The organism is Geodermatophilus sp. SYSU D01105 (assembly GCF_054050095.1).
In genome coordinates this window covers 1-49,523 of sequence record NZ_JBJGYR010000031.1, presented here as the reverse complement: position 1 = coordinate 49,523, position 49,523 = coordinate 1, and the positions used below count along the sequence as shown (strand labels likewise).

General features: G+C 75.2%; 44 protein-coding genes and 3 pseudogenes. 28 read left to right on the top strand and 19 right to left on the bottom strand.

All coding sequences use genetic code 11. The features are described 5' to 3' along the window. Positions 1-126: 126 nt before the first annotated feature. From panB to ACI79I_RS22205, 6 genes are all read right to left on the bottom strand, one after another. Positions 127-957 carry a 3-methyl-2-oxobutanoate hydroxymethyltransferase gene (panB, locus tag ACI79I_RS22230; RefSeq protein WP_456994497.1) on the bottom strand — a complete coding sequence of 277 codons (831 nt, stop codon included), beginning with the start codon at positions 955-957 and terminating at the stop codon, positions 127-129. Then, complete coding sequence (locus ACI79I_RS22225; protein WP_456994496.1) at positions 954-2,792, bottom strand: NAD+ synthase; 1,839 nt, start codon at positions 2,790-2,792, stop codon at positions 954-956. The genes panB and ACI79I_RS22225 overlap by 4 nt, the downstream gene beginning before the upstream one ends. Positions 2,793-2,841: 49 nt before the next feature. Then, a complete protein-coding gene (locus ACI79I_RS22220) occupies positions 2,842-3,675 on the bottom strand; it encodes a slipin family protein (RefSeq protein ID WP_456994495.1) in 834 nt (277 codons plus the stop codon). A gap of 119 nt (positions 3,676-3,794) precedes the next feature. Next, entirely contained in the window at positions 3,795-4,232 is a 438-nt protein-coding gene (locus ACI79I_RS22215; protein ID WP_456994494.1) for a hypothetical protein, read from the bottom strand. A gap of 29 nt (positions 4,233-4,261) precedes the next feature. Beyond that, entirely contained in the window at positions 4,262-4,492 is a 231-nt protein-coding gene (locus ACI79I_RS22210; RefSeq protein WP_456994493.1) for a heavy-metal-associated domain-containing protein, read from the bottom strand. Positions 4,493-4,667: 175 nt separating this feature from the next. Further along, positions 4,668-5,198 carry a DinB family protein gene (locus ACI79I_RS22205; protein WP_456994492.1) on the bottom strand — a complete coding sequence of 177 codons (531 nt, stop codon included), beginning with the start codon at positions 5,196-5,198 and terminating at the stop codon, positions 4,668-4,670. A gap of 129 nt (positions 5,199-5,327) precedes the next feature. On the opposite strand from ACI79I_RS22205, the gene ACI79I_RS22200 reads away from it, so the two are divergent. Then, on the top strand, positions 5,328-6,224 hold the full coding sequence (locus ACI79I_RS22200) for a polysaccharide deacetylase family protein (protein WP_456994491.1): 897 nt from the start codon (positions 5,328-5,330) through the stop codon (positions 6,222-6,224). A 7-nt stretch (positions 6,225-6,231) separates the two neighbouring features. Here ACI79I_RS22200 and ACI79I_RS22195 read toward each other — a convergent pair whose 3' ends face one another. Then, positions 6,232-7,281: a heparan-alpha-glucosaminide N-acetyltransferase domain-containing protein gene (locus ACI79I_RS22195; RefSeq protein ID WP_456994490.1), complete on the bottom strand. Its 1,050-nt coding sequence runs from the start codon at positions 7,279-7,281 to the stop codon at positions 6,232-6,234. Between the two features lie 106 nt (positions 7,282-7,387). Between ACI79I_RS22195 and ACI79I_RS22190 the strand changes: the two are divergent. The 9 genes and pseudogenes from ACI79I_RS22190 to ACI79I_RS22150 form a co-directional block, all read left to right on the top strand. Then, positions 7,388-7,606 (top strand): annotated as a pseudogene (locus tag ACI79I_RS22190) (cation transporter); the annotation flags it as partial. A 91-nt stretch (positions 7,607-7,697) separates the two neighbouring features. Then, entirely contained in the window at positions 7,698-10,427 is a 2,730-nt protein-coding gene (locus tag ACI79I_RS22185) for an ATP-binding protein (protein ID WP_456994489.1), read from the top strand. Positions 10,428-10,444: 17 nt separating this feature from the next. Beyond that, entirely contained in the window at positions 10,445-10,837 is a 393-nt protein-coding gene (locus ACI79I_RS22180; RefSeq protein ID WP_456994488.1) for a DUF488 domain-containing protein, read from the top strand. 9 nt (positions 10,838-10,846) lie between these two features. Continuing rightward, a complete protein-coding gene (locus tag ACI79I_RS22175; protein ID WP_456994487.1) occupies positions 10,847-11,536 on the top strand; it encodes a helix-turn-helix transcriptional regulator in 690 nt (229 codons plus the stop codon). 112 nt (positions 11,537-11,648) lie between these two features. Then, entirely contained in the window at positions 11,649-12,272 is a 624-nt protein-coding gene (gene folE / locus ACI79I_RS22170; protein WP_456994486.1) for a GTP cyclohydrolase I FolE, read from the top strand. A gap of 21 nt (positions 12,273-12,293) precedes the next feature. Then, positions 12,294-13,523 carry an NAD(P)/FAD-dependent oxidoreductase gene (locus ACI79I_RS22165; RefSeq protein ID WP_456994485.1) on the top strand — a complete coding sequence of 410 codons (1,230 nt, stop codon included), beginning with the start codon at positions 12,294-12,296 and terminating at the stop codon, positions 13,521-13,523. A gap of 127 nt (positions 13,524-13,650) precedes the next feature. Continuing rightward, entirely contained in the window at positions 13,651-14,991 is a 1,341-nt protein-coding gene (gene glnA / locus ACI79I_RS22160; protein WP_456944978.1) for a type I glutamate--ammonia ligase, read from the top strand. A 99-nt stretch (positions 14,992-15,090) separates the two neighbouring features. Beyond that, positions 15,091-15,822, top strand: coding sequence for a type 1 glutamine amidotransferase (locus ACI79I_RS22155; protein WP_456994484.1), 732 nt, complete (start codon positions 15,091-15,093; stop codon positions 15,820-15,822). A 4-nt stretch (positions 15,823-15,826) separates the two neighbouring features. Then, a complete protein-coding gene (locus tag ACI79I_RS22150) occupies positions 15,827-18,928 on the top strand; it encodes a bifunctional [glutamine synthetase] adenylyltransferase/[glutamine synthetase]-adenylyl-L-tyrosine phosphorylase (protein ID WP_456994483.1) in 3,102 nt (1,033 codons plus the stop codon). Here ACI79I_RS22150 and ACI79I_RS22145 read toward each other — a convergent pair. After that, positions 18,910-19,674, bottom strand: coding sequence for a Crp/Fnr family transcriptional regulator (locus tag ACI79I_RS22145; protein WP_456994482.1), 765 nt, complete (start codon positions 19,672-19,674; stop codon positions 18,910-18,912). The two genes, ACI79I_RS22150 and ACI79I_RS22145, sit on opposite strands and share 19 nt — an antisense overlap. Before the next feature lie 74 nt (positions 19,675-19,748). After that, a complete protein-coding gene (locus tag ACI79I_RS22140; RefSeq protein ID WP_456994481.1) occupies positions 19,749-20,396 on the bottom strand; it encodes a chemotaxis protein CheB in 648 nt (215 codons plus the stop codon). A gap of 256 nt (positions 20,397-20,652) precedes the next feature. Between ACI79I_RS22140 and ACI79I_RS22135 the strand changes: the two genes are divergently transcribed. Both ACI79I_RS22135 and ACI79I_RS22130 read left to right on the top strand, forming a co-directional pair. Continuing rightward, entirely contained in the window at positions 20,653-20,955 is a 303-nt protein-coding gene (locus tag ACI79I_RS22135) for a hypothetical protein (RefSeq protein WP_456994480.1), read from the top strand. A gap of 64 nt (positions 20,956-21,019) precedes the next feature. After that, a complete protein-coding gene (locus ACI79I_RS22130; protein WP_456994479.1) occupies positions 21,020-21,352 on the top strand; it encodes a CDGSH iron-sulfur domain-containing protein in 333 nt (110 codons plus the stop codon). Between the two features lie 29 nt (positions 21,353-21,381). Here ACI79I_RS22130 and ACI79I_RS22125 read toward each other — a convergent pair whose 3' ends face one another. The 3 genes from ACI79I_RS22125 to ACI79I_RS22115 form a co-directional block, all read right to left on the bottom strand. Then, positions 21,382-21,807, bottom strand: a complete 426-nt coding sequence (locus tag ACI79I_RS22125; RefSeq protein WP_456994478.1) for a methyl-accepting chemotaxis protein — start codon at positions 21,805-21,807, stop codon at positions 21,382-21,384. Between the two features lie 6 nt (positions 21,808-21,813). Further along, the gene (locus tag ACI79I_RS22120) at positions 21,814-22,884 is read right to left on the bottom strand and encodes a GAF domain-containing protein (RefSeq protein WP_456994477.1); all 1,071 of its coding nucleotides are present in this window, start codon (positions 22,882-22,884) and stop codon (positions 21,814-21,816) included. Positions 22,885-23,079: 195 nt separating this feature from the next. After that, on the bottom strand, positions 23,080-24,102 hold the full coding sequence (locus ACI79I_RS22115) for an iron-containing redox enzyme family protein (RefSeq protein WP_456994476.1): 1,023 nt from the start codon (positions 24,100-24,102) through the stop codon (positions 23,080-23,082). Positions 24,103-24,166: 64 nt separating this feature from the next. Between ACI79I_RS22115 and ACI79I_RS22110 the strand changes: the two genes are divergently transcribed. From ACI79I_RS22110 to ACI79I_RS22085, 6 genes are all read left to right on the top strand, one after another. Beyond that, the gene (locus ACI79I_RS22110) at positions 24,167-25,021 is read left to right on the top strand and encodes an SDR family oxidoreductase (RefSeq protein ID WP_456994475.1); all 855 of its coding nucleotides are present in this window, start codon (positions 24,167-24,169) and stop codon (positions 25,019-25,021) included. Between the two features lie 133 nt (positions 25,022-25,154). Further along, positions 25,155-26,879: a bifunctional metallophosphatase/5'-nucleotidase gene (locus ACI79I_RS22105; protein ID WP_456994474.1), complete on the top strand. Its 1,725-nt coding sequence runs from the start codon at positions 25,155-25,157 to the stop codon at positions 26,877-26,879. 242 nt (positions 26,880-27,121) lie between these two features. After that, a complete protein-coding gene (locus ACI79I_RS22100) occupies positions 27,122-27,982 on the top strand; it encodes an FAD binding domain-containing protein (RefSeq protein ID WP_456994473.1) in 861 nt (286 codons plus the stop codon). After that, positions 27,982-28,452, top strand: coding sequence for a (2Fe-2S)-binding protein (locus ACI79I_RS22095; RefSeq protein WP_456994472.1), 471 nt, complete (start codon positions 27,982-27,984; stop codon positions 28,450-28,452). Before ACI79I_RS22100 ends, ACI79I_RS22095 begins: the two co-directional genes overlap by 1 nt. Beyond that, positions 28,449-30,731, top strand: a complete 2,283-nt coding sequence (gene pucD / locus ACI79I_RS22090) for a xanthine dehydrogenase subunit D (RefSeq protein WP_456994471.1) — start codon at positions 28,449-28,451, stop codon at positions 30,729-30,731. The genes ACI79I_RS22095 and pucD overlap by 4 nt, the downstream gene beginning before the upstream one ends. A 3-nt stretch (positions 30,732-30,734) precedes the next feature. Beyond that, positions 30,735-31,769, top strand: a complete 1,035-nt coding sequence (locus tag ACI79I_RS22085; RefSeq protein ID WP_456994470.1) for a s-methyl-5-thioribose-1-phosphate isomerase — start codon at positions 30,735-30,737, stop codon at positions 31,767-31,769. Between the two features lie 114 nt (positions 31,770-31,883). On the opposite strand, the gene ACI79I_RS22080 is transcribed toward ACI79I_RS22085, so the two are convergent. Continuing rightward, positions 31,884-32,153: a hypothetical protein gene (locus ACI79I_RS22080; protein ID WP_456994469.1), complete on the bottom strand. Its 270-nt coding sequence runs from the start codon at positions 32,151-32,153 to the stop codon at positions 31,884-31,886. Between the two features lie 137 nt (positions 32,154-32,290). Here ACI79I_RS22080 and ACI79I_RS22075 point away from each other — a divergent pair, with 137 nt between their 5' ends. The 5 genes from ACI79I_RS22075 to ACI79I_RS22055 all read left to right on the top strand — a co-directional run bounded on the left by ACI79I_RS22075 (position 32,291) and on the right by ACI79I_RS22055 (position 37,253). Continuing rightward, positions 32,291-32,875: a DUF1353 domain-containing protein gene (locus ACI79I_RS22075; protein WP_456994468.1), complete on the top strand. Its 585-nt coding sequence runs from the start codon at positions 32,291-32,293 to the stop codon at positions 32,873-32,875. Between the two features lie 56 nt (positions 32,876-32,931). Further along, positions 32,932-33,453, top strand: a complete 522-nt coding sequence (locus ACI79I_RS22070; protein WP_456994467.1) for a pyridoxamine 5'-phosphate oxidase family protein — start codon at positions 32,932-32,934, stop codon at positions 33,451-33,453. Positions 33,454-33,544: 91 nt separating this feature from the next. Continuing rightward, positions 33,545-34,672 carry a 5-methyltetrahydropteroyltriglutamate--homocysteine S-methyltransferase gene (locus tag ACI79I_RS22065; protein WP_456994466.1) on the top strand — a complete coding sequence of 376 codons (1,128 nt, stop codon included), beginning with the start codon at positions 33,545-33,547 and terminating at the stop codon, positions 34,670-34,672. Between the two features lie 134 nt (positions 34,673-34,806). Next, entirely contained in the window at positions 34,807-37,047 is a 2,241-nt protein-coding gene (locus ACI79I_RS22060) for a carbon starvation CstA family protein (protein WP_456994465.1), read from the top strand. Further along, positions 37,044-37,253 carry a YbdD/YjiX family protein gene (locus tag ACI79I_RS22055; RefSeq protein ID WP_456994464.1) on the top strand — a complete coding sequence of 70 codons (210 nt, stop codon included), beginning with the start codon at positions 37,044-37,046 and terminating at the stop codon, positions 37,251-37,253. Before ACI79I_RS22060 ends, ACI79I_RS22055 begins: the two co-directional genes overlap by 4 nt. A gap of 124 nt (positions 37,254-37,377) precedes the next feature. Here ACI79I_RS22055 and ACI79I_RS22050 read toward each other — a convergent pair whose 3' ends face one another. From ACI79I_RS22050 to ACI79I_RS22035, 4 genes are read right to left on the bottom strand one after another with little or no spacing between them, the layout of a single operon-like run. After that, positions 37,378-39,081, bottom strand: a complete 1,704-nt coding sequence (locus ACI79I_RS22050) for an AMP-binding protein (protein ID WP_456994463.1) — start codon at positions 39,079-39,081, stop codon at positions 37,378-37,380. Continuing rightward, positions 39,078-39,518, bottom strand: coding sequence for a hypothetical protein (locus tag ACI79I_RS22045; RefSeq protein ID WP_456994462.1), 441 nt, complete (start codon positions 39,516-39,518; stop codon positions 39,078-39,080). Before ACI79I_RS22045 ends, ACI79I_RS22050 begins: the two co-directional genes overlap by 4 nt. Beyond that, positions 39,515-41,428 carry a primary-amine oxidase gene (locus ACI79I_RS22040; RefSeq protein WP_456994461.1) on the bottom strand — a complete coding sequence of 638 codons (1,914 nt, stop codon included), beginning with the start codon at positions 41,426-41,428 and terminating at the stop codon, positions 39,515-39,517. Before ACI79I_RS22040 ends, ACI79I_RS22045 begins: the two co-directional genes overlap by 4 nt. A 24-nt stretch (positions 41,429-41,452) precedes the next feature. Then, complete coding sequence (locus ACI79I_RS22035; protein ID WP_456994460.1) at positions 41,453-42,934, bottom strand: APC family permease; 1,482 nt, start codon at positions 42,932-42,934, stop codon at positions 41,453-41,455. A 246-nt stretch (positions 42,935-43,180) separates the two neighbouring features. Between ACI79I_RS22035 and ACI79I_RS22030 the strand changes: the two genes are divergently transcribed. Beyond that, positions 43,181-44,650 (top strand): APC family permease, encoded by a 1,470-nt coding sequence (locus ACI79I_RS22030; RefSeq protein ID WP_456994459.1) that lies wholly within the window; start codon positions 43,181-43,183, stop codon positions 44,648-44,650. Further along, positions 44,647-45,402: an IclR family transcriptional regulator gene (locus tag ACI79I_RS22025; protein ID WP_456994458.1), complete on the top strand. Its 756-nt coding sequence runs from the start codon at positions 44,647-44,649 to the stop codon at positions 45,400-45,402. The genes ACI79I_RS22030 and ACI79I_RS22025 overlap by 4 nt, the downstream gene beginning before the upstream one ends. Here ACI79I_RS22025 and ACI79I_RS22020 read toward each other — a convergent pair. Further along, positions 45,369-46,517 carry a CDP-glycerol glycerophosphotransferase family protein gene (locus ACI79I_RS22020; protein WP_456994457.1) on the bottom strand — a complete coding sequence of 383 codons (1,149 nt, stop codon included), beginning with the start codon at positions 46,515-46,517 and terminating at the stop codon, positions 45,369-45,371. The two genes, ACI79I_RS22025 and ACI79I_RS22020, sit on opposite strands and share 34 nt — an antisense overlap. A gap of 49 nt (positions 46,518-46,566) precedes the next feature. On the opposite strand from ACI79I_RS22020, the pseudogene ACI79I_RS22015 reads away from it, so the two are divergent. Both ACI79I_RS22015 and ACI79I_RS22010 read left to right on the top strand, forming a co-directional pair. Then, positions 46,567-46,842, top strand: a pseudogene (locus tag ACI79I_RS22015) (hypothetical protein); the annotation flags it as partial. After that, a pseudogene (locus ACI79I_RS22010) lies at positions 46,736-47,176 on the top strand (SDR family oxidoreductase); the annotation flags it as partial. The pseudogenes ACI79I_RS22015 and ACI79I_RS22010, both read left to right, overlap by 107 nt. Positions 47,177-47,353: 177 nt before the next feature. Here the strand turns inward: ACI79I_RS22010 and glnA (ACI79I_RS22005) are convergent. Next, positions 47,354-48,787: a type I glutamate--ammonia ligase gene (glnA, locus tag ACI79I_RS22005; protein WP_456994456.1), complete on the bottom strand. Its 1,434-nt coding sequence runs from the start codon at positions 48,785-48,787 to the stop codon at positions 47,354-47,356. 165 nt (positions 48,788-48,952) lie between these two features. Between glnA (ACI79I_RS22005) and ACI79I_RS22000 the strand changes: the two genes are divergently transcribed. Continuing rightward, the gene (locus tag ACI79I_RS22000; RefSeq protein WP_456994455.1) at positions 48,953-49,372 is read left to right on the top strand and encodes an RDD family protein; all 420 of its coding nucleotides are present in this window, start codon (positions 48,953-48,955) and stop codon (positions 49,370-49,372) included. Positions 49,373-49,523 lie beyond the last annotated feature (151 nt).

Below are 49,523 nucleotides of genomic sequence, written 5' to 3'. Positions count from 1 at the left end.
GGGGGGCGGGCGGGGGGGGGCCGGGGGGGGGGGGGGGGGGGGGGGGGGGGGGGGGGGCGGGGGGGGCGCCCGGGCCCCCCCCCCCCCCCCCCCCCCCCCCCCCCCCCCCCCCCCCCCCGGCGGCGATCAGTCGAAGGAGTGCTCCGGGCCGGGGAAGGTGCCGGCGCGGACGTCGTCGGCGTACTCGCGCGCGGCGCGCAGGAGCTCGGCCCGCAGGTCGGCGTACTTCTTGACGAACCGCGGCACCCGCCCGCCGGTCATCCCCGCCATGTCCGGCCAGACCAGCACCTGGGCGTCGCAGTCGACGCCGGCCCCGATGCCGATCGTCGGGATCACCAGCTCCTTGGTCACCTGCGCGGCCAGGGCCGCCGGGACCATCTCCATGACGACGGCGAAGGCGCCGGCCTCCTGGACGGCGTGCGCGTCGGCCAGCAGCTGCTCGGCGCCCGCGCCACGGCCCTGCACCCGGAAACCGCCGAGGGTGTGCTCGCTCTGCGGGGTGAAGCCGATGTGCGCCATCACCGGGATGCCCGACTCGGTCAGCGTCCGGATCTGCGGCGCCACCCGCGCCCCGCCCTCGAGCTTGACCGCCTGCGCGCCGCCCTCCTTCATCAGCCGGACGGCGGTGGCCAGCGCCTGCTGCGGGCCGGCCTCGTAGCTGCCGAAGGGCAGGTCCGCGACGACCAGCGCCCGCCTGGTCGACCGGGTGACCGCCCGCGTCATCAGCAGGATGTCCTCGACCGTCACCGGCACCGTGCTGTCCAGGCCCAGGACGACGTTGCCGCCGGAGTCGCCCACCAGGAGCACCGGGATGCCGGCCTCCTCGAACACCGACGCACTGGTCGTGTCGTAGGCGGTGAGCATCGCCCACTTCTCGCCCCGCTCCTTGGCCTGCTGCAGGTGGTGCACGCGCACCCGGGCGGTCGAGGTCCCGCCGTAGAGCACCGATTCGGTCATGAGTGTGATGCCGCTCCCTCGCGGACGCTGGGCAGGCTCTCCCGCCAGCGGTTGGTGATCGGCAGACGCCGATCCCGGCCGAACGCCTTCAGGCTGATCTTCGTTCCCGGTGCCGACTGCCGGCGCTTGAACTCGGCGGCGTCCACCAGCCGCAGCACCCGCGCCACCACCTCCGGGTCGTGGCCGCGCTCGAGCAGCTGGGCCATCCCGAGGTCGCGGTCGACGTAGTCGGCGACGACCGCGTCGAGCTCCTCGTAGGAGGGCAGCGAGTCGGTGTCGACCTGCCCGGGTGCGAGCTCGGCCGACGGCGGTTTGTCGATCGAGTTCTGCGGGATCGGCTCGGTCTCCCCCCGGTCGCGGGCGGACGCGTTGCGCCAGCGCGCCAGCTCCCACACGAGGGTCTTGGGCACGTCCTTGATCGGGGCGAAGCCGCCGGCCGAGTCCCCGTAGAGGGTGGAGTAGCCGACCGCGATCTCGCTCTTGTTGCCGGTGGTGAGCAGCAGGTGGCCGTGCTGGTTGGACAGCCCCATGAGCAGGGTGCCGCGCACCCGCGCCTGCAGGTTCTCCGCCGCGACGCCGGAGAGCTCCACCTGCGAGTGGTAGGCGTCGACCATCGGCGCGATCGGGACGACGGTGTAGTGCAGCCCGGTCCGCTTGGCGAGGTCCTCGGCGTCGGCCAGCGAGTGCTCGCTGGAGTACTTCGAGGGCAGGCCCACCCCGTACACGCGGTCGGGGCCGAGGGCGTCGACGGCCAGCGCGGCGCACACGGCCGAGTCGATGCCACCGGAGAGGCCGAGCACGACCGAGGGCATGCCGTTCTTGTCGATGAAGTCCCGCAGGCCCAGCACCAGCGCCCGCCAGACCTCCTCGCAGTCCTCCAGGGGGGCCGCGATCGAGGCGGTGCGCGCCTCGAACGCCGGCACCGGCTCCTCGGAGAGCACGTGCCGGGTGACGGTCATCGGCCCGATCCGGCCCTCCCGCCGCTCGGGGACCGACGACGGGTCGATCGACAGGTCCGCGGTCAGCAGGTGCTCGACGAACTGCGGTGCCCGGCCCAGCAGCTCGCCGTCCGGCGCGACGGCCATCGAGTCGCCGTCGAACACCAGCTCGTCCTGCCCGCCCACCTGGTTGCAGTACACGATCGTGGCCCGGGCCTCGGCGGCGCGCCGGCGGACCAGCGGCAGCCGCAGGTCGTCCTTGGCCCGCTCGTAGGGGGAGGCGTTGGGGGAGACGACCAGGTCGACGCCGGCCTGGCCCGCGACGCCGCACGGTCCGCCCTCCACCCACAGGTCCTCGCAGACGGTGAGCGCCACGTCGATCCCGTGCAGGCGGACGACGGGCAGCTCGGTGCCCGGCACGAAGTAGCGCGCCTCGTCGAAGACGCCGTAGTTGGGCAGGTGCCGCTTGTAGTAGCGGACGACGACCTCGCCGCCGTACAGCAGCGCGGCGGCGTTGCGCGGCGCGCCCCGGCGCGGGTTCGCGTCGGCCGGGCGGTCGTCGTCGGTCGGCGGCTCGTCGACCGGCGCCGGGCCGCTGCCCTCGGTGTGCGCGAGGTAGCCGACGACGACCGCGGTCCCGCCCAGGCCCTGGTCGGCCAGGGACGCGGCGAGGTCGACGAGGGCGTGCTCGCTGGCCGTCGCGAAGGACTCCCGCAGCACCAGGTCCTCGGGCGGGTACCCGGTGAGGGTCATCTCGGGGAAGACGACGAGGTGCGCGCCGGCCGCGGCCGCCTGCGCCGTCCACCGGGTCACCAGGTCGGCGTTGCCGTCGAGGTCCCCGACGCGGGTGTCGACCTGGGCCAGGCCCACCCGCAGCTGTACCTGCTGTCCAGTCACCCGGTCAGTCTCGTGCCCGACCCCGGTGCCCGGCCACGCGGGGGAGGGGTCAGCCCGGGTCGGGTCCGACCGGGGCCGGGGTCCGCGGGGCGGGCACGCCGTTGACCGCCCCGGGTGCGGGGACCTCCGGGGTGGCCCGCTCGAGGAAGCGGAGCAGCTCCACCGGGAACGGCAGCACGACGGTGGAGTTCTTCTCCGCCGCGACCTCGACCATCGTCTGCAGCAGCCGCAGCTGGAGGGCGGCCGGCTGGGTGCTCATCACCGAGGCTGCCTGGGCCAGCTTCTGCGAGGCCTGCAGCTCACCCTCGGCGGTGATCACGCGGGACCGGCGCTCGCGCTCGGCCTCCGCCTGCCGGGCGATGGACCGCTTCATCGACTCGGGCAGCGCGACGTCCTTGATGTCGACGCGGTCGATGTGGATGCCCCAGTCGACGGCGGGGCTGTCCATCATCAGCTCCAGGCCCTGGTTGAGCCGCTCGCGGTTGGACAGCAGGTCGTCCAGGTCGCTCTTGCCGATGATCGAGCGCAGCGACGCCTGGGCGACCTGGCCGATCGCCGCCTGGTAGTTCTGCACGTCGACCACCACGCGGGCCGGGTCGAAGACCCGCCAGTAGACGACGGCGTCGACCTTGACCGTCACGTTGTCGCGTGTGATGCCCTCCTGCGCGGGCACCGGCATGGTGACGATCTGCATGTTGACCTTGTGCATGCGGTCGATGCCGGGCCGGATGAAGGTCAGGCCCGGCGGCCGCGGGTCCCCCTGCAGCCGGCCGAACCTCAGGACCACCCCGCGCTCGTACTGGGTGACCACGCGGACGCTGGCACCCAGCAGCACGACCAGCCCGACGACGATGATGGCCAGGAGCCCCAGCACGGCGTCCATCTCGCCCTCCGCCGGCGGCGCCGCGGCCGGACGCGCGGGTCGCGCCCGTGGCCGCGGCGCCCTCGTGACGGCGCTCCCATGCTAGTTCCGAGCCGGGCGCCGGTGGGCCTCCTGCGCGCTCAGCAGTGGGCGTACTCGGAGGGGCGCAGCGCCATCGCGCCGGCCATGGCGAACAGCATCAGGACGTGCCCCCACAGGAGCATGCCGCCGGGGGACAGCACGCCGGCCCACATCGGGCCGAAGAGGAGGACGAACGGCAGGTACATGGCCGCGCCCATCTCGGCGCAGGCCCGCCAGCCGTGCCGGCGCCACCGCATGACCAGGGTCATCCCGATGGTCATGTTGGTCGCCATGACCAGGGCCATCGGCTCGGGGCGGTCGAGGACGGCGCCGGCGCCGAACGCGCCCAGGACGAGCTCCCACACGGGGTGCAGGGCGACCATGCCGACGACCATCGCGACGAGCATCTCGAGGTAGTGCCGGACCAGCGTGCGGGTGCGCCGCCGGGGGTCGTGCGGTGCCGGTGAGGAGGAGGGGGACTGCTGTGTGGCGGTCACGGGGGACTCCAGGGGAGGGAGGAGGGAGGTCAGGGGACGAGGGCGTAGCCGGCCTCGCCGACGGCGGCGGCGATGTCCGCGCGGTCGACCGCGGCGTCGACCCGGACGGTGACGGTCCCGGTCGACAGGTCCACCTCGACGCCGCGGACGCCGGCGACCCGGCCGATCTCCTCGCTGATCGCGCGCTCGCAGTGGGCGCAGGTCATCCCGGCGACGCGGAAGGTGGTGGCGCCGACGAACGTGCGCGGCGTGCTGGTCATCACGGCGGTGCTCCCTGGGGGTCGTGGATCGGACGACCCGAGCCTCCGGTCGCGGCACCGGCGTTCGCGCCGGGAGGATCGCCGGGTTGCTCACCAGGTGTGCCGGTCGTGGATCCCCCGTGCGGACCGCGGCCGGCGCTCCCTCACCGGGGATGGCGGGGCAGCGGCGGGCGGGTCACCGGCCCAGCAGAGCCGCCAGCTGGTCGGCGTGGTCGCGCTGGTGACCGGGGAGGAACGCCACGACGTCGCCGAGGGTCACCGGGCCGTCCACCGCGTGCAGCCCGCCGCGGTCGAGGTCGGCCGGGGTGAGGCCGGCGACGCTGTCGAAGAGCGCGGCCTGTGCCCTCCGCAGCTGCTCCAGCAGCTGCACCGGGGGCACGTCGCGGTAGCCGGCCACCCGCTCCGGCTCGTCGGGCACGAAGTCGGCCAGCACCGGCCGCGACTGCGTGCGCAGCCGGTAGATCCGCTCGGTGAACACCAGGGCGCTGTCGCGCAGGTGGCCGGCCACCTCCCGCGGCGTCCACTCCAGCTCCGCCGCGTGTGCCGGGAAGTGCCCCCGGCGAACCAGTCGCGCGCGGTCCCCGGCGGACAGCCGTGCCTGCCACCGGCCTCCGCTGACCGCGCGGGCCAGCAGGAGGTCGACGCGTGCCTGCTGGCGCGCGAGGGAGTCGGCGGCGGCTGCCCGGCTGGGTACGAGGGTGGTCATGCCGCCGCACCCTGTCCGACCGCCGGAGCGCCCACCAGGGACCTCCTCCCCGGTCGCGGTGTGGTCCCGGTCACCCTCCGCCGGTCCGACGGCTTCCCAGACCCCCGGCGCCGGGTCTAGGACCTGTCCATGACCACGAGACGACGGTTCCTGCTGGGCGCCGGAGCGGGTGCGGCCGGGCTGGCGGTGGGCGCCGCCGGAGGCGCGCTCGTCGCGACCGCGGACGACGACGTGCGGCGCCGGGCGACCGCGCGGGCCGAGCAGCGCTTCCTCGAGGCCGGCGGCGCGGCGGACGAGGGGGAGGGGGTGGCCCGGCTCGGCACCCGCCGGGTGGTCTGGAACACCACGGTCACCGAGCCGGTCGCGGCGATCACCTTCGACGACGGGCCGACGCCGGAGTACACCCCGCGCATCCTCGACGCGCTGGCCTCAGCGGGGGTCACGGCGACGTTCAACGTCATGGGCTGGAACGGCGTCCACCACCCCGACGTGCTGCGCGACGTGGTGGCCGCCGGCCACGAGATCGGCAACCACACCTGGACCCACCGGGACCTCACGACGCTCACCCAGCGCGAGACCCGGGACGAGCTGGTGCGCTGCAAGGACGAGGTCGAGGCCCTCCTCGGGCAGCCCTTCACCAGCTTCCGGCCACCCCGCGGGGAGCTCACCGGCTTCGCGCTGCGCATCGCCGCCGAGCTCGGCTACGACACCTTCATCTGGTCGGTCACCCGCGGCCCGGGGGACAAGAAGGAGGTGACCGAGATCGGCGACTACATGGGGCAGACGGTCTCGGCCGGGGACGTCCTGGGCCTGCACGACGGCATCGGCCGGGGGACGTTCGACCCGCAGGCGGCCTTCGCGGTGGCGCTGGCCGACCGGCGGGAGCTGGAGGTGCGGGCACTGCCGGCCGCGCTGCAGCAGATCGCCGACCGCGGGATCACGCTGGTCAGTGCCAACCGGCTGCTCGAGCGCAGCGTGCCCGAGCCGATCGGGGGCAGCGCCCCACCGGCGCAGGACGGGGACTGAGCGGGCGTCAGAGCCGCACGACCACCCCGCGGCGCAGCAGCGCGGCGCAGACCGCCCAGACCACCGCGACCGACAGCGCCGCGTAGAGCCAGGCTGCGGCGACCGGTCCGGCGACCGAGCTCACCCCGGCGTCGACCGCCGGCTGGACCCCGTGCGACAGGACGGCGCGGAACACGACCTCGGAGGACACGAACGCGACGATGGCGTTGAGCCCCAGCACCTCGAACGGCCGGAACGGGCGCACCAGGCCGCGCTCGTCGACCAGCCAGTGCAGCAGGGCCAGCGCCAACAGCGCGATGCCGCCGGTGACCAGCACGAACGACGGTGACCACAGCCGCTTGTTCACCGGCGCCAGGGGGGCGAGCGCCGACCCGGCGGCCAGCAGCGCGGCACCGCCCGCCACCAGCCGGGGGAGCGCGGCCCGGCCGGCGCCCGACCGCAGCGCCCGCCCGGCGAGCACGCCGAGGAACACGGTGACCGCGCTGCCCAGGTAGCCGTGCGGCGCCTCGGCCGAGAAGGGCAGGCCGAGCGCGGCGTCGACGGTGTGCCCCCACGAGCGGTCCGGTCCGGCCCCCAGGGCGACGGTGAGGACGCTCAGCCCGGCCAGCACCCCCGCGGCGGTGACGACCTGTGCCGGGCGGGGCAGCCGGAGCAGCAGCCAGCACAGCAGGTAGGCGCCGGCGATGTGGCCGAGCACACCCACCCCGGCGGTGGCCGACCCGTACTTGACCGTGACCACCAGCCAGCCCAGGACGGCCAGCTTCGCGACCCGGGCCAGCGCGGCGCGCGGCCGGTCGGCCCGCCGGGAGAACGGCACCGACACGCCCACGACCAGCAGGAAGACCGGGAAGACGACGTCGGCGACGCGCAGCCCGTCCCACGCCACGTGCTCCAGCTGGTCGGGGATCGCACCGTTGCCGCGGTTGTCGACGACCAGCATCCCGACGACGGCGAGGCCACGCAGCACGTCGACGCCGCGCAGCCGCGCCCGCTCCGGCGCCGGCCGCACGGGCGGCGGGGCGACCTCCCGGCGGGGTGCCGCCGGCTCGGTCGACATGCACCCACGGTAGGACCGTCCCGGCGTGGGGAGCCGGCCGCCGGCGCTCCCCGGACCCGGTGGTTCCCCCGGCGCGAGCACCGGTGCCTGCCCGCGAGCCTCACGCATGACGACCACCCTGCCGACCGCGACCCCGGTGGGCTCGGAGACCTGCGCGCTCGACATCGCCGGCATGACGTGCGCCTCGTGCGTCGGCCGCGTCGAGAGGGCGCTGCGCCGCGTCGACGGCGTCCTCGACGCCCGTGTCAACCTGGCCACCGAGACCGCGAGCGTCGACCACGACCCCGCGCGGGTCACCCCCGCCCAGCTGGCCGAGGCCGTCACCGCGGCCGGCTACGCCGCGACCCCCCGCGGAGCGCGGTGCTCTCCGGGATCGGGGTCCGTGGTCCCCGCGGGCCCGCAACTAGGCTCGACGGGTGCTGCAGGGGAGGGAGCGCGAACGGGCCGCGGTGGCCGCGCTGCTCGCCGAGGCAGCCGAGGGGCGCGGGGGCGCCCTGGTCGTCCGCGGCCAGCCCGGCGTCGGCAAGTCGGCGCTGCTGGCCGACGCGGTGGCTCCCGCGACGACGGCGACGGTGCTGCGGACCCAGGGCATCGAGTCGGAGTCCCCGCTGGCCTTCGCCGCGCTGCAGCGGCTGCTGCGGCCGGTGGCGGGGTGCGCCGACCGGCTGCCCGGCCCTCAGGCCCAGGCCCTGCGGGCCGCCTTCGGCGAGGTCACCGGCGTCGAGGCCGACCGGTTCCTGGTCTTCCTCGCCGTGCTGGGCGTGCTCGCCGAGGCCGCCGAGCGGGCCCCCGTGGTGGCCGTGGTCGACGACGCGCACTGGCTGGACGACGCGTCGGCGGCGGCGCTGCTGTTCGTGGCCCGGCGGCTGCAGAACGAGCGGGTGGCGCTGCTGTTCGCCGCCCGCACCGGCGACGTCCGGACCTTCGACAGCGGCGACCTCCCGACCGTCGAGCTCGGCGGCATCGACCCCGAGGCCGCGGGGGCGCTGCTCAGCGCGCAGGCCGGGGCCCCCGTGCCGCCCGAGGTCCGCGATGCCCTGCTCGCCGGCACCGGGGCCAACCCGCTGGCGCTGGTGGAGCTGGCCGGGGCGCTGACCGCCGACCAGCTCTCCGGGGCTGCGCCGCTGCCCGAGCGGCTGCCCCTCACCGAGGGCGTGGAGCGGGCCTTCCTCGACCGCTGCCGGCGGCTGCCCGACGACGCGCAGGCGGTGCTCCTGGTCGCCGCGGCCGACGACTCCGGTCGCGCCGCGGTGGTCCGGCAGGCGGTCGCCGCGCTCGGCGCCGGTGACGACGGGCTGGAGGCCGCCGAACGGTCGGGGCTGGTGCGGATCCGGGACGGCGGGGTCGAGCTGCGCCACCCGCTGGTGCGCTCCGCGGTCTACGGCGCGGCCACCAGTTCGGCGCGCCGCCGCGTGCACCGGGCCCTCGCCGCGGCGCTGACCCGTCCGGAGGACGCCGACCGCCGCGCCTGGCACCTGGCCGCCTCCGTGGACGAGCCCGACGAGGACGTCGTCGCCGCGCTGGTGGCCGCCGCCGAGCGCTCCCTGGCGCGGGGCGGGCACGAGGCCGCGTCGGCGGCGTGGGAGCGCGCGGCCGAGCTGTCGCCGCCGGGGGAGGACCGGGCCCTGCGGCTGTGCCGGGCGGCGACGTCGGCCTACCTGGCCGCCCAGTCGGCCCGGGCCCGGGCACTGGCCGACGCCGGTCTCGCGCTCACCGCCGAGCCGGCGCTGCGGGCCGAACTGAGCCGGCTGCGGGCCCACCTGGAGTTCCACGACGCGTCCCACGACACCGCGCACCGCATGGTGCTGGAGGCGGCCGCCGAGGTGGCCCGGTACGACCGGCGGCAGGCCGGGGACCTCGCCATGATCGGCGCGGCGCTGGCGGCGTCCGGAGCCCGCTCGGGCACGCCCCTGGACCCCACCGACATGCTGCCCCCGGCCGGACCCGACGCGCCCGTCCGGGACCGTTGCCTGGTCGCCCTCGTCCGCGGCCTCGACGCCGTGCCGCGGCGGGACTGGGCGCGGTCCACCCCGTTCCTGCGCGCCGCGGCGGACCTGGCCGACGAGCTCGACGTCGTCGCCGACGAGGACGTGCTGCTCAACCTCGGCGTCGCGGCCTGGACGCTCGGGGACGACGAGGCCGCGCTGCGGCTGCAGGACCGGTTGCTGCGCTCTGCCCGGGACACCGGCGCCCTGGTCATGGTGGTGCACGCGCTGACCCGCCGGAACGTCCCGGAGCTCGCGACCGGCCGCTGGGCCGCGACCGCCGCCAACGCCGGGGAGGCGCTCACCCTCGCGGAGAACTCCGGGCAGCCGGTGCTCGCCGCCTGGCCCACCGCCGCGCTCGGCGTCCTGGCGGCGCTGCGCGGGGAGTCCGACCGGGCCGCCCGGTACCTGGCCGCGGCCGAGGCCATCGCCGCGGAGCACCCGCTGGGCATCGTCAGCGACTTCGTCACCGACATGACCCGCTGGACCCGCGGTCTGCTCGCCGCCGCCGACCCCGCGGCCGCGCTGCTGGCACTGGAGCAGCTGCGGTCGGTCCCGGTCCAGCACCTGGCCGCGCTCGACCGGATCGAGGCGGCCGTGCGCGCCGAGCGTCCGGACGCCGCGCGGCAGTGGGTCGAGGAACTGGCGTCCTTCGCCGAGGGCACGGGCGCGGCCTGGGCGGCCGGCCTCGCCGCGCACGGCCGGGCCGTCCTCGCCGAGGGCCAGGAGGCCGACGCGCACTTCCGCACCGCCCTGGCCGCGGCCGAGCGCTCCCTGCGCGTCCCGGCCCGCGCCCGCACGCAGCTGGCGTACGGCCGTTTCCTGCGCCGCAGCCGACGGCGGGTGGACGCCCGGCCGCACCTGCGGGCGGCGCTCGCGACGTTCGAGGACCTCCGGGCGGCCCCGTGGGCCGAGCAGGCCCGGCAGGAGCTGCGCGCGTCGGGCGAGTCGGCCCGCCGGCGGGACGGCGACGTCGCGGCGACCGAGCTCACCGCGCAGGAGCTGCAGGTGACCCGCCTGGTGCGGCAGGGCTCCTCCAACCGGGACGTCGCCGCCCAGCTGTTCCTCAGCCCGCGCACCGTCGACTTCCACCTCCGCAACGTCTTCGCCAAGCTGGGGGTGACCAGCCGGACGGAGCTGGCGGCGCTGCCGCTGGAGTGAGCTGCCCCGGGGGTGAGATGGCCCGCGGAGACCGGATCCGGCTCGCCCGGGTCCACGACCGGGACGTCCCGGCGCCCGGGCGCCGCTTCCTCGTCGAGCGGCTGTGGCCGCGCGGCGTCCGTCGCGCGGACCTCCCGCTGGACGGCTGGCTGCGGGACGTGGCCCCCAGCACGGAGCTGCGCCGCTGGTTCGGGCACGACCCGGCACGCTGGGCGGGGTTCCGCCGCCGCTACCTCGCCGAGCTCGAGGCATCGCCGGAGGCGTGCCGGCCGCTGCTCGACGCCGCGCGGTCCGGGGAGGTCACCCTGCTGTACAGCGCCCGGGACCGCGAGCACAACAGCGCCGTGGTGCTGCGGGACCACCTGCTCGCGCGCCTGGAGCGTTCTTCCGCCAACGTCGGTCAGTCCTAGAATCCGCTCATGGACGACTCCGTCGCCGCGGTGGCCGCGCTGGCCGAGCCCACCCGCCGCCGGCTCTACGACCACGTCGTCCGGCAGCCGGCCCCGGTGAGCCGGGACGAGGCCGCGGCGGCGCTGGGGGTGCCGCGCGGCACCACGGCGTTCCACCTCGACCGGCTGGTGGCCGACGGGCTGCTCGACGTCTCCTTCGAGCGGCGCACCGGCCGCACCGGGCCGGGCGCGGGGCGGCCGGCCAAGCTCTACCGGCGCGCGGACTGCTCGGTGGAGGTCTCGCTGCCCGGGCGCCGCTACGACCTCGCCGGTGCACTCCTCGCCGAGGCGCTCGAGGAGGCCGACGACTCGGGCGAGGCGGCCCGTGAGGTGCTCGGCCGGCGGGCCCGGCTGCGGGGACGGGAGCTGGGCGCGCAGGCCGCGGCGGGGAGGGGGCGCGCGGCGGTCGTGCGGGTCCTCGAGGGGCACGGCTTCGAGCCGCGGGTCGAGGACGGCGGCGCGGTGACGCTGGCCAACTGCCCGTTCCACGCCCTGGCGGCCGCGCACACCGCGCTGGTCTGCGGGATGAACCTCCACCTGCTGGCGGGACTCCTCGACGCCGTCCCGGACGCCGGCCTGACCGCCTCGCTCGCACCGGCGCCCGGCCGCTGCTGCGTGCGCCTCGAGCCGGCGGAGCCGGACCCGTTGACAGGAGGGTGACCCGGGTCTGTACTGCTAACGACTGTCGGTCTTAGAAGGGACCGGTCATGACGATGCACCGCACCCGGCCGGCGACCCGCCGGCCCCCCGCTCGGCGGACGGGGCCGGACACGTGACCGCGACCGACGCCGTCGGCACGTCGCCGCAGCGGGACACCCCGCTCCGGGTCGTCCACCCGCGGGGGCCGGTCGACCTCCCGGCCGCGCGGGACGCCGTCGCCGCCCTCCTGCGGGCGCTGGGCCGGGACCCCGCCTCCCCGCACCTCGTGGACACCCCGCGGCGGGTGGCGGAGTCCTTCGCCGAGCTGCTCACCGGGCGGCCCTTCGAGCTCACCAGCTTCCCCAACGACGAGGGCTACGACGAGCTGGTCATCGCCCGGGACATCCCGCTGCAGTCGCTGTGCGAGCACCACCTGCTGCCGTTCTCCGGGGTCGCGCACGTCGGCTACCTGCCGGGCGAGCGGATCCTCGGGCTGTCCAAGCTCGCCCGCGTGCTGGAGCTGTTCGCCCGCGACCTGCAGGTCCAGGAGCGGCTGACCCAGCAGGTGGCCGACTGGCTGCAGGAACACCTCGCCCCGCGCGGGGTCGGGGTGGTCATCGAGGCCGAGCACCTGTGCATGTCCCTGCGCGGGGTCCGCGCGCCCGGCACCCGCACCGTGACCTCCGCCCTGCACGGCCTGCTGCGCTCCGACGCCCGCTCCCGCGCCGAGTTCTTCGCGCTCACCGGAACCACCTGACCCACGCCGGAGGAGGACACCGTGCCCGTCCAGGACCCGTTCGTGATCGTCGGTGCCGGGCTGGCCGGCGCCAAGGCCGCCCAGGCGCTGCGGGAGGAGGGCCTCGACGGGCCGGTCGTGCTCGTCGGAGCCGAGCCGGAGCGCCCCTACGAGCGCCCGCCCCTGTCCAAGGGGTACCTGCTCGGCAGCGCCGAGCGCGGGCAGGCCTTCGTCCACGACGAGGGCTGGTACGCCGACCACGACGTCGAGCTGCGCACCGGGGTGCGGGTCACCCGGCTGGACCCCGCCGTGCACCGGCTGGCGCTGGACACCGGCGAGGAGCTGCCCTACGCCCGGCTGCTGCTGGCCACCGGGGCCTCGCCCCGGCGGCTGCGGGTGCCCGGCGCCGACCTCGACGGGGTGCGGTACCTGCGCACCCTCGCCGATGCCGACCGGCTGCGCGCCGACCTGGTCCCGGGCGGACGGCGGGTCGTGGTCGTCGGGGCGGGCTGGATCGGCATGGAGGTGGCCGCCGCGGCACGGACGCACGGCAACGACGTGATCGTCGTCGAGCCCCAGCCGACCCCGCTGTTCGGCGTCCTCGGCCGCGAGCTCGGCGGCGTGTTCGCCCGGCTGCACCGCGACCACGGCGTCGACCTGTTCACCGAGGAGTCCGTGCGCGAGCTGCGGGGGGACGGGGGGCGGGTGACCTCGGTGGTGACCGACCGGCACGCCGGGCTGCCCGCCGACCTGGTCGTGGTGGGCATCGGCGTCGTGCCGGAGACCGGGCTCGCCGCCGCGGCCGGCCTCGAGGTGGACGACGGTGTGGTCACCGACGAGGGGCTGCGGACCTCGGCGCCGGACGTGTTCGCCGCCGGCGACGTGGCGCGGTCGTTCGCGCCGCTCTACGGCCGGCACCTGCGGGTCGAGCACTGGGCGAACGCGCTGAACGGCGGGCCGGCCGCGGCGCGGTCCATGCTCGGCCGGGAGGCCGTCCACGACCGGGTGCCCTACTTCTTCACCGACCAGTACGACCTCGGGATGGAGTACTCCGGCCTGGCCTCGCCCGAGGACTCCGTCGTGTGCCGCGGCGACCCCGAGGGCGGCGCCTTCACGGCCTTCTGGACCGCCGACGGCCGGGTCACCGCGGCGATGACCGTCAACGTCTGGGAGCTCACCGACGACGTGCAGGCGCTCATCCGCAGTGGCCGCGCGGTCGACCCGGCCCGGCTGGCCGACCCCGACGTCCCGCTGGGCGAGGTGGTGGGCTGACCCCGGGCCCGGCCGGCCCGCGACACGCGGCGACGGCGGGAGGGGCCCCCGTGTGTCCGCCGTCCCGACCGGGCAGGCTGGGGAGGACGTCACACCCCGGAAACGACTGGACGCGATCATGGCGAGCATGGACCGACAGCAGGAGTTCGTCCTGCGCACCCTCGAGGAACGCGACATCCGCTTCGTGCGGCTGTGGTTCACCGACGTCTCCGGCTACCTCAAGGCGGTCGCCGTCGCCCCGGCCGAGATCGAGGCGGCCTTCGCCGAGGGCATCGGCTTCGACGGCTCGGCGATCGAGGGCTTCGCGCGCGTCTACGAGTCCGACATGCTGCTCAAGCCCGACCCCGGCACCTTCCAGGTGATGCCCGCGGCCAAGGGCCAGCCCAGTGACACGGCGCGGATGTTCTGCGACATCACCCTGCCCGACGGCTCGCCGTCCTGGGCCGACCCCCGGCACGTGCTGCGGCGGGCGCTGTCCAAGGCCGCCGACATGGGGTTCACCTTCTACACCCACCCCGAGGTCGAGTTCTTCCTGCTCAAGGACCAGCCGACCGACGGCCGCCCCCCGGAGCCGGCCGACAACGGCGGGTACTTCGACCTGTCGACGCACAACGTCGCCCACGACTTCCGCCGGGAGGCGGTCTTCGCGCTCGAGGCCATGGGCATCTCCGTGGAGTTCAGCCACCACGAGGTCGCGCCCGGTCAGCAGGAGATCGACCTCCGCTACGCCGACGGGCTGTCCATGGCCGACAACATCATGACGCTGCGGCACGTCGTCCGTGAGGTGGCGCTGGCCCAGGGCGTGCACGCCACCTTCATGCCCAAGCCGTTCACCGAGCTCGCCGGCTCGGCCATGCACACCCACCTGTCGCTGTTCGAGGGCGACCGCAACGCCTTCCACGACCCGGCCGCCCCGATGAAGCTGTCGACCACCGGCAAGCAGTTCATCGCCGGCCTGCTCACCCACGCGAAGGAGTACACCGCCGTCACCAACCAGACGGTGAACTCCTACCGGCGGCTGCTGGCCGGCACCGAGGCCCCGACGGCGGCGACCTGGGGCCGGGCCAACCGCTCCGCGCTGGTGCGGCTGCCCTCCTACAAGCCGAGCAAGGCACAGTCGGCCCGGGTGGAGGTCCGCTCACCGGACTCCGCCTGCAACCCGTACCTGACCTTCGCCGTCCTGCTGGCCGCCGGGCTGCGCGGCATCGAGAAGGGCTACGACCTGCCGCCGGAGGCCGAGGACGACGTCTGGTCGCTCACCGACACCGAGCGCCGCGCAGCCGGCTACGAGGACCTCCCGGTGTCCCTCGGCGAGGCGCTGACCGCCATGCAGGGCAGCGAGCTGGTCGCCGAGACCCTCGGCGAGCACGTCTTCGAGTTCTTCCTGCGCAACAAGTGGGAGGAGTTCAACGCCTACCGGCGCAACGTGACGCCCTGGGAGCTCACGACGTACCTGCCCGGCCTGTAGGAGGACCTCCGTCGACCCCCACCACGCGCCGGCTCACGGCAGGACCCTGCAGGCGGGCCGTTCCCGTCCCTCACTCGGGCCGCGAACTAGGCTCGACGCGTGGCCCGCCTGCTCGTCGTCCTCCCCAGCCCGACCGACCCGCTGGACCGGCTCGAGGGGTGGCTGCGCGGGGCAGGGGTCGAGCTCGACGTCCGGTCGGTGCTCGAGGGCGACGCGCTGCCGGCCGACCTCGGCGGCCACGACGGTCTGGTGGTCCTCGGCGGCCCGCAGTCCTCGCTGGACAGCGCGGAGGACAGCCCCGAGCTCACCGGCATCCGGGAGCTGCTCGGCCAGGCCCTCGCCGGGGACGTCCCGACGCTGGCCGTCTGCCTGGGCGCGCAGCTGATGGCGCAGGCCGGTGGCGGGCGGACCCGCGTCGGGCCGGAGGGGCCGGAGGTCGGCGCCGCCCTGGTGGCCAAGCGGGACGTCGCGGACTCCGACCCGCTGTTCGGGCCGCTGCCCCTGTCCCCGGACGTCGTCCAGTGGCACCACGACGAGGTCGCCGAGCTGCCACCGCGGGCGGTCCTGCTGGCCAGCAGCCCGCTCTACCCGCACCAGGCGTTCCGGGTCGGCCGGCACTGCTACGCGCTGCAGTTCCACGTCGAGCCGACTGCCGACCGCGTGCGCCAGTGGGCCCGCAGCGACGCGGTGGGTGTGGCCGCGACCCCCTTCGACGCCGACACCCACGGGGACCGGGTGGCGGCGGTCGCCGACCAGATGGCCCTGGTGTGGCAGCCCTTCGCCGCCCGCTTCGCCGACCTGGTGCGCGACCGCGCCCGCGCGGCGGCCTGAGCCCGTGACGACCAGCGGGCAGCGGGAGATCCCGCGCCGGGCGGTGGTCCGGCTGGTGCGGTTCGGCTTCCTCGACGGGGAGCGGGCCGGCCGGATCCTGTCCGAGCCCGAGATCGGGCTGTGGGACCTCGAGCGCAACGAGCCGGCCGACCCCGAGGCCGGGCCCGTGGTCTCGGCGCTGGCCCGCTCCGGCGACCCCGACCTGGCGGTGCTCTCGCTGCACCGGTTGGTCGAGGCCCTCGACCGCGCCGACCCCACCGGCGCCTCGGCGGCCACGCTGCTGGCCCGGCTGCGCGGCTCGGCGCCGCTGCGCGCCCGGCTGCTGGCCGTGCTCGGCGCCAGCTCCGGCCTCGCCGACCACCTCGCCGCCCAGCCCGGCGACTGGACGGTCCTCGACGGCGACGGGCGAGGACCGGTGCGCCCGACCCCGCAGGCGCTGGAGCGGCAGATGCTCATCGCCGTCGGCGCCGACCCCGACGACCCGCCGTGGGGCGTGCGGCTGGGCAAGGGTGCCCCGGACGCCGAGCCGAGGCGGGTCGCGGCGCTGCGGCTGGCCTACCGGCGGGCGGTCCTCTCCCTGGCCGGCCGCGACCTCGGTGACAGCCTGGCCGCCGAGGACGTCGCCGCGGAGCTGGCCGACATCGCCGCGGCGGTCATCACCGCGGCGATGGCCGTCGCGGTCGCCGAGCAGCCGGCCGACGCCGCGGCCTGTCGGCTGGCGGTCATCGGGCTGGGCAAGTGCGGTGGCCGCGAGCTCAACTACGTCAGCGACGTCGACGTCGTCTTCGTCGCCGAGCCGGTCGACCCCGCCGAGGAGGAGGCGCCGGCGATCCGCAGCGCCACCCGGGTGGCCGCGGCGCTCATGCGCATCTGCCACGAGGCCGCCTGGGAGGTCGACGCCGCCCTGCGCCCCGAGGGCAAGGCCGGGCCGCTGGTGCGCACCCTCGCCGGGCACGCCGCCTACTACCGGCAGTGGGCCAGCACCTGGGAGTTCCAGGCGCTGCTCAAGATGCGCCCGGTCGCCGGTGACCCCGACCTCGGCCGCGGCTACGTCGAGGAGCTGTGGCCGCTGGTCTGGCAGGCCGGCGAACGCCCCGGCTTCGTCGCCGAGGTCCAGGCCATGCGCCGCCGCGTGCTGGAGAACATCCCCCCGGCGCAGGCCGAGCGGGAGCTCAAGCTCGGCCGCGGCGGGCTGCGCGACGTCGAGTTCGCCGTGCAGCTGCTGCAGCTGGTGCACGGGCGGGTCGACGTCCGGCTGCGGGTCGGCGGCACCATGCCGGCGCTGATGGCCCTCTCCGCCGGCGGCTACGTCGGCCGGGACGACGCCGCGACCCTGATCGCCTCCTACCGCTTCCTGCGCACCGTCGAGCACCGGCTGCAGCTGTTCCGGCTGCGCCGCACCCACCTGTTGCCCACCGACGACCAGCAGCGGCGCTGGCTGGCCCGCTCGCTGGGCTACAAGCCCGACACCCGTGGGGACGCCGTCGCCGTCCTCGACGCCGAGCTGGCGCTGCACACCCGCGAGGTGCGCCGGCTGCACGAGAAGCTCTTCTACCGGCCGCTGCTGTCGGCGGTGGCGAAGGTGCCGGCCGAGGCGGCGCAGCTGGGCTCCTCGGCGGCGGCCGACTGGCTGCGGGCCCTGGGCTTCGCCGACCCCGACGGCGCGCTGCGGCACATGGCGGCGCTCACCGGTGGGGTGTCCCGGTCGGCGTCGATGCAGAAGTACCTGCTGCCGGTCGTGCTGCAGACCCTCGCCGACTGCCCCGACCCCGACGCGGGCCTGCTCGCCTACCGCAAGGTCAGCGAGGCCCTCGGCGGCAACCAGTGGTACCTGCGGCTGCTGCGCGACGAGGGGCAGGTCGCCGAGCGGCTGGCCCAGCTGCTGGGCTCGAGCCAGTACGTCGCCGCGCTGCTCACGCGCACGCCCGAGGCGCTGCGGATCCTCGCCGCCGACGACGAGCTGCGGCCCCGCGACGCGGGAGCGCTGGCGGGCGCGTGGCGGCAGGCGGCCGCGCGCGCGGCCGACCCGCAGGACGGCGTCCGGGTGCTGCGCGGGCTGCGCCGCTCCGAGCTGCTCCGGGTCGCCTGCGCCGACCTGCTGGGGCTGCTCGACGTCGAGGCAGTGGGCCGGGCACTCACCGACATCGCCGTGGCCACCCTCCGGGTCGGGCTGGACGCCTCGATCCGCGCGTACGCCGCCGAGGCCGGGATCGGGCCGGGCGAGGTCCCGACCGACGTCGCGGTGATCGGCATGGGCCGGCTCGGCGGGGGTGAGATGGGCTACGGCTCCGACGCCGACGTCCTGTTCGTCCACCGGCCGCGCGGTGGGAGCGACGAGGCCGGGGCGACCGCCGCCGCCAACGCCATCGCGCACACGCTGCGCCGCCTGCTCGGCGAGCCGGCGCCCGACCCGGCCTTCGAGGTCGACGCCGACCTGCGCCCCGAGGGCCGCCAGGGGGCGCTGGTGCGCAGCCTGGCCTCCTACCGCGAGTACTACGAGCGCTGGATGTCGGTGTGGGAGGTGCAGGCCCTGCTGCGCGCCGTCCCGGTCGCCGGGGACGAGGCCCTCGGGGCGGCGTTCGTCGAGCTCGTCGACCCCATCCGGTACCCGGCCGGGGGGCTCGACGACGGGCAGGTCGCCGAGATCCGGCGGATCAAGGCCCGGGTGGAGCGGGAGCGGCTGCCGCGCGGCGCCGACCCGAGGACGCACACCAAGCTCGGCCGCGGCGGGCTCGCCGACGTCGAGTGGACCGTGCAGCTGCTGCAGCTGCAGCACGCCGCCGAGGTGCCGGCCCTGCGGGTCCCCTCGACCACGGGTGCGCTCGAGGCACTGCGGGGAGCCGGCCTGCTCGTCGCCGACCAGGCCGATGCGCTGCGCACGGCGTGGGAGCTGGCCACCCGCGCCCGCAACGCCGTCTTCCTCGTCCGCGGCCGGCCCAGCGACCAGCTGCCGCGGCCGGGGACGGAGCTGGCCGGGGTCGCCCGTGCCAGCGGCTGCGGTCCGGACGCCGACCCGGGGCAGTTCCTCGACGAGTACGGCCGGGCCACCCGGCACGCGCGCAGCGTCGTCGAGCAGGTCTTCTACGGTCAGCCCCCGTCGGCCTGACCGGAGTCGTCCTCCGGTGGCCCGGGGGCGAGCCCGAGGCGCCGGTGCTCCTCCTGGATCAGGTCGTAGCACTCGCAGGCCACCTCGTGCAGGCCCGCGGGGTCGACGACGGTCATCCGCCCGCGGCTGTACCGGATCAGGCCGGCCTGCTGCAGCACCCCCGCGGTCAGCGACACGGTGCCGCGGCGCACGCCCAGCATCTGGGCGAGGAACTCCTGGGTGAGGGTGAACTCGTCGCCACCGACCCGGTCGCGGGTCTGCAGCAGCCAGCGGGCGCACCGTTCCTCGGTGGTGTGCAGCCGGTTGCAGGCGACGTTCTGCGACAACTGGACCACGGTCGCCTGGGTGTACCGGTGCAGCAGGCTGTGGAGTGATCCGTCGGTGGTGAGGAAGTGGCGCAGCCGGTCGGTGCGCAGGCACATCGCCCATCCCTCGACCTGGCAGAAGCTGTCGTGCGGGCTGGTCGCCGTCCCGAGGAAGGCAGGGAGGCCGGACATCCCCTCGTAACCGATGGTCGCCACCTCGACCCCGGGCTCACCCTCCACCGTGGCGATCAGGGAGAGAACGCCGTCCACGGGGAAGTAGACGGCCGCGATGTCCCCGTTGCGCCGGTAGACCTGGTCCCGGACCTGGAGCGAGACGGGTTCCAGCAGGGGACGCAGGCGCTCGTACTCGTCGTCCGGCAGGGCACGCAGGATCAGGTTGCGGCGTGGGTCCAGGGCGGTGGTCGGCTGCGGTGGCTGCACGGGACGGCTCCGGGGTGCGGTTCGGCTGCCCCTGGGCTCGGGGTCGTGCCGGGGGACGGTACGGGCCCGCGCGATCAGGCCGGGACGGCGGTCCCGCCCAGCCGGGCCCAGGGAGCCACCGGCACCGCCAGCAGGTCGGCCGCACCCGGCGCCATGACGAAGGCCACGAGCGCCGGGGCCACCATCCACAGCGGCAGGACGTGCTCGACGCAGCCGGTGGCCAGGGCGGCGCTGGGCATGCCGGGGGCCTCGGCCTCGGCGGGGTCCTGGACCAGGACCCGCCCACCGGCCCGCCGCACCTCGCGGACCCCGGCGGCCCCGTCGGAGAGCCGCCCGGTCAGGACCACGGCCAGCACGCGGCGGCCGAAGGCGCGGGCGGCGCCGGCGAACAGCCGGTCGGCCTGCTCGGTCGTGGCCGAGGGACGCACGCTCAGGGAGCCGTCGCCGGCCAGGTCGGCCGTGCAGCCCGGGGGCAGGACCGTGATCCCCGGTTGCACCGGACCGGTCCCCGCGGTGTGCACGGGCAGCGGTGTGCTCGCGCGCAGCAGGTCCGTGAGCAGGTCCCGGGGGCCGGGGGCCCGGTGCTGGACGACGAACAGCGGGACGGGGAACGTCGGGGGCAGCCCCGCGACGACCGTGCGCAGTGCCCGGACACCGCCGGTGGAGGCCGCGAGGACGACGACGTCGACCGGGGGTCGGATCCCACCAGCCGGCGCCGTCACGCCGGAGAGGCTACTCCTGTGTCAGGTACCTGACACATCTGCGCGGCGCCCGCAGGGCGTGGACCGAGGTCCCTGGCGGGTCGCGGTCGGGTCCGGCCAGCCTGGGACCGGCCCGCATCGTGGCCGCTCCGGGAGCGGCGCGGGGGAGCGGATGCGGTCGTCCCGGTCATCGGTCCTCGCCGCCGCCGGTCCTTGCCGCCGACCGACGGTGGGGCGGACCATGGGAACAGGTCTGAGTGACCGGGAGGAGCGCGGCATGTCCGAACCCGTCCACCGTTCGCCGGAGCACCCGACGCACGCGGATTTCATGTCGCCGGGGGAGAAGCTGATCGCCGAGTGGGAGGCCCGCCACGACGTCGCCGCCCGCGGCCGGCGGGTCGACCCCGCGGCGGCGCTCCAGCACTACCTCAGCCACACGCGCTGCGAGGAGGGGCTGCACCACCACGAGCGGCCGGAGCACCCCTCTCGGGCGGCCGGGCGGCACCGGCGCACCGACCCGTTCGCCACGGAGCACCCGTTCACCGCCTCCTGGGTGCGGTGGGGCGAGGACCCGCGCTGACCGGCTGACCGCCCGCACGGGGGACGGGCGTGTGCGGCCGGGCCGGTCGGGGCAGGGGAGGACCGTGCCCGCGATCCGCTCGGTCCCGCCCGACCCGCCGCCCTCCGACGTGCCCGCGGACGACGCGCCGCGCGCCGGGGCGGGCGCGACGATCACGCCCTACCGGGACGGCCCGCTGATCGTGCGCGGCGACTTCCGGCTGGTCGACCAGGACGGCACCGAGATCGACCCCGGCCGGGAGACCGTCGCGCTGTGCCGGTGCGGGAAGTCGGGCATCAAGCCCTTCTGCGACGGCACCCACAAGCGGGCCGGGTTCTCCGCGCCCAGTGCCCCGAGCCGTCCCCGGCCGGCCGCCCGCATCGTGCGGGACGGCCGACCCACGTCCACCGCCGGCTGAGCCGGGGCCGCCCCGCCCCGGGTCCTCGCTCAGCCGCGGCCCTCGAACGCCTTGGCCATGCGCTCCTGCTCCTCGATGACCTCGCCGATCCGGGCCTGGACGGCGTCGAGCTGACCGATCGCCTCGCTGGTGGCGTGGATGCCCGCCGACACCGAGCCGGTGCTGGTCTGGATGCCGGTGATCTGGGTGGAGACCCGCTGGGTGGCGGCCGCCGTCTCGCGGGCCAGGTCCTTGACCTCCCCGGCGACGACGGCGAACCCGCGGCCGAGCTCGCCGGCCCGGGCGGCCTCGATCGTCGCGTTGAGGGCCAGCAGGTTCGTCTGGTCGGCGATCGAGGAGATGATCCGGATGACGTCGCTGACCGACGCCGACGCCCGGCCCAGCGCCTCCACCTCCTCGGTCATCGACGAGGCCTTGCCGACGGCGCCCTCCGCGACCCGCCCGGCGTCGGCCACGGCGTCTCACAGCCGGGCCACGGTCTCCAGCAGCGCGCGGGAGTTGGCGGCGTCGGCCTCGGCGCGGCGCAGGATGTCCAGCCGCTGGGAGACCAGCTGCTGGACGTTGCGCAGCGCAGAGGCCCGCGACTCCGACAGGTCGATGGTCTCGGTGACGAAGAAGTCCATCGTCCCGACGACCTGCCCGTCAGCCATGACCGGGAAGCAGACGCCCGAGCGGACACCGGCTCGCTGGGCGGCGGGGGCGCGCACGCAGTCGGTGACCTCCGCCAGGTCGCGGACGAAGACCAGGTCGCGCGAGCGCCAGGCCCGCCCGGAGAGCCCGACGCCCTCGGCGAAGCTGGCCGCGAGCGTGACCTGGCGGAACTCGTCGCCGGCCGACCCGGACTCGACGCTGAACCGCAGCACGTTCTCGGCCCGGTCCAGCGCCCAGTACGAGCCGTAGGCCCACCCGAAGGCGGTGCGCACCGTCTCCAGGGCGGTGCGGAGGGCGGAGGCCTCGTCGCGGGCCTCGCCGACCTTGCTGACGACGGTGGTGACCGCCTCGCGGTCGTCGAGGGTCTCCTTGAGCTGCGCGGCGGCGAGCGCCTGCCGCCGGGCGTGGGCGGCCACGCGGGAGATCGCCCGCCACTTCTCCGCCCGGCCGCCGAAGAACGGCAGGTCACCGCGCGTGTGGTACTCCTGGACGGCGACCACCCGGCCGTCCTCCAGCACCGGCAGGAAGCAGCCGCGCCGGGCCCCGGCCGCGGCGGCGGTGGCCCAGCGGCCGCAGGCGCTGGTGGCGCTGGTGTCGTCGCAGAGCACCTCGCGCTGTTCCCGCACGGCCTGGCCGCCGAAGCCGTCCCGGCTGGTCATCACGGTGTCGGCCGGCCAGCGGGCGGACATGGCGCGGCTGAGGTCACCGATCTCCGCCGCGAGCCGGAAGCCGCCGGAGGTGGGCAGCCACACCGCGCCGTAGGCCATGCCCAGGGCGTCCACCAGCGCGGTGAGGACCTTGACGTGCGCGTCCCGCTCGCTGGTCACGCCCTGGTCGAGGACGGCGAGGACCTGCTCGAGCGCCTCCACGTCGCGGGGCATCGCGGTCGTCGACTGCGCGGCGGTCGGAGTCGGGGTGTCGGTACGCCGCCACATGGGAGGGCCTCCGTCGGTCCGGTGGGCGGGGTGCGCGGCGCCCGCGACCGCCGGCTCCGCCGGCGCCCACCGCTGACACCCCGTGTCGTCGCGGAGAACATCGGCAGCGCACAACCGGAGTGCAGCCGGAACCGGGGTGGGTCAGGCGGCGAGCCGCCGCTGTCCGCGCAGTCCGGAGCGGCCCGCCTCCCAGGCGCCCAGCAGGTGCCGGGCGGCCAGCCCGTCGGCGGCGAGGGCACAGGCGGCGCCGAAGAGGACGTCGCGGGCCAGTGCCGGCTCCTCGGCCACCAGGGAGCCGCACATGTCCACCGAGGCGATCTGCTCGTGGACGGCGTCGGCCTCCACGTGCTCGTCGTAGAAGACGGTGGTGTGCTCGTCGAAGCCCAGCCGGCGCAGGCCGGCGGAGTACCGGCGGGAGGGCTCGGAGGAGGTCATCTCCACCGCGGTGAGGTGGCCGAGCGCGGCGGCCCGCCAGCGCCGGTGCAGGCCGAACAGCGACATGGTGTTGACCGACGCGAACGCCGGCGCCGGGGCGGCGTCCCACAGCGCGCCGTAGGCGGGGTCGAGCCCGAGGTCGCGCATGAGGCCGGCGAACAGCTCGCTGTGCATCCGCGCCGGCGCGCCGCCGCCGTACTCGTCGGCCTGGATCTCGACCATGGCCGCCTTGGCCCGGCCGGCCAGCCGCGGGACGGCGAAGGTGTGCGGGTCGCCCTCCTTGAGGTGGTACACCGAGCGCAGCGTCAGGTACTCCCGCCACTGCTCGAGGGTGCCGGTGCGGGCCATGTACGACGACAGCGACGGCGAGTCGTCGGCGGCGATCAGCGCGGTGAGCTGCCGGTCGATCGGCTCGTCGGAGACGGCGGGCTCCCCGACCAGCCCGGTCAGGGCCTCGGTGTGCCGCCGTTCCAGGTGCGCCCGCAGGCCGATGAGGCCCGGGTCCCACTCCCACGCGTCGTCGACCCCGTCGAAGCCGCGGTAGTGCAGCTCGTAGCAGACCGCGAGGGCCAGCTGGAGGTCCTCGTCGGCCAGCGGGTCGGTGGAGTCCGCCGCCGTCCGCCGCGCCTGGTCGACGGTGGCGGGGGAGAGCGTGTCCCGCGTGAGGTCGGCACACAGCGCGGAGGTGAGCGGGCCCCTGGGCTCGGGCAACTGCATGGACGGCGACATGCCCACGACCCGGCTGTTCGATGCGCGGCGGGCGTGTGATGTCCCCCGTGGGTAGGACACGACCATGTCGAGCACTCCGGACCGCGTCGTCCTCGTCACCGGCGGCAGCGCCGGCATCGGCCGCAGCACCGTGACCCGGCTGGCCCGTGGCGGGGCCCGGGTGGTCACCTGTGCCCGCGGGGGTGAGCGGCTGGCCGAGGCGCTCGCGGGCCTGCCCGGGGTCACCGGCGTGGTGGCCGACGTCGCCGACGCGGGGGACCGGGCCCGGCTGGTGGAGCGGGTCCTCGACGAGCACGGCCGGCTCGACGCCGTCGTCCTCAACGCGGGGCTGGGCTGGGCCGGGCTGGTCGAGGACATGCCCGGCGAGGTCGTCGAGGGCATCGTCGCGCTCAACCTGACCGGGGTCATCGAGGTGACCCGGCTGGCGCTGCCGCACCTGCTCACCGCGGCCGCCGAGCGGGGGCGTGGGGACGTCGTCACCATCGCGTCGGTCGCGGCCTGGTCGCAGGTGCCGCCGCTGACCGTCTACTCGGCGACCAAGGCCGGCGTGCACGGGTTCGTGAAGGGACTGCGCCGGGAGGTCACCTCCCGCGGGGTGCGGGTGCACACGGTCAACCCCGGCCCGGTCGCCACCGAGTGGCTGGCCCGCGGGCACGGCTCCCCACCGGCCTCGGACGCCGACGCGCCCGGCCGCCTCTCCCGGGGCATCGACCCCGACCGGGTGGCCGCCGGGGTCGAGCGCTGCCTCACGGCGCCGCGGTCGCGGACGGTGGCCGTGCCCCGCTGGATGGGGCTGGCCCGGCTGGGGGAGGTGCCGCCGGTCGACCGGCTGCTCGACCTGGGGCTCTCCCGCCAGGCGGGCCGGATCCGGCGGATCGCGGCCCGGTCGGTGGAGCGGCGCACCGGCCCGCGCGTTTGACGGACCGGTCCCGATCGCCCACGGTGGGTCGTGCGGCCGGCTCCGCGGTCGTCGTCCCGCGGTCGCCCGCGGTGACCTCGCTCGGGTGCCCGGGCCGGTACGCGCCGGGGACGCCCACCGCCTGGAGGACCGCATGCACCGCACCGTCCCGCGCCGCGCCGCCGTCCTCGCGGCCACGACCTCGACCCTGGCCGCGCTGACGGTGGCCTGCGTCGGCGCCCCCGCGGGTGCCGCGCCCGGCCCGCCGCCGGTGGAGGTGCAGCTGCTGGCCCTGAACGACTTCCACGGCAACCTGGAGCCGCCGTCGGGTTCCAGCGGCCGCATCCAGACCGGCGTCAACGCCGACGGCAGCCCGCAGACCGTGGACGCCGGTGGCGCGGCGTACCTGGCCACCCAGCTCGCCGCGCTGGCCGCCCAGCAGCGCGAGGAGAACACGATCACCGTCGCCGCGGGCGACCTGATCGGCGCCTCCCCGCTGCTGTCGGCGGCCTTCCACGACGAGCCCACCATCGAGTCCCTCGGCCTGGCGGGCCTGGACTACGCCAGCGTCGGCAACCACGAGTTCGACGAGGGCCCGGCCGAGCTGCTGCGCATCCAGGACGGCGGCTGCCACCCCACGGACGGCTGCGCCGACGGGACCCCCTACGAGGGCGCGGACTTCCAGTACCTGTCGGCCAACGCGTTCGTCACCGAGACCGGCGAGCCGCTGCTGCCGCCCTACGCCGTCCACCGCGTGCAGGGCGTCGACATCGGCTTCATCGGGATGACGCTGGAGGGCACTGGCGCCATCGTCAGCCAGGAGGGCACCGCCGGCCTGGAGTTCCGCGACGAGGTGGAGACGGCCAACCGCCTCGCCGCCGAGCTGCGGGGGCAGGGGGTCGAGGCGATCGTCGTCCTGCTGCACGAGGGCGGCGCGCAGACCGGGGAGAACGCCTGGGACGTCAACGGCTGCGCCGGCCTCACCGGGCCGGTCGTCGACATCGCCGCCGGCATGGACGACGCGATCGACGTCGTGGTCAGCGGCCACACCCACCAGGCCTACAACTGCGAGCTGGACGGCAAGCTGGTGACCAGCGGCAGCTCCTTCGGCCGGCTGGTGACCGACATCGACCTCACCCTCGACCGGCAGACCGGCGACGTCCTCACGGCGGCGGCCGAGAACGTGGTCGTGCGGCGCGACGTCGCGGCCGACGCCGCCCAGAGCGAGCTGATCGCCCGCTACCGGGAGGCGCTCGGGCCGATCGCCGGCGCGGTCGTCGGGACGGCGGCGGTCGACCTCACGCGCACCCAGGAGCCGCTGCTCGACGGCGCCGAGTCCGCACTGGGCAACGTGATCGCCGACGCCCAGCTCGCGGCCACGGACGACGAGGCCGGGGCGGTCGCCGCGTTCATGAACCCCGGCGGCGTGCGGGCCGACCTGCTGGCCGGCGAGGTCACCTACGAGGAGGCCTTCACGGTGCAGCCCTTCGCCAACAACCTGGTGACCCTCGACCTCACCGGCGCGCAGCTGCAGTGCCTGTTGGAACAGCAGTTCCAGCTGGAGCGGGTGCTGTACCCGGCCGGGATCTCGTACCGGGTCGACGCCGCCGGGGCCGCCGCGGCGGCGGGCGCCGACCCGTGCTCGGGCACCCGGGTGCCCGACGGGTCGGTGCAGATCGCCGGTCAGCCGGTGACGGCCGAGGCGACGTACCGGGTGACGGTGAACAACTTCCTGGCCGGCGGCGGGGACGGCTTCACCGTGCTCACCGGCGGCACCGACGCCGTGACCGGGCCGATCGACCTCGACGCGTTCACCGCCCACCTCGGCGCGGCCTCACCGGTGCAGGCCCCGGCCCTGGACCGGATCGCGCCCGTCTGACGACGCCGGTCCCGGGGCGCGGCGGGCCGGGGCCCGGGCGCCCGGACGGGCGCCGACCACGCGGCGTCCCGCGGGGACGACGACCCCGCCGCGTGGTCGGTGCCGGAGGGCCCCCTGCCCTCGGGCGGGTGGTCCCGGAACGGGGACGACACTCCTTGTCACGGTCTGCGTCGCGCTGTTTCCTCCTGGACACATCCCTCGTGCACAGTGCCGTGCACGCCGAGGGACAGCGAGGAGCGCCGATGGACTTCCTGCAGCCGACGACGTGGGCCGATGCGCTCGCCGCGCGCGCCGAGCGGCCGGACGCGCTGCCGATCGCGGGCGGCACCGACGTCATGGTCGAGCTCAACTTCGACTGGCGCCGTCCGGCAGCGCTGCTGGACCTGACCCGCGTGCGCGAGCTGCGCGAGTGGGACACCGAGGACGGTCGCGTCCGCCTCGGCGCCGGCGTCCCGTACGCGCGGGTGATCCGGGAGCTGGGGGCGCAGCTGCCCGGCCTGGCGATGGCCTCGCGCACCGTCGGGTCGCCACAGATCCGGGTGCGCGGCACGGTCGGCGGCAACCTCGGCTCGGCGTCCCCGGCCGGGGACGCGCACCCGCCGCTGCTGGCCGCCGGCGCGGAGGTGGAGCTGGTGTCGGCCGCCCGGGGCGCCCGGCGCGTGCCGGTCGCGGACTTCTACACCGGCGTCAAGCGCTCCGTGCTGGCCCCCGACGAGCTGATCGCCGCCGTCCTCGTGCCACCCGCAGCTGGGCCGCAGCAGTTCTGCAAGGTCGGCACCCGCAACGCGATGGTGATCGCGGTGTCGGCCTTCGCCGTGGCCCTGCACCCGGACCGGCGGGCGGTGGGCACCGGCATCGGGTCGGCCGCACCGACCCCGCGGCGGGCCCCGGAGGCCGAGGAGTTCCTCGCAGGGGAGCTGGACTGGGAGTCGCGCCGCCCCCTGCCCGAGGCGCTGGCCGCGGAGTTCGGGCAACGGGTCGCCGCCGCGGCCTCGCCCATCGACGACGTCCGGGGGAGCGCGGCCTACCGGCGGCACTCGCTGTCGGTGCTGGCCCGCCGGGCCGCCACCTGGGCCTGGGACGACCTGAGGAAGGCGGCCTGATGCGCGTCACGACCACGGTCAACGGGACGACCTCCGAGGTCGACGACGTCTGGCCCGGGGAGAGCCTGCTGTACCTGCTGCGCGAGCGCCTGGGGCTGCCGGGCGCGAAGAACGCCTGCGAGCAGGGCGAGTGCGGGTCGTGCACCGTCTATCTCGACGGCGAGCCGGTGTGCGCCTGCCTGGTCGCGGCCGGCCAGGCGATCGGCCGGGAGGTGACCACCGTCGAGGGGCTGGCCGAGGAGGGGCGGCTGCACCCGGTGCAGGAGGCCTTCGTCGAGGCCGGCGCCGTGCAGTGCGGGTTCTGCACGCCCGGCCTGGTGGTGGCCGCGCACGACCTCCTCGCCCGGGTGCCCCGCCCCAGCGACCCGGAGATCCGGGAGGCGCTGGCCGGCAACCTGTGCCGCTGCACCGGCTACGAGAAGATCCTCGACGCGGTCCGGCTGGCCGCGGCCGAGCAGGCCGCGCGATGACCGCCATCGAGGCCGGGGTCCGGGCTCCCGGCCGGATCGGCGAGAGCGCGCCGCGCCCCGACGCCACGCTCAAGGTCACCGGGGAGTTCGCCTACGCCAGTGACCTGTGGCACGACGACATGGTCTGGGGCGTCACGCTGCGCAGCCCGCACCCGTCCGCCCGCATCCGCCGGATCGACGTCTCCGAGGCGCTCACCGTGCCGGGGGTGACCGCCGTCCTCACCGCGGACGACGTCCCGGGGGAGAACGCCTACGGGCTCGAGCACGCCGACCAGCCGGTGCTCGCCGCCGACGTCGTCCGCTACGAGGGCGAGCCGGTGGCCCTGGTGGCCGCCGACCACCCCGAGACCGCGCGCCGGGCGGCCGCCCGGATCCGGGTCGACTACGAGATGCTGCCCGCGGTCACCGACCCCCGCCGGGCCCTGGACGACGACGCCCCGCGCGTGCAGCCCGGCGGCAACCTGGTGCGCCACCTGCGGCTGCGGCGTGGCGAGGAGCACCCGAGCGCCCCCGTCGTGGTCAGCCTGGACTTCGAGGTCGGCATGCAGGACCAGGCCTTCCTCGGGCCCGAGTCCGGGCTCGCCGTCCCGGCCGAGGACGGCGGCGTCGACCTCTACGTCGCCACCCAGTGGCTGCACGTCGACCAGCGGCAGGTCTGCCTGGCGCTGGGGCTGCCCCCCGAGAAGGTGCGGCTCACCCTCGCCGGCGTGGGCGGTGCCTTCGGCGGCCGCGAGGACCTCTCGGTGCACGTGCACGCCTGCCTGCTGGCGCTGCGCACCGGGCGGCCGGTGAAGATGAGCTACGGCCGCGAGGAGTCCTTCTACGGCCACGTGCACCGCCACCCCGCGACGATGACCTACGAGTTCGGCGCCGAGCGCGACGGCACGCTGGTCTACGCGCGGGCCCGGGTGCTGCTCGACGGCGGCGCGTACGCCTCGTCCACCGCGGCGGTCGTGGGCAACGCCGGCCTGCTCGGGATGGGGCCCTACCGCTTCCCGTCGGTGGCGGTCGACGCCTACGGGGTGTTCACCAACAACCCGCCGTGCGGGGCGATGCGCGGGTTCGGCTGCGTGCAGGCCGCCTTCGCCCACGAGGCCCTGATGGACGAGCTGGCCGCCGCCGTCGGCGTGAGCCCGGTCGAGATCCGGCAGCGCAACGGCCTGCGCGAGGGCGACCGCACCATCACCGGCCAGCTGGTCGACTCCGCGGCACCGGTGGCCGAGCTGGTGCAGCGGGTCGCGGACATGCCGCTGCCCCCGCCGGCGGACGCCACCGACCTGCGCGCCCTGCCTGGCGCCGTGGGCAACACCACCCACGGAGAGGGCGTGCGGCGGGGCGTCGGCTACGCCGTGACGATGAAGAACATCGGCTTCTCCGAGGGCTTCGACGACTACTCCACCGCGCGGGTGCGGCTGGAGGTGACCGGCGGCGAGGCCGTGGCCACCGTGCACACGGCCGCCGCGGAGGTCGGCCAGGGGCTGGTCACCGTGCAGCAGCAGATCGCCCGCACGGAGCTCGGGGTGGAGCGGGTGGTCGTCGTCCCGGCCGACACCGCGGTCGGCTCGGCCGGCTCGACGTCGGCGTCCCGCCAGACCTACGTGACCGGCGGCGCGGTCAAGGCCGCCTGCGAGGCGGTGCGAACGGCGGTGCTGCAGCGGGCCGCGGTCGCCCTCGGCCGGCCGGTCGGGGGGCTGGAGCTGGAGGGGGAGAAGGTGGTCGGGCCGGGCGGTGAGGTGCTGGCGGGCCTGGCCGAGGTGCTGGGGGACGACGCGGTCGAGGAGACCGTCGAGTGGCGGCACCGCCCCACCCACGCCGTCGACCCGGAGACCGGGCAGGGCGACGCGCACGTGCAGTTCGCCTTCTCCGCGCACCGGGCCGTCGTGGACGTTGACACCGAGCTCGGCCTGGTCAAGGTGGTCGCCCTCGACACCGCCCAGGACGTCGGGAAGGCGATCAACCCCGACGCGGTGGTGGGCCAGATCCACGGCGGGTCGGCGCAGGGCATGGGCCTGGCGCTGATGGAGGAGGTCGTGGTGACCGAGGGGCACGTGCGGAACCCCTCGTTCACCGACTACCTGCTGCCGACGATCCTCGACGTGCCGCCGATGCGGGTGGAGGTCCTCGAGTACGCCGACCCGCACGCGCCCTACGGCGTGCGCGGGGTGGGCGAGCCGCCGACGATCTCGTCCGGGCCCGCGGTGGCCGCCGCGGTGCGGGCCGCCTGCGGGCGGCCGCTGCGCCGGGTGCCGATCCGCCCGGAGCACGTCACGGGCACCTGAGCCGTGACCGCTCCCGTGGACGTCCCCGTCCCCACGCTCGTCGGGCGGAGCGTGGTGGTCGAGGCCGACGCCGTCCGGATCCTCGACCGTCGCGTCTTCCCCTTCCAGCGCCGCTGGGTGACCTGCCGCGACCACGAGGAGGTCGCCACCGCGATCGAGGAGATGGTCACCCAGAGCCTCGGCCCGCTGTTCGCCGCGGCCGGCGGCATGACCCTGGCCGCGCGCCACGCCGACCGCCTGGCGACGGCACAGGCGCGGCGCGACCACGTGACGGCTGCCGGCGCCCGGCTGGTGGCCACCCGGCCGACGAACAACGGGATCCGGGACGTCGTGGCCGAACTGCTCGCGGTGGCGACGCGGACCGCGGACGCCGGGGAGCCGGTGGGGCCCGCTGTCGAGGCCGCCGCCCGGGACCTCGCGGAGCGCACCCGGGCCGGGCACCGGCGGCTGGGCGAGCACGCCGCCGCGCTGGTCCCCGACGGCGCCACCGTGCTGACCCACTGCTGGGCCGACGCCTACCTGACCGAGACGGTGGCGGCCGTGCTGCGGTCGGGCCGGCGGATCGACGCCGTCTGCACCGAGACCCGGCCCTACCTGCAGGGCGCCCGGCTGACGGCGGAGAGCCTCGGCGAGATGGGCGTGCCCACGCGGCTGGTCACCGACGGCGCCGCCGCCCACCTGATGAGCCGCGGCGAGGTCACCCTCTTCGTGACCGGGGCCGACCGGGTCACCATGGACGGCTGCGTCGTCAACAAGATCGGCACGCTGCAGATCGCCGTCTCGGCGCACGCGTTCGGGGTGCCGTTCGTGGCGCTGGTGCAGGCACCGGACCGGCAGGCGCCCGACGCGGCCGCCGTCGACCTCGAGGACCGCGACGGCCGGGAGGTCCTGCACTGCCTGGGGCGCCGCACCGCATCGGAGCGGGTCACCGGCGTCTACCCGGCCTTCGACGTCACGCCGGCCCGGTTCGTGAGCGTCGTGGTCACCGACCGCGGGCGCTTCGCGCCCTCGGACCTCGCCTCCTACCCCTTGGCATGAGGGCCGCCACCGCGCGGGACGAGGCGGTCACCCGACGCGGGACGGCCTCCCGCCGGGCGCTCGTCCTGGAGGAGGCGGCGACCGCGACCCGCCGCCGGCCGGGGTCCCATGCGGTCAGCCCCGGAGGGCGTCCTCGGCGTCGGGGTACCCGGCCAGCACGTCCTCGAGTTCGACGATGCGGGGGAAGTCGGCGGCGTCCTGGTGGCGCAGCAGGAACGTGACGGTGCGCCGGACGAGCGCCTCCTCGTCGGCGCCGGTGACGCCCAGCCGGTCGAGGACCTCCGGGGTGAACTGCACCCAGGACTCCACGTCCTCGCCCGCGTCCTGCAGACGGACGACGTACTCGTGCTCGCCCTGTGCCTCGATCCGGAACGGCTCGCTCATCTCCCGGGGCTACCCGGCAGCCGGGCGCGGACACCGCACTCCCGGTGCCGCCGTGCCCCGGCTCCCGCGCGACTGCGGCACCGTCCTGCCACCATCCGGGTGTGCCGTTCGAGTCGCCGGACCTGACCGTCCGCCGCGTGGACGCACAGACCTGGGCGGTCGTCGACCCGCTGGTCTACCGCGGGGAGCGGGACCGGTTCGTCGTGCCCGCCGGCTTCCGCACCGACTTCGCCACGGTGCCGCGGCTGGTGGTCTGGCTCGTGCCGCGGTTCGGCGCCTACACGCTGGCCGCGATCCTGCACGACTGGCTGTGCACGGAGGGCATCCGCTCGGGGGTGGTGACCTCACGCGAGGCCGACGGGCTGTTCCGGCGGGTGATGCGGGAGAGCGGGGTGCCCGTGCTGCGCCGCTGGCTCATGTGGTGCGGCGTGCGGTGGGGCGCCCTGGTCGACCCGCTCCGGCGGCCGGGGTGGCTGCTCAGTGCCCCCGGGGTGGTGGCCATCTCGCTGCTGGCCGCGCCCCTCGTCGTCCCGCCGGCGGTGGTGATCGCACCGGGCCTGCTCGTCTTCGCGGTGGCCGAGGGAGTGGTCGGCTGGTTCGCGCCGACCCGCGCCGAGCACCTGGTCGTCCCGGCGCCGCGGGGCGCGTTTGTGGCCACGGACAGCCCGGAGGGGATCGCCTTGGGATCGACGCAGGTCGACGGAGGGGAGGCTGCCCGCTAGCGTCCGGCCAGCCTGCCGGCACCGGCGCGGGTGGGCCTGGCGAGCAGGAGCCGCGCATGGCGATCACAGTGGCCGAGTTCCGGGACGTCGCCGACGGGACGCAGCCCGGCCAGTTCGAGGTCGGACACCGGCACGCGGTCGACAGCCTCGAGGACCTCGATCCCGTCTACAAGCAGCTGATCGACGGGCCGGTCACCGCGGTGGTCGCCGTCATGGGCGCCACCGGGCGGCCGAACCTGACCCCGGTCTGGTTCGACTACGAGGGCAACACCGTGCTGCTCAACCTGGCCACCCACCGCAAGAAGGTCGACTGGCTGCGGGCCAACCCGCAGGCGACCTTCCTGCTGATGAACCCGGCGAACCCCTACCACTGGCTGAGCGTCAAGGCCACGGTCACCCGCGAGGTCTCCGAGGACGACCCGGAGGAGGGCCCGCGGGTCACCGCCCAGCTGGACAAGATCTGGAGGAAGTACACCGGCGACGAGGGGCACTACGCCCTGCGCGACCCCGGCCGCGACGAGCGGCGCGTGCTCTTCGAGCTGCGGGTGGACACGATCGCCACCTTCGGCCGGCCCTGACCCGCCGTCCGCGGCCGGCCCCGTCGTGCGCGGCGGGCCGGCCGCGGCGGAGGGGGCTGCGCGGGGGAGGCGCGACGAGCAAGCTGTCGCCATGACCGACCTCTCCGGCCCGCCGTTCCGCGCCGACCACGTCGGCAGCCTGCTGCGACCCCAGCGTCTGCTGGACGCCCGAGCCCGCGCCGCCGCCGGGGAGATCGACGCGGCGGAGTTGCGCCGCGTCGAGGACGAGGCGATCACCGAGGCGGTCCGCATGCAGGAGGACGTCGGCCTGCGGAGCGCGACCGACGGCGAGTTCCGCCGCGCCACCTGGCACATGGACTTCATCTACGCGATCAACGGCATCACCAAGGTGGAGGGCGAGGGCCGGCCGGTCCACTTCCGCAACGCCGACGGGTCGCTGGACTGGACGCCGGCCGGCCTGCACGTCGACGGCCCGCTCTCCATCGACGAGCCGATCTTCGGCGGCGACTTCGCCTACCTGCAGTCGGTGGTGAGCGACCGGCAGACGGCGAAGCTGACCATCCCCTCGCCGTCGATGGTCCACTACCGCGGCGGGGCCGCGGCCATCGACCCGGCGGTCTACCCGGACGAGGACGCCTTCTGGGACGCGCTGTCGGCGGCCTACCGGCAGCAGGTCCGCGGGATCGCCGACCAGGGCTGCACCTACCTGCAGCTGGACGACACCAGCCTGGCCTACCTCAACGACCCCGCCCAGCGGGCCGAGCTGGCCGAGCAGGGCCGGGACGCCGAGCACCAGCACGAGCGCTACATCCGGCAGATCAACGCGGCGCTGGCCGACCGGCCCGAGGGGCTGACCGTCACGACGCACATGTGCCGCGGCAACTTCCGCTCCTCGTGGGCCGCCGAGGGTGGCTACGACTTCGTCGCCGAGGCGCTGTTCGGCGGCCTGGAGGTCGACGGCTTCTTCCTCGAGTACGACGACGCCCGCTCCGGGGGCTTCGAGCCGCTGCGGTTCGTCCCGCCCGGCAAGCGGGTCGTCCTGGGCCTGGTCACCAGCAAGCGCCCGGAGCTGGAGGACAAGGACACCCTCAAGCGGCGCATCGACGAGGCAGCGGAGTACGTGCCGATGGAGCAGCTGTGCCTCTCCCCGCAGTGCGGCTTCTCCTCGACGGTCGAGGGCAACGCGCTCACCCGCGAGGACCAGGCCGCCAAGCTCCGGCTGGTCGTCGAGACCGCCCAGGAGGTCTGGGGCTCCTGAGCGGCCCCCCGCAGGGTCCCGGCGGTCACGGGCGCGTCTCCTTCCGGTGGTGCGCCGGGCCGGGTCCTTGCATGCTCGTCCCTGACGCGGGCGGCGTCGTCCGGGCGCTGCCCTGACCTGCAGGGAGGGCGCTCATGTCCACGACCGTCAGGACGGACGCCGCCGGCGGCGGGCAGCCCCCGGGCGGGGCCGGGCGCCGCCGTCCGACGCTGCGCACCGTGCTGGTCTGGGGCGCGGTGTCGGTGGTCGGCGCGGTCGCCTGGACCGTCCTGGCCCTGGCGCGCGGTGAGACGGTCTCCGCGCTGTGGATCCTCTTCGCGGCGCTGTGCTCGTACGCCATCGCCTACCGCTTCTACGCGAAGTTCATCGCCCGCCGCGTGCTGCAGGTCGACGACCGGCGGGCCACCCCGGCCGAACGCCTGCACAACGGCATCGACTTCGACGTGACCGACCGGCGGGTGCTGTTCGGCCACCACTTCGCCGCGATCGCGGGCGCCGGACCACTCGTCGGGCCGGTGCTCGCCGCCCAGATGGGTTACCTGCCCGGGACCATCTGGATCATCGTCGGCGTCATCTTCGCCGGCGCGGTCCAGGACATGACGGTCCTGTTCTTCTCGATGCGCCGCAACGGCAAGAGCCTCGGCCAGATGGTCCGCGAGGAGATCGGGGTCGTCGGGGGCATCGCGGCCCTGATCGCCGTCTTCGCGATCATGATCATCATCCTGGCGGTGCTGGCGCTGATCGTGGTCAACGCCCTGGCCGAGTCGCCGTGGGGTGTCTTCTCGATCGCGCTGACCATCCCCATCGCCCTGTTCATGGGCGTCTACCTGCGCACGATCCGGCCCGGCCGCGTGCTGGAGGCCACCGCGATCGGCGTCGTCCTGCTCCTGCTGGCCGTCATCGGCGGTGGGTGGATCGACGACACCGGGCTCGGCGAGGCACTGACGCTGTCCAAGGAGTGGCTGGTCCTCGCCCTGGTCGTCTACGGGTTCGTCGCCTCGGTGCTGCCGGTGTGGCTGCTGCTCACCCCGCGCGACTACCTGTCGACGTTCATGAAGGTCGGCGTCATCGTCCTGCTCGCGATCGGGCTGCTGCTCGCCCGCCCGGTGCTGCAGGCCGACGCGGTGACCCAGTTCGCCCGCGAGGGCACCGGTCCGGTCTTCGCCGGGTCGCTGTTCCCGTTCGTGTTCATCACGATCGCCTGCGGCGCGCTGTCGGGGTTCCACGCCCTCATCTCGTCCGGGACGACGCCGAAGATGGTGGCCAAGGAGAGCCAGGTCCGCCTCATCGGCTACGGCGGCATGCTGATGGAGTCCTTCGTCGCGATCAGTGCGCTGATCGCCGCCGTGGTCATCGACCAGGGGCTCTACTTCGCGATGAACAGCCCGGCCGGCGTCACCGGCGGGACGGCGGAGACGGCGGCCACCTACGTCAACGGCCTGGGCTTCCCGACCACGGCGCAGGACATCGCCGCGGCGTCCGCGGCGGTGCAGGAGCCGAGCCTGGTCTCCCGCACCGGCGGGGCGCCCACGCTGGCCGTCGGCATCGCCAACATCCTGTCCGACGCCTTCGGGGCCGGGATGGCGGCGTTCTGGTACCACTTCGCGATCATGTTCGAGGCGCTGTTCATCCTCACCGCCGTCGACGCCGGCACCCGGGTGGGCCGGTTCATGCTGCAGGACACGATCGGCAACGTCTGGAAGAAGTTCGGTGACCTGTCCTGGCGGCCCGGCAACCTCATCGCCAGCGCGATCACCGTGGGCCTGTGGGGTTACATCCTCTACGTCGGGGTGACCGACCCCCTCGGTGGCGTCAACCAGCTCTTCCCGCTGTTCGGCATCGCCAACCAGCTGCTGGCGGCCATCGCGCTGACGCTGGTGACGGTGCTGCTGATCAAGCACGGCAAGCTGAAGTACGCGTGGGTCACCGCCGTCCCGCTGGTGTGGGACCTCGTCGTCACCATGACGGCGAGCTTCCAGAAGGTGTTCTCCTCCGACCCGGCCGTCGGCTACTTCGCGCAGCGCCAGCGCTACGCCGACGCCCAGGCGGCGGGGGAGCTGCTCGCCCCGGCGCAGGACCCCGGCCAGATGGACCAGGTCATCTACAACTCGACGCTCAACGGCATCCTGCAGGCGGTGTTCGCCTGCCTGACGCTGGTCGTGGTGGCCAACGCGGCGTTCGTCATCGCACGGGCGATCCGCGCCCGCGGACCGGTGCCGACCACCGAGGAACCGCCGGTCCCGTCGCAGCTCGTCGAGCCCTCCGGGTTGTTCCCCACCGCCGAGGAGAAGCGCGCCATGGCCGAGCACGAGCGCCTGGTCGGCGCCGGGGCGCGGGGCCAGGGGACCTTCACCGAGGAGGGTCCGGCACGGTGAGCGAGGGGATGACCGCCGTGCGGTCGGCCGCCGTCCGCACCTGGCGGGGGGTGCGCTGGTACCTGCGCGAGTGGAGCGGGGAGGCGCGCTGGGACGACTACCTGCGGCACTGCGCCGAGCACGGGCACCAGCCGATGACCCGGCGGGAGTTCGAGCGCCGTCGCGCCGACGCCCTGGAACGCACCCCGGTCAGCCGCTGCTGCTGACCCGGGGGTCGTGATCAGGTGACCTGACCACGGCGTGTCCTCCCTCACGGCAGACCGGGGGAGGACACGCCGGGGTGCGGGAGGACGGGCGCGGCCTGCCGGACCGGCCGCGCCGTCCCGCGCCTCAGCCGCGCAGCCCCGGGAACTGGTCGTCGCGCCACTCGCCCGGGCGGGGGCCCTCGACGCCGGCCAGCTCCTCCTCCCGCCCGCGCAGCTCGACCCGCCGGATCTTGCCCGAGATGGTCTTGGGCAGGTCGGCGAACTCGATGCGGCGCACCCGCTGGAACGGGGCGAGGTGCTCGCGGGCGTACCGCAGGATCGCCTGCGCCGTCTCCGCGGTCGGCTCGTGCCCGGGGGCGAGGGCGACGTAGGCCTTCGGCACGGCCAGCCGCACCGCGTCGGGCGCCGGCACGACGGCGGCCTCGGCCACCGCGGGGTGCTCGATGAGGACCGACTCCAGCTCGAACGGGCTGATCTTGTAGTCGCTGGCCTTGAACACGTCATCGGTGCGGCCGACGTAGGTGATGTACCCGTCGGCGTCCCGGCCGGCGATGTCACCGGTGTGGTAGTAGCCGCCGGCCATCGCCTCCGCGTTGCGGTCGGGGTCGCCCTGGTAGCCGGTCATCAGCGGCAGCGGCGACCGGGCGAGGTCCAGGCAGATCTCGCCCTCGCCCGGCCCCTCCACCGGGCGGCCGGTGAGCGGGTCCACCAGCGCCACGGGCACGCCCGGCAGCGGCCGGCCCATCGAGCCGGGCTTGACGACCGACTCGGGTGTGTTGCCGATCTGCGCGGTGGTCTCGGTCTGGCCGTAACCGTCGCGGATGGTGAGCCCCCACGCCCGCCGGACCTGCTCGATGACCTCCGGGTTGAGCGGCTCCCCGGCGCCGATCACCTCGCGCAGCGCGCCAGGGCCCCCGGAGAGGTCGGCGTTGATGAGCATCCGCCACACCGTCGGCGGCGCGCAGAACGACGTCACCCCGTGCGCGCGGATGCGGTCCAGCAGCGTGCCCGGCTCCAGCCGCCGGTAGTTGTGCAGGAAGACCGTGGCCTCGGCGATCCACGGGGCGAAGAAGCAGGACCAGGCGTGTTTCGCCCAGCCGGGGGAGGAGACGTTGAGGTGGACGTCGCCCGGCCGCAGCCCCAGCCAGTACATCGTGCTCAGGTGCCCGACGGGGTAGGAGACCTGGGTGTGCTCGACCAGCTTGGGCCGGGAGGTCGTGCCCGACGTGAAGTACAGCAGCAGGGGGTCGCCGGGCGCGGTGCCCGGGTGCGCGGCGGGACCGGCGTCCCGGCCCTCGGCCTCGCGCAGGTCGGCCCACCCGGCGGCCGCGCCGACGCTGAGCCGGGTGTAGTCGCCGGGCACGGCGTCGAACTTGGCGGTGTCGGCGGCGTTGCACAGCACGTGCCGGGCGCCGCCGCGGCCGACCCGGTCGGTGAGGTCGGAGGGGCCGAGGGCGGTGGTCGTCGGCATGATGACCGCGCCCAGCTTCATGATCGCCAGCATCGACTCCCACAGCTCGACCTGGTTGCCCAGCATGAGCAGCACCCGGTCGCCGCGGCCGACGCCCCGGTCGGCGAGCCAGGCGGCGACCTGGTCGGAGCGGCGGGCCATCTCGTCGTAGGTCCGCGTGGTGGTGGAGCCGTCGTCCTCGGCGAGCACGAGCGCCGGCCGTCCGTTGCCCCGGGCGACCGCGTCGAACCAGTCCACCGCCCAGTTGAACCGGTCCCCGAGGTCGGGCCAGCGGAACTCGGTCACCGCCCGGTCGTGGTGCCCGCGCAGGGCGAGCAGCTGGTCGCGGGCGGCACGGTAGGCGTCGGTCGCGGTCATGGTCGGGGAGTCTCCTCTCGATCGGCGGCCGGCGGCAGCCGGCCGGCCGCGGCCCGGACGGTGAGAGCGAGCAGGACCGCCAGGCCCAGCAGGAGGGAGGCGCCGACCAGCCACAGCCCCGCCGCGGGGAGGGCGGCGCCGTGCGCGTGACCGCCGTCCCCGGAGGCCGCGGGTGCGTGGACGGCGAGCATGCCGAGGTCCAGGCCGACGGTCGTGGCCCACACCGCCGGCGACGGCGCCCTCCACAGGTGCCAGGCGCAGGGCAGGCAGGCCAGCGCCATCCCGGCCATCGCGAGCGAGGACAGCGACGCGGTGCTCACCCCGGTCAGGTGCACGGCCGCCGAGGCGAGGGCGAGCAGCGCCGCCCCCCGCCCGGCGGGGCCGGCCCCGGCCCACGACGTGGACCGGGGCCGGCCGGGGACGACGACCGTCGTCACGACTCGTGCGCGCAGTGACCCGAGGTCGACCTCGGCGTCCCCAGGGCGGGGTTGCGGTCGAAGAAGCCGACCGGCTTGAGGGTGAAGCCGGCGTAGTCGGTCGGCATGACCGGCCAGTCCTCCGGGCGGGGGAAGTGGGTCAGCCCGAAGGTGTGCCACAGGACGACGTCCTGCCCCTCCAGCGGGCGGTCGGCCTGGACGAAGGCGGGCAGGCCCGCCGCGCCCGGGTGCTGGTTGACGAAGTCGCCGGCCGCGTAGCGCTCGGCCGGGTCGTACTGCGTCACCCACAGGCTCTTGGTGCCGAAGGTGGCGCGCTGGTGGATCGAGGAGGACTCGTCGGCCAGCATCAGCGGCAGGTTCTCCGGGTGCAGCGCGTACCCGACCGGCTGACCCAGGCGGTTGGTCTTCTCGGGGTTGAGGACGTGCCAGACCCGCCCGACCGTGCCGTCGGCCACCCGGGTGCCCTCGGACTCCCGCGTGATCGGTGTGGACCGGCGGGTGAACGCGTTGCCGTAGGGGTTGCTGTCGCTCACCGGCACCCGGACGGCGTCCACCTCGTGCACCGTGTTGCGGTCGCCGTCGACGGCCATGTCCAGCCGCGCGGAGAACAGGTGCTGGTGGAACGGCGCGCCCAGACCGGGGGCGATCTCGGTGGCGTAGGGGTGCTCGTCGCCGCGGTAGGAGGACGTGAACACGATGCCGGTCGCCTTGGACTCCAGCTGGATGGTCCCGTCCAGGTAGAGGTACCAGTAGAAGCCGTAGTCGTAGTTGCCGATCGTGGTGAAGAAGCTGATCACCAGCCGGCGCGAGCGGCGGGTCTCGGCCATCCCGTTGAACAGGTCGGTGTGCTTCCACCCGACGCCGTAGTCCTCCTCGTGGAGGCAGATGGCGTTGCGCAGCACCCGCGGCGCGCCCTCCTCGTCGGCGATGGTGGCGTCGAAGTAGTGGATCTCGCCGAGGCAGTCGCAGCCGAGCTCGAGGGCGTTGGTGTAGCGGGCGAAGAGGTACTCGCCGGTGTCGAAGTAGTTCTGCCAGAAGCGCACCGGTGAGGGGTCGGCGTAGGGCACGACCATCTCCGAGATCGACGCGCGGTAGACCACCGAGCGGCCGTCGACCGACACCTGGTGCAGGGTGAGCCCCTCCCGGACGTCGAACCCGACCCGCACCTCCCAGCCGGCCCAGCGCACGACGTCGTCCTCGACGGTGAAGCTCGGCCCCTCGGGCTGGGTGATCTCGATCGGCTTGAGGTCGCGGGACGGGGACCGGTGGGCCTCGGCGTCCCACTCGCCGCGCTCGGCCGGCACGGGGAGGTCGTAGTGGTCGTGCACCGCGGTCGTCACGCCGCGGGTGATGTCGACGTAGGCGACCACGCCGTCCACCGGGTGCGCCCACGGCAGGTCGCGCTCGTCGGCCTGGTGGAAGCCGAGGACGCGGACCACCCGATGGCCGAACTCCTCGGGGAAGTACGAACCCGCCGACAGCGGCACGGCGCGCACGTTCGCGACGTCCAGCCCGCGCTTGGCCATCGCGGCGATCCAGCGCTCGTCGGCGGCCAGGATCGGCTCGATCGCCTCGAACTCGGCGTCGAGGATCGGCACCTGGCCGTCGGCGACACCGTCGATCTCGACGTCCCGGACGACCGACCGGCCGGTCACCGAGACGGTCAGGTCGCGCCCGGTCCCGGTGGCACGGTCGAGCAGCAGGACCCGCAGCCGGCGCTCGACCGGCTGGCCCGGCCGCCACGCGAGGACGTCGCGCTTGTGCGGCTCGTCGAGGCCGACGTAGACGAACTTGGTCTGCTCGCCGACCAGGCCGGCCTCGCGGACGATCTCGCTCGCCGCGGTGATCTCCTCGGCGGTCATGCGCGACAGCGGGTGGGTGGCGGTGGTGGCAGGGGCGGTGAGGGTCATGACTCTCCGATCGGGGGACGGCGGTCAGATCTGCGGAGCGGAGTCGGCGGGGGAGGCGGCGGTGAGGTCGCGGGCCGCCCGCGGGCGGGCCGCGGCCAGTGCCCAGCCCGCGGCCAGCGCGACGGCGAGCAGGACACCGGCGCCGACGCCCAGGACGGTGGAGCCGCCCATGAGCAGCGGCAGGTTCTCGACGAGGAGGACGAGGATCGCGGCGAGCCCGAGCAGGCCGAGCGCGGGCGCGACCAGGGTCTGCCAGGGACGGCGGTCCACGCCCGTGCGGCGGAAGAAGACGAGCACCGCCAGGCAGGCCAGCAGCATGAGGACGACGATCCCGACGCTGGCGATGCCGGCCAGCCAGGTGAAGACCTCCAGGACCGGGTCCAGGCCGGCGATGACGCAGACGGCCATGACCAGGGCGCCCACGCCGGAGGTCACCAGCGAGGCGACGTGCGGAGAGGCGTGGCGGGCGTGGCTGCGGCCGCACACACCGGGCAGCACGCCGGTGTTGCCGAGGGAGAAGAAGTAGCGGGCCAGCACGTTGTGGAAGGCCAGGATCGCCGCGAACAGGCTGGTCACGAAGAGCACCTGCATCACGTCGGCGGCCGCCGTCCCGACGAAGCGCTGGGCGGTGGCGACCACGATGCCGCCGGGGTCCGCGGCGGACTCCTCGACGATGCGGCTGTCGCCCCATGCGCTCACGATGGCCCATGCGGACACGGTGTAGAAGACCGCGATGATGGTCAGCGCGGCGTAGGTGGCCCGCGGGATGGTGCGCTCGGGGTCGCGGGCCTCGTCGCGGAAGATCGCCGTCGCCTCGAAGCCGATGAACCCGGCGATGGCGAACATCAGGCCGATGCCCGGTGCGCCGGAGAGGACGTCGCCGGGGGTCAGCAGCGCCGTCGACAGGCCCTCGTCCCCACCACCCCGGCCGACGACGGCGGCGTCCAGCACGAGCACGATGCCCACCTCGGCGACCAGCAGGATGCCGAGCACCCTGCTCGACAGCTCGATGTGCCGGTAGCCGAGCACGCCGGTGACCGCGAGGACGAGGACGGTCCACAGCCACCACGGCAGGTCCGGGCCGCCGTAGCCGGTCACCAGGTCGTCGAGCAGGAACCCGATGTAGCCGTAGACGGCCCCCTGCACGGTGACGTAGCTGATCAGCGCGACCAGCGCGCTGCCGAGGCCCGCGCCGCGGCCCAGCCCGGTGCCGATGTAGGAGTAGAAGGCGCCGGCGTTCGGCACGTGCCGGGTCATCGCGGTGAACCCGACGGCGAAGAACATCAGGACGACGGCGGCGACGACGTACATCGCCGGGTAGCCCGGGCCGTTCCCCGCCGCGATCCCGATGGGCACCGAGCCGGCGATCACCGTCAGCGGGGCGGCCGCGGCCACCACCATGAAGACGATCGCGGCCGGGCCCAGGCGCCCCCGCAGCCGGTGGCCGGCGGCCGCCGGAGCGGCGGTGCCGGCGGCGGTGGGGGGCGGGTCGGAGACGGTGGCCATGCGGGACCTCCGGGGGTCGGGGACGACCGGGACACTGTGTCGCCCGCCCCGGCCAGCGCGGTCACACGGCCGTAACTTCGCGGAAACGTCCGTGTAACCCCGAACGAGACGGCGGTCACACTTTTCTCATTCGGGACCGACCCCGCGGGCACGACCCCTCGCTACGCTCGCCCACCGTCGAGATCCGCGGCGTGCGCAGGGCGAGGTCCCCTCGGTGTGCGCACTCCGCTGCGGGACGGGAGCGTCATGGCGGAGCGGACCGGGGCACGGCCGGCCGGCCGGTTGCCCGCCCGCTCGCCGGTCGCGGGCCTGCGCCGACGGCGGCTGAGCTTCCTGGAGGTGCTGGCCCAGTCGGTCTCCGCGCTGGCGCCGTCCGCGGCGATGGTCGTCGTCCCGTCCATCGTGCTGGTCGAGTCCGGCGCGGCGACCCTCCCGGCCTTCGTCGCCGCGACGGTCCTCGTGCTCCTGGTGGGCTGGTGCCTCGGCCAGTTCGGACGGCGGATGGCGGCCGTGGGCGGCACGTACAGCTACACCGCCAAGGGCCTCGGGCCGGTCGGCGCCCTGGTGGGCGGCTGGGCCTCGCTGGTGGCCTACGCGGCCGTCGCGATGTCCGCGCTGGTCGGGACGGCGATCTACCTCGCCGGCGTCGTGGGGGTGGCGCCCACGCCCCTGGTGGTGGCCGCCCTCGGCGCGGGGGTCGGGGCGCTGGCCACGCTGTGCACCGTCCGCGGCATCCAGTTGTCGGCCCGGCTGGCCCTGGCCCTCGAGGTGCTCTCCATCGTCGTGGTGCTCACCGTGCTCGCCGTCCTGCTGGTGGCACCCCGCGGCGGACCGGGCAGCGCCGCCGCGCTGGTGGACGCGCCCGTGCAGTGGGACGGCGTCGCGGTCGGCGTGGTCCTCGGCGTCACCGCGTTCATGGGCTTCGAGAGCGCGGCGACCCTGGGCGTCGAGGCCCGCCGCCCGCTGGTCGCCGTCCCCCGGGCGGTGCTGTGGACCCCCGCGGTGGCCGGCGTGCTGTTCGTCGTCGCCGCCGCCGCGCAGGTCGTCCTGCTGCGCGCCGCGCCGCTCGACGTGCTGACCAGCCCCGTGCCGGTGGCCGAGCTCGCCGACCGGGAGGGGCTGGGCCTGCTCCGGCGGGTCCTCGACCTGGGCATCGCCGCGTCGTTCTTCGCCTGCGTCACCGGGTCGACCAACGCGCTGGGGCGGGTGCTGTTCTCCATGGGCCGCGAGGGCGTGCTGCCGCCCGCGCTCGGCCGCACCCACCCCCGCTTCGACACCCCGCACGTGGCGCTGGCCGTCGGCCTGCCGGCGGTGGTCGGCGTGCCCGTCGTCGCGCTGGCCGCCGGCGGCGGGTCCCGCGCCGTCCTCGCCACGTCGCTGACCGTCTCCGCCTTCGGCTACGTGGTCGCCTACGTGCTGGCCTGCCTGGCGATGCCGGCCTTCCTCCGCCGGATCGGCGAGCTGACCCGGCCGGCCGCGGTCGGCGGCCTCGTCGCCGGGGGCGTCGGCCTGGTCGTGCTGGTCGCCGCGATCGCCGGGGCCTCCTGGTCGGGCGGCCGCACCGTGGTCGCGGTCTTCCTGGCCGCGATGGCGCCGGGGCTGGCCTGGGCGGCGTGGCTGCGCTGCCGGCACCCCGGGCGGCTGCGGGCGGTCGGCGTCTACGACCAGGCCACGGCGAGCAGCGTGCTGCCGGGCAGCGTCGGACCGGTGCGATGACCCCCGCCGTCGACCGCGGCCTCACCGGCCGTCAGCCCAAGGCCGTGCAGAGCGCGCTGGCCATCCTCGAGGCGGTGGCCCGGGCGGGGGCCGGCGTCACGGCCAAGGAGGTGGCGGAGGACGTCGGCCTGCCACCGGCCACCACCTACCGGCTGCTCAACCTGCTGGTGGGGGAGGAGTACCTGGTCCGGCTGCCGGACCTGCACGGGTTCGCCCTCGGGCGCAAGGTCGCGGGGCTGGCCGGCGGTGCGGCCTCGGCGCAGGTGCCCACGGCCGCGCGCGAGGTCGTCGGCGAGCTCCGCCGGCAGGTGCGCTCCGGCGTCCACCTGGTGCTCTACGCCGGGCCGGTGCTGCGCTGCGCCGACGTCGACCCCGACCACCCGCTGCGCTCGACCGAGGAGGTGGAGCGTCACCTGCACGCCACCGCCGTCGGCAAGCTCCTCCTCGCCGAGCAGCCCGACTGGCGCGACGTCGTCCCGCCGCGGCGGCTGTTGCGGCTCACCGCGCGCACCGTGACCCGGCCGGCCGAGCTCGAGGCCGAGCTGCGGGGGATCGGCGAGCGGGGGACGGCGGTGCAGGCGGGCCAGCTGCACGAGGGGGTCTCCTGCGCGGCGGTGCCGGTCCGCGCACCGTCGGGCGTGCTGGTGGGCGCGATCGCGGTGACCGGCCCCGGTGAGGACGAGACGGTCGCCGCCGGCCGCGCCGCGTACGCCGCTCCCTACGCCGACCGGCTGGGTCCACTGCTCGGCTGAGCCGGCACCAGGGGTGGTGCTCCTGCCCGGTCACCGGAGGTCCCGGGCTGGGCCTGGGGGAGGACCAGGTCGAGGGCCCGCTCGGTGGCGTGCCCGTCCTCGCGGTGGCAGAACCGCTCCCGGAAGCGGTCGTAGCGTCCGCGGAAACGGGCCGTGACGTCCGCCACGTCGCGGATGGCGTCGAGGACCTCGTCGACGGTGGTGAGCAGAGGACCGGGGGCGATCTGCTCGAAGTCGAAGTAGAACTCGCGGAGGTCGCCGCGGTAGTGGTCCAGGTCGTAGGTGAAGTAGATGATCGGCTTGCCGGTGACGGCGAAGTCGAACTGGACCGACGCGTAGTCGGTGACCAGCACGTCCGCGGCGAGGTTCAGGTCCCGGATGTCGGGGTGGTCGGACACGTCCATGACGGCCGGCAGGTCGACGCCGTCCAGGGCGTCGGTCACCTGGTAGTGCAGCCGCACCAGCAGGACGTGGTCGGACCCCAGCCGCTCGGCGAACCGGTCGAGGTCCAGGTGCAGCCGGTACTCGGGGCCGTCCTCGTCGGCCAGCTCGTCGTCGCGCCACGTCGGGGCGTACAGGACGGCGGTGCTGCCGGCCGGGATGCCGAGGTCGGCGCGGATCCGGTCGCGTGACCGTGCGGCGTCGGGTGCGTTGAGCAGGTCGTTGCGCGGATAGCCGGTCTCGTGGACCGGCCCGTGGTAGCCGAAGATGTCGCGGAGCAGCCGCGAGGAGTCGGCGTTCTGCGACAGCAGCAGGTCCCACCGGGCGATGTCCCGGTCGACGACCGCGGGCACGTCGGGGTCGAACGTGACGTCGCGGTGCACCGCCTTCAGCGGCGTGCCGTGCCACGTCTGCAGGTAGGTGGCGCCCGGCCGCTTGGTCCAGTCCATCGACAGGTGGGTGTTCGACACGACCAGATCGGCGGACTCGAGCGCCGCGACCGCCTCGGGCCCCTCTTCGGGGACGGTCGCGGTGTCCGGCGGGAACTCGTTCGCGTGGCCCGCTGCGGCCAGCCAGACGTGCTCGACGGCGTCCCCGCGTGCGAGCAGCGCCTCGTGGAGGGCCCGCGGGTTGTCCGAGTACCGGCCGTCAAGACTGCGGTAGGCGATCTTCACGTGCTCTCTTCGGGGTCATCCGGCGAAGGGCTCGGATTCGACCCCGCGAGTGGAGACCCCATCGTGGGAGCGGGCCCGAACCCGCACCCCGGAGGACGTCCGCCGCGCAGGCGCGGACACGAGCGTCGGGCCGGGAGGGCAGGACCACGGCACCGCTCGGACCGAGGGCGGACCCGCCGGTCCCCGGTGGTCCAGACCCTCAGGAGGGCCCCTCGTGCGTGTCCGTCTCCGCCCGCTCGACCAGCAGGTCGTCGTCGTCACCGGTGCCTCCAGCGGCATCGGCCTGGTCACCGCCCGCCGCGCCGCGCAACGCGGCGCCGCCGTCGTGCTGGCCGCCCGCAACGAGCAGGCGCTGCAGGAACTGGCCGACGAGATCCGGCGGGGTGGGGGGCGGGGCGGTCCCGGTGGTCGCCGACGTCGGCCGCCAGGAGGACGTCGCGCGGGTGGCGGCCACCGCGCTCAGCGAGTTCGGCCGGTTCGACACCTGGGTCGACAACGCCGCCGTCTCCGTCTTCGGCGAGATCCCCTCAGTGACGGTCGAGGACATGCACCAGGTGTTCGACACCGTGTACTGGGGTGTCGTCCACGGCTGCCTGGAGGCGGTGGAGCACCACCGGAGCCGGACCGACGAGTACGGCGGGTCGATCGTCACCGTCGGCAGCCTCTTCGGCGACCGGTCCACACCCGTGCAGTCGACCTACGCGAGCGCCGAGCACGGTCGTGGACGCCGAACCGGGCTCCCGCTTCTGGACCGCACGCCCCGGGTGCACCGCGGCCCCCGACCTCGGCTGGGTCGGGGGCCGCAGGTCCCGCAGGGTGGGTCGGGTGTCCGTCGATCAGATGTCGTAGTACATCGCGAACTCGTGCGGGTGCGGCCGCAGGCGGATCGGGTCGATCTCGTTCTCGCGCTTGTACTCGATCCAGGTCTCGATCAGGTCGGGGGTGAACACGCCCCCGTCGATGAGGTACTCGTGGTCGGTCTCGAGGTTGTCCAGGACGGCGTCCAGCGAGGCCGGGACCTTCTCGATGCCGAGGGCCTCCTCGGGCGGCAGCTCGTAGAGGTCCTTGTCGACCGGGGCCGGCGGCTCGATCTTGTTCTTGATGCCGTCGAGGCCGGCCATGAGCATCGCCGAGAACGCGAGGTAGGGGTTGGCCGACGGGTCGGGCACGCGGAACTCGATGCGCTTGGCCTTGGGGCTGTCACCGGAGATCGGGATGCGGCAGCAGGCCGAGCGGTTGCGGGCCGAGTAGACGAGGTTGATCGGGGCCTCGTAGCCGGGGACCAGGCGGTGGTAGCTGTTCACCGTCGGGTTGGTGAAGGCCAGCAGCGACGGGGCGTGGGCCAGCAGGCCGCCGATGTAGTGGCGGGCGGTGTCGGAGAGCCCCGCGTAGCCGGTCTCGGCGTGGAAGAGCGGCTCGCCGTCCTTCCAGAGGCTCTGGTGGCAGTGCATGCCCGAGCCGTTGTCGCCGTAGAGCGGCTTGGGCATGAACGTCGCCGACTTGCCCGCCTGCCACGCGGTGTTCTTGATGATGTACTTGAACAGCATCAGGCTGTCGGCCGCGCGCAGCAGGGTGTCGAACTTGTAGTTGATCTCGGCCTGGCCGCCGGTGCCGACCTCGTGGTGACCCCGCTCGAGCTCGAGGCCGGCCTTGGTGAGGTTGAGCATCATGTCGGCGCGCAGGTCGCTGTAGTGGTCGTAGGGCTCGACCGGGAAGTAGCCGCCCTTGGCGCGGGTCTTGTAGCCCAGGTTGGGCCCGCCGTTCTCGCCGGTCAGGGCGCCGGAGTTCCACGACCCCTCGACCGAGTCGATGTGGTAGTAGCCCTCGTTGATGCCGGTGGAGTGCCGGATCGAGTCGAAGACGTAGAACTCCGCCTCGGGGCCGAAGTAGGCGGTGTCGGCGATGCCGCTGCTGGCCAGGTAGGCCTCGGCCTTCTTCGCCACGTTGCGCGGGTCGCGGCTGTAGGCCTCCCGCGTGATCGGGTCGTGGATGAAGAAGTTGACGTTCAGCGTCTTGTGCTTGCGGAACGGGTCCACGAAGGCGCTGTTGGCGTCGGGCAGCAGCAGCATGTCCGACTCGTTGATCGCCTGGAACCCGCGGATCGAGGAGCCGTCGAAGCCGAGGCCCTCGGAGAACGTGTCCTCGCCGAACGTCGACGCCGGGATGGTGAAGTGCTGCATGACGCCGGGCAGGTCGCAGAAGCGGACGTCGACGAACTCGACGTCGTTGTCGCGGATGTAGGCGGCGACCTCGTCGGGACTGGTGAACATCGATCCTCCGGGAGTGGGCGGATTGCCGAACCGCAAGCTACGAGCCGGGAGTTGCCCGCCAGTGTCTCCGGTGTTTCAGACCGGTAACAACGGGCCGGGCGTGTCGCCGGGGTCCTCCTGACCGGTCTCGGTGGGCGGCTGCGAGCGGGTCCTACGCTGGCGGTCATGGTCAGGGACGTGCAGCCACCCTCCCAGGAGCGCCCCCGGGGCGCGTCGTTGGGGCTGCCCGCCGAGGGCCCCGGCTCGCTGGCGACGTTCACCAGCCGGGCCGGCGCGTTCGTGGTCGACGCGCTCGCCGCGGCGCTGGTCGCCGGGCTGTTCACCGCGCCGGACCTGCCGGGCAACTGGAGCCTGGTGTCCTTCGCGCTGGTCACCGTCGGGACCCTCGTGCTGTTCGGGCAGACGCCGGGCATGCGGCTGCTGGGACTCCGCCTGGCCCACCCGCGGGCCGGGGCGCGGCTCGCGGTGTGGCGGGCCGTCGTCCGGACGGCGCTGCTCATGCTGCTGCTGCCCGCCCTGGTGGTCGACGCCGACGGCCGCGGCCTGCACGACCGGCTGACCGACACCGCCGTCGTCCGCGCCTGAACGCCCGGCGCCCCCCCTGCGGCCGGTGAGCGCGTCCGGCCCCCACACGCGACGAGGGCACGGGGCCGTACGACTTCCCGCTGGTCGAGTCCGCCTTCATCATCGCCGGGGCCTGGCCGGTGATGTCGGACGACTTCACCCCGTCCGGGCT

What these genes read in the sequence shown, in the direction of transcription:
- panB (WP_456994497.1), bottom strand. Translation starts at nt 957, where the DNA reads ATGACCGAATCGGTGCTCTACGGCGGGACCTCGACCGCCCGGGTGCGC.
- ACI79I_RS22220 (WP_456994495.1), bottom strand. Translation starts at nt 3,675, where the DNA reads ATGGACGCCGTGCTGGGGCTCCTGGCCATCATCGTCGTCGGGCTGGTC.
- ACI79I_RS22210 (WP_456994493.1), bottom strand. Translation starts at nt 4,492, where the DNA reads ATGACCAGCACGCCGCGCACGTTCGTCGGCGCCACCACCTTCCGCGTC.
- ACI79I_RS22205 (WP_456994492.1), bottom strand. Translation starts at nt 5,198, where the DNA reads ATGACCACCCTCGTACCCAGCCGGGCAGCCGCCGCCGACTCCCTCGCG.
- ACI79I_RS22200 (WP_456994491.1), top strand. Translation starts at nt 5,328, where the DNA reads ATGACCACGAGACGACGGTTCCTGCTGGGCGCCGGAGCGGGTGCGGCC.
- ACI79I_RS22195 (WP_456994490.1), bottom strand. Translation starts at nt 7,281, where the DNA reads ATGTCGACCGAGCCGGCGGCACCCCGCCGGGAGGTCGCCCCGCCGCCC.
- ACI79I_RS22180 (WP_456994488.1), top strand. Translation starts at nt 10,445, where the DNA reads ATGGCCCGCGGAGACCGGATCCGGCTCGCCCGGGTCCACGACCGGGAC.
- ACI79I_RS22175 (WP_456994487.1), top strand. Translation starts at nt 10,847, where the DNA reads ATGGACGACTCCGTCGCCGCGGTGGCCGCGCTGGCCGAGCCCACCCGC.
- glnA (WP_456944978.1), top strand. Translation starts at nt 13,651, where the DNA reads ATGGACCGACAGCAGGAGTTCGTCCTGCGCACCCTCGAGGAACGCGAC.
- ACI79I_RS22135 (WP_456994480.1), top strand. Translation starts at nt 20,653, where the DNA reads ATGTCCGAACCCGTCCACCGTTCGCCGGAGCACCCGACGCACGCGGAT.
- ACI79I_RS22120 (WP_456994477.1), bottom strand. Translation starts at nt 22,884, where the DNA reads ATGCCCCGCGACGTGGAGGCGCTCGAGCAGGTCCTCGCCGTCCTCGAC.
- ACI79I_RS22115 (WP_456994476.1), bottom strand. Translation starts at nt 24,102, where the DNA reads ATGTCGCCGTCCATGCAGTTGCCCGAGCCCAGGGGCCCGCTCACCTCC.
- ACI79I_RS22110 (WP_456994475.1), top strand. Translation starts at nt 24,167, where the DNA reads ATGTCGAGCACTCCGGACCGCGTCGTCCTCGTCACCGGCGGCAGCGCC.
- ACI79I_RS22105 (WP_456994474.1), top strand. Translation starts at nt 25,155, where the DNA reads ATGCACCGCACCGTCCCGCGCCGCGCCGCCGTCCTCGCGGCCACGACC.
- ACI79I_RS22100 (WP_456994473.1), top strand. Translation starts at nt 27,122, where the DNA reads ATGGACTTCCTGCAGCCGACGACGTGGGCCGATGCGCTCGCCGCGCGC.
- ACI79I_RS22095 (WP_456994472.1), top strand. Translation starts at nt 27,982, where the DNA reads ATGCGCGTCACGACCACGGTCAACGGGACGACCTCCGAGGTCGACGAC.
- pucD (WP_456994471.1), top strand. Translation starts at nt 28,449, where the DNA reads ATGACCGCCATCGAGGCCGGGGTCCGGGCTCCCGGCCGGATCGGCGAG.
- ACI79I_RS22080 (WP_456994469.1), bottom strand. Translation starts at nt 32,153, where the DNA reads ATGAGCGAGCCGTTCCGGATCGAGGCACAGGGCGAGCACGAGTACGTC.
- ACI79I_RS22070 (WP_456994467.1), top strand. Translation starts at nt 32,932, where the DNA reads ATGGCGATCACAGTGGCCGAGTTCCGGGACGTCGCCGACGGGACGCAG.
- ACI79I_RS22065 (WP_456994466.1), top strand. Translation starts at nt 33,545, where the DNA reads ATGACCGACCTCTCCGGCCCGCCGTTCCGCGCCGACCACGTCGGCAGC.
- ACI79I_RS22060 (WP_456994465.1), top strand. Translation starts at nt 34,807, where the DNA reads ATGTCCACGACCGTCAGGACGGACGCCGCCGGCGGCGGGCAGCCCCCG.
- ACI79I_RS22050 (WP_456994463.1), bottom strand. Translation starts at nt 39,081, where the DNA reads ATGACCGCGACCGACGCCTACCGTGCCGCCCGCGACCAGCTGCTCGCC.
- ACI79I_RS22040 (WP_456994461.1), bottom strand. Translation starts at nt 41,428, where the DNA reads ATGACCCTCACCGCCCCTGCCACCACCGCCACCCACCCGCTGTCGCGC.
- ACI79I_RS22035 (WP_456994460.1), bottom strand. Translation starts at nt 42,934, where the DNA reads ATGGCCACCGTCTCCGACCCGCCCCCCACCGCCGCCGGCACCGCCGCT.
- ACI79I_RS22030 (WP_456994459.1), top strand. Translation starts at nt 43,181, where the DNA reads ATGGCGGAGCGGACCGGGGCACGGCCGGCCGGCCGGTTGCCCGCCCGC.
- ACI79I_RS22025 (WP_456994458.1), top strand. Translation starts at nt 44,647, where the DNA reads ATGACCCCCGCCGTCGACCGCGGCCTCACCGGCCGTCAGCCCAAGGCC.
- glnA (WP_456994456.1), bottom strand. Translation starts at nt 48,787, where the DNA reads ATGTTCACCAGTCCCGACGAGGTCGCCGCCTACATCCGCGACAACGAC.
- ACI79I_RS22000 (WP_456994455.1), top strand. Translation starts at nt 48,953, where the DNA reads ATGGTCAGGGACGTGCAGCCACCCTCCCAGGAGCGCCCCCGGGGCGCG.